At 56.1% G+C, this 55809-nt stretch carries 64 protein-coding genes and 4 tRNA genes (1 of these 68 only partly in view); 12 read left to right on the top strand and 56 right to left on the bottom strand.

What is annotated here, in order from left to right:
• The 4 genes in view from ICA16_RS24010 to ICA16_RS23995 are tightly spaced (each overlapping or abutting the next) and all read left to right on the top strand, a layout consistent with a single transcriptional unit that may run on beyond the window.
• Positions 1-820, top strand: the 3' portion of a protein-coding gene (locus tag ICA16_RS24010; RefSeq protein ID WP_210701787.1) for a DUF72 domain-containing protein. It extends 107 nt beyond the left edge of the window; the window shows 820 of its 927 coding nt (coding positions 108-927); its start codon lies off the left edge, out of view; it ends in the stop codon at positions 818-820.
• The gene (locus tag ICA16_RS24005; protein ID WP_150595185.1) at positions 817-1614 is read left to right on the top strand and encodes an endonuclease/exonuclease/phosphatase family protein; all 798 of its coding nucleotides are present in this window, start codon (positions 817-819) and stop codon (positions 1612-1614) included. Before ICA16_RS24010 ends, ICA16_RS24005 begins: the two co-directional genes overlap by 4 nt.
• Positions 1611-2885, top strand: a complete 1275-nt coding sequence (gene clsB / locus ICA16_RS24000) for a cardiolipin synthase ClsB (RefSeq protein ID WP_150602068.1) — start codon at positions 1611-1613, stop codon at positions 2883-2885. The genes ICA16_RS24005 and clsB overlap by 4 nt, the downstream gene beginning before the upstream one ends.
• Complete coding sequence (locus ICA16_RS23995) at positions 2882-3871, top strand: lysylphosphatidylglycerol synthase domain-containing protein (protein ID WP_150602067.1); 990 nt, start codon at positions 2882-2884, stop codon at positions 3869-3871. Before clsB ends, ICA16_RS23995 begins: the two co-directional genes overlap by 4 nt.
• A 93-nt stretch (positions 3872-3964) precedes the next feature.
• On the opposite strand, the gene ICA16_RS23990 is transcribed toward ICA16_RS23995, so the two are convergent.
• The 3 genes from ICA16_RS23990 to ICA16_RS23980 all read right to left on the bottom strand — a co-directional run bounded on the left by ICA16_RS23990 (position 3965) and on the right by ICA16_RS23980 (position 7102).
• Positions 3965-4720 (bottom strand): alpha/beta hydrolase family protein, encoded by a 756-nt coding sequence (locus tag ICA16_RS23990; protein WP_150602066.1) that lies wholly within the window; start codon positions 4718-4720, stop codon positions 3965-3967.
• Positions 4710-5819: a DUF3182 family protein gene (locus tag ICA16_RS23985; RefSeq protein WP_210701786.1), complete on the bottom strand. Its 1110-nt coding sequence runs from the start codon at positions 5817-5819 to the stop codon at positions 4710-4712. Before ICA16_RS23985 ends, ICA16_RS23990 begins: the two co-directional genes overlap by 11 nt.
• Positions 5820-6100: 281 nt before the next feature.
• Positions 6101-7102 (bottom strand): GlxA family transcriptional regulator, encoded by a 1002-nt coding sequence (locus ICA16_RS23980; protein ID WP_210701785.1) that lies wholly within the window; start codon positions 7100-7102, stop codon positions 6101-6103.
• A gap of 101 nt (positions 7103-7203) precedes the next feature.
• On the opposite strand from ICA16_RS23980, the gene ICA16_RS23975 reads away from it, so the two are divergent.
• From ICA16_RS23975 to ICA16_RS23945, 7 genes are all read left to right on the top strand, one after another.
• Positions 7204-7758, top strand: coding sequence for a cysteine hydrolase family protein (locus tag ICA16_RS23975; protein ID WP_210701784.1), 555 nt, complete (start codon positions 7204-7206; stop codon positions 7756-7758).
• A gap of 242 nt (positions 7759-8000) precedes the next feature.
• Entirely contained in the window at positions 8001-8582 is a 582-nt protein-coding gene (locus ICA16_RS23970) for a YjfI family protein (RefSeq protein ID WP_224450914.1), read from the top strand.
• Between the two features lie 17 nt (positions 8583-8599).
• Entirely contained in the window at positions 8600-9298 is a 699-nt protein-coding gene (locus ICA16_RS23965; protein ID WP_042561322.1) for a PspA/IM30 family protein, read from the top strand.
• A 201-nt stretch (positions 9299-9499) separates the two neighbouring features.
• Positions 9500-10150, top strand: coding sequence for a DUF2491 family protein (locus ICA16_RS23960; protein ID WP_210701783.1), 651 nt, complete (start codon positions 9500-9502; stop codon positions 10148-10150).
• 15 nt (positions 10151-10165) lie between these two features.
• Positions 10166-10591: a DUF350 domain-containing protein gene (locus ICA16_RS23955; RefSeq protein WP_150595176.1), complete on the top strand. Its 426-nt coding sequence runs from the start codon at positions 10166-10168 to the stop codon at positions 10589-10591.
• A 17-nt stretch (positions 10592-10608) separates the two neighbouring features.
• The gene (locus ICA16_RS23950; RefSeq protein WP_150602060.1) at positions 10609-11304 is read left to right on the top strand and encodes a DUF1190 domain-containing protein; all 696 of its coding nucleotides are present in this window, start codon (positions 10609-10611) and stop codon (positions 11302-11304) included.
• Between the two features lie 2 nt (positions 11305-11306).
• The gene (locus tag ICA16_RS23945) at positions 11307-12464 is read left to right on the top strand and encodes a glutathionylspermidine synthase family protein (protein ID WP_150602059.1); all 1158 of its coding nucleotides are present in this window, start codon (positions 11307-11309) and stop codon (positions 12462-12464) included.
• 77 nt (positions 12465-12541) lie between these two features.
• On the opposite strand, the gene ICA16_RS23940 is transcribed toward ICA16_RS23945, so the two are convergent.
• The 3 genes from ICA16_RS23940 to ICA16_RS23930 form a co-directional block, all read right to left on the bottom strand.
• The gene (locus ICA16_RS23940; RefSeq protein ID WP_150617261.1) at positions 12542-13747 is read right to left on the bottom strand and encodes an acyltransferase family protein; all 1206 of its coding nucleotides are present in this window, start codon (positions 13745-13747) and stop codon (positions 12542-12544) included.
• A 262-nt stretch (positions 13748-14009) separates the two neighbouring features.
• Positions 14010-14534, bottom strand: coding sequence for a single-stranded DNA-binding protein (locus ICA16_RS23935; RefSeq protein WP_042561333.1), 525 nt, complete (start codon positions 14532-14534; stop codon positions 14010-14012).
• Between the two features lie 9 nt (positions 14535-14543).
• Entirely contained in the window at positions 14544-15941 is a 1398-nt protein-coding gene (locus ICA16_RS23930) for an MFS transporter (RefSeq protein WP_042561334.1), read from the bottom strand.
• Positions 15942-16132: 191 nt separating this feature from the next.
• Between ICA16_RS23930 and uvrA the strand changes: the two genes are divergently transcribed.
• On the top strand, positions 16133-18967 hold the full coding sequence (gene uvrA, locus ICA16_RS23925) for an excinuclease ABC subunit UvrA (protein WP_150598137.1): 2835 nt from the start codon (positions 16133-16135) through the stop codon (positions 18965-18967).
• A gap of 64 nt (positions 18968-19031) precedes the next feature.
• Here uvrA and bfr read toward each other — a convergent pair whose 3' ends face one another.
• The 50 genes from bfr to birA all read right to left on the bottom strand — a co-directional run bounded on the left by bfr (position 19032) and on the right by birA (position 55608).
• Positions 19032-19499, bottom strand: a complete 468-nt coding sequence (gene bfr / locus ICA16_RS23920; RefSeq protein WP_047303712.1) for a bacterioferritin — start codon at positions 19497-19499, stop codon at positions 19032-19034.
• A gap of 149 nt (positions 19500-19648) precedes the next feature.
• Entirely contained in the window at positions 19649-21103 is a 1455-nt protein-coding gene (locus tag ICA16_RS23915; protein ID WP_210701782.1) for a catalase, read from the bottom strand.
• Positions 21104-21343: 240 nt separating this feature from the next.
• Positions 21344-21730, bottom strand: a complete 387-nt coding sequence (gene rplQ / locus ICA16_RS23910) for a 50S ribosomal protein L17 (RefSeq protein WP_042561338.1) — start codon at positions 21728-21730, stop codon at positions 21344-21346.
• Between the two features lie 42 nt (positions 21731-21772).
• Complete coding sequence (locus ICA16_RS23905; protein ID WP_003186012.1) at positions 21773-22774, bottom strand: DNA-directed RNA polymerase subunit alpha; 1002 nt, start codon at positions 22772-22774, stop codon at positions 21773-21775.
• Positions 22775-22796: 22 nt separating this feature from the next.
• A complete protein-coding gene (gene rpsD, locus ICA16_RS23900) occupies positions 22797-23417 on the bottom strand; it encodes a 30S ribosomal protein S4 (protein ID WP_003176404.1) in 621 nt (206 codons plus the stop codon).
• A gap of 18 nt (positions 23418-23435) precedes the next feature.
• Entirely contained in the window at positions 23436-23825 is a 390-nt protein-coding gene (gene rpsK / locus ICA16_RS23895; RefSeq protein WP_002555466.1) for a 30S ribosomal protein S11, read from the bottom strand.
• Between the two features lie 30 nt (positions 23826-23855).
• A complete protein-coding gene (gene rpsM, locus ICA16_RS23890) occupies positions 23856-24212 on the bottom strand; it encodes a 30S ribosomal protein S13 (RefSeq protein ID WP_150595171.1) in 357 nt (118 codons plus the stop codon).
• A 129-nt stretch (positions 24213-24341) separates the two neighbouring features.
• Positions 24342-24458 carry a 50S ribosomal protein L36 gene (rpmJ, locus tag ICA16_RS23885; RefSeq protein WP_002555468.1) on the bottom strand — a complete coding sequence of 39 codons (117 nt, stop codon included), beginning with the start codon at positions 24456-24458 and terminating at the stop codon, positions 24342-24344.
• A gap of 27 nt (positions 24459-24485) precedes the next feature.
• The gene (gene secY, locus ICA16_RS23880; RefSeq protein ID WP_150595170.1) at positions 24486-25814 is read right to left on the bottom strand and encodes a preprotein translocase subunit SecY; all 1329 of its coding nucleotides are present in this window, start codon (positions 25812-25814) and stop codon (positions 24486-24488) included.
• Positions 25815-26252: a 50S ribosomal protein L15 gene (rplO, locus tag ICA16_RS23875; protein WP_042561340.1), complete on the bottom strand. Its 438-nt coding sequence runs from the start codon at positions 26250-26252 to the stop codon at positions 25815-25817. It abuts the gene before it with no gap.
• Positions 26253-26255: 3 nt separating this feature from the next.
• On the bottom strand, positions 26256-26432 hold the full coding sequence (gene rpmD, locus ICA16_RS23870) for a 50S ribosomal protein L30 (protein ID WP_003176408.1): 177 nt from the start codon (positions 26430-26432) through the stop codon (positions 26256-26258).
• 2 nt (positions 26433-26434) lie between these two features.
• The gene (gene rpsE / locus ICA16_RS23865) at positions 26435-26935 is read right to left on the bottom strand and encodes a 30S ribosomal protein S5 (protein WP_003176409.1); all 501 of its coding nucleotides are present in this window, start codon (positions 26933-26935) and stop codon (positions 26435-26437) included.
• Positions 26936-26938: 3 nt separating this feature from the next.
• The gene (gene rplR / locus ICA16_RS23860) at positions 26939-27289 is read right to left on the bottom strand and encodes a 50S ribosomal protein L18 (RefSeq protein ID WP_003186037.1); all 351 of its coding nucleotides are present in this window, start codon (positions 27287-27289) and stop codon (positions 26939-26941) included.
• 10 nt (positions 27290-27299) lie between these two features.
• Positions 27300-27833: a 50S ribosomal protein L6 gene (rplF, locus tag ICA16_RS23855; RefSeq protein WP_003176412.1), complete on the bottom strand. Its 534-nt coding sequence runs from the start codon at positions 27831-27833 to the stop codon at positions 27300-27302.
• A gap of 12 nt (positions 27834-27845) precedes the next feature.
• The gene (rpsH, locus tag ICA16_RS23850) at positions 27846-28238 is read right to left on the bottom strand and encodes a 30S ribosomal protein S8 (protein WP_007966178.1); all 393 of its coding nucleotides are present in this window, start codon (positions 28236-28238) and stop codon (positions 27846-27848) included.
• Between the two features lie 209 nt (positions 28239-28447).
• Positions 28448-28753: a 30S ribosomal protein S14 gene (gene rpsN / locus ICA16_RS23845; protein WP_003228726.1), complete on the bottom strand. Its 306-nt coding sequence runs from the start codon at positions 28751-28753 to the stop codon at positions 28448-28450.
• Positions 28754-28766: 13 nt separating this feature from the next.
• Positions 28767-29306, bottom strand: coding sequence for a 50S ribosomal protein L5 (gene rplE / locus ICA16_RS23840; RefSeq protein ID WP_003210069.1), 540 nt, complete (start codon positions 29304-29306; stop codon positions 28767-28769).
• Between the two features lie 20 nt (positions 29307-29326).
• Positions 29327-29641: a 50S ribosomal protein L24 gene (gene rplX / locus ICA16_RS23835; RefSeq protein WP_042561341.1), complete on the bottom strand. Its 315-nt coding sequence runs from the start codon at positions 29639-29641 to the stop codon at positions 29327-29329.
• Positions 29642-29652: 11 nt separating this feature from the next.
• Positions 29653-30021, bottom strand: coding sequence for a 50S ribosomal protein L14 (rplN, locus tag ICA16_RS23830; protein ID WP_002555479.1), 369 nt, complete (start codon positions 30019-30021; stop codon positions 29653-29655).
• 23 nt (positions 30022-30044) lie between these two features.
• On the bottom strand, positions 30045-30311 hold the full coding sequence (gene rpsQ, locus ICA16_RS23825; protein WP_003194644.1) for a 30S ribosomal protein S17: 267 nt from the start codon (positions 30309-30311) through the stop codon (positions 30045-30047).
• A gap of 2 nt (positions 30312-30313) precedes the next feature.
• On the bottom strand, positions 30314-30505 hold the full coding sequence (rpmC, locus tag ICA16_RS23820; RefSeq protein ID WP_002555481.1) for a 50S ribosomal protein L29: 192 nt from the start codon (positions 30503-30505) through the stop codon (positions 30314-30316).
• Positions 30505-30918, bottom strand: coding sequence for a 50S ribosomal protein L16 (gene rplP, locus ICA16_RS23815; protein WP_003232424.1), 414 nt, complete (start codon positions 30916-30918; stop codon positions 30505-30507). Before rplP ends, rpmC begins: the two co-directional genes overlap by 1 nt.
• Positions 30919-30930: 12 nt before the next feature.
• Entirely contained in the window at positions 30931-31617 is a 687-nt protein-coding gene (rpsC, locus tag ICA16_RS23810; protein WP_003176422.1) for a 30S ribosomal protein S3, read from the bottom strand.
• A 13-nt stretch (positions 31618-31630) separates the two neighbouring features.
• A complete protein-coding gene (gene rplV, locus ICA16_RS23805; protein ID WP_003103908.1) occupies positions 31631-31963 on the bottom strand; it encodes a 50S ribosomal protein L22 in 333 nt (110 codons plus the stop codon).
• 11 nt (positions 31964-31974) lie between these two features.
• On the bottom strand, positions 31975-32250 hold the full coding sequence (gene rpsS / locus ICA16_RS23800) for a 30S ribosomal protein S19 (protein ID WP_003228731.1): 276 nt from the start codon (positions 32248-32250) through the stop codon (positions 31975-31977).
• Positions 32251-32266: 16 nt separating this feature from the next.
• On the bottom strand, positions 32267-33091 hold the full coding sequence (gene rplB / locus ICA16_RS23795; protein ID WP_042561342.1) for a 50S ribosomal protein L2: 825 nt from the start codon (positions 33089-33091) through the stop codon (positions 32267-32269).
• Between the two features lie 14 nt (positions 33092-33105).
• Positions 33106-33405, bottom strand: a complete 300-nt coding sequence (rplW, locus tag ICA16_RS23790) for a 50S ribosomal protein L23 (RefSeq protein ID WP_002555488.1) — start codon at positions 33403-33405, stop codon at positions 33106-33108.
• Positions 33402-34004 (bottom strand): 50S ribosomal protein L4, encoded by a 603-nt coding sequence (gene rplD, locus ICA16_RS23785; protein WP_150602056.1) that lies wholly within the window; start codon positions 34002-34004, stop codon positions 33402-33404. Before rplD ends, rplW begins: the two co-directional genes overlap by 4 nt.
• Before the next feature lie 12 nt (positions 34005-34016).
• Positions 34017-34652 carry a 50S ribosomal protein L3 gene (gene rplC / locus ICA16_RS23780; protein WP_007253310.1) on the bottom strand — a complete coding sequence of 212 codons (636 nt, stop codon included), beginning with the start codon at positions 34650-34652 and terminating at the stop codon, positions 34017-34019.
• Positions 34653-34732: 80 nt separating this feature from the next.
• On the bottom strand, positions 34733-35044 hold the full coding sequence (rpsJ, locus tag ICA16_RS23775) for a 30S ribosomal protein S10 (RefSeq protein ID WP_003186070.1): 312 nt from the start codon (positions 35042-35044) through the stop codon (positions 34733-34735).
• 154 nt (positions 35045-35198) lie between these two features.
• Entirely contained in the window at positions 35199-36392 is a 1194-nt protein-coding gene (tuf, locus tag ICA16_RS23770) for an elongation factor Tu (RefSeq protein ID WP_042561343.1), read from the bottom strand.
• Between the two features lie 31 nt (positions 36393-36423).
• Positions 36424-38529 carry an elongation factor G gene (gene fusA / locus ICA16_RS23765; protein WP_150602055.1) on the bottom strand — a complete coding sequence of 702 codons (2106 nt, stop codon included), beginning with the start codon at positions 38527-38529 and terminating at the stop codon, positions 36424-36426.
• 30 nt (positions 38530-38559) lie between these two features.
• Complete coding sequence (gene rpsG, locus ICA16_RS23760; RefSeq protein ID WP_007916467.1) at positions 38560-39033, bottom strand: 30S ribosomal protein S7; 474 nt, start codon at positions 39031-39033, stop codon at positions 38560-38562.
• 107 nt (positions 39034-39140) lie between these two features.
• On the bottom strand, positions 39141-39512 hold the full coding sequence (gene rpsL, locus ICA16_RS23755) for a 30S ribosomal protein S12 (RefSeq protein WP_003186084.1): 372 nt from the start codon (positions 39510-39512) through the stop codon (positions 39141-39143).
• A 216-nt stretch (positions 39513-39728) separates the two neighbouring features.
• Positions 39729-43928, bottom strand: coding sequence for a DNA-directed RNA polymerase subunit beta' (gene rpoC, locus ICA16_RS23750; protein ID WP_150602054.1), 4200 nt, complete (start codon positions 43926-43928; stop codon positions 39729-39731).
• Positions 43929-43992: 64 nt separating this feature from the next.
• Entirely contained in the window at positions 43993-48066 is a 4074-nt protein-coding gene (gene rpoB, locus ICA16_RS23745; protein ID WP_042561346.1) for a DNA-directed RNA polymerase subunit beta, read from the bottom strand.
• A 220-nt stretch (positions 48067-48286) separates the two neighbouring features.
• On the bottom strand, positions 48287-48652 hold the full coding sequence (gene rplL, locus ICA16_RS23740) for a 50S ribosomal protein L7/L12 (protein ID WP_042561347.1): 366 nt from the start codon (positions 48650-48652) through the stop codon (positions 48287-48289).
• A 78-nt stretch (positions 48653-48730) separates the two neighbouring features.
• A complete protein-coding gene (rplJ, locus tag ICA16_RS23735) occupies positions 48731-49231 on the bottom strand; it encodes a 50S ribosomal protein L10 (RefSeq protein WP_007916479.1) in 501 nt (166 codons plus the stop codon).
• Between the two features lie 198 nt (positions 49232-49429).
• Entirely contained in the window at positions 49430-50125 is a 696-nt protein-coding gene (rplA, locus tag ICA16_RS23730) for a 50S ribosomal protein L1 (protein ID WP_042561348.1), read from the bottom strand.
• A complete protein-coding gene (rplK, locus tag ICA16_RS23725; RefSeq protein ID WP_042561349.1) occupies positions 50125-50556 on the bottom strand; it encodes a 50S ribosomal protein L11 in 432 nt (143 codons plus the stop codon). Before rplK ends, rplA begins: the two co-directional genes overlap by 1 nt.
• A gap of 117 nt (positions 50557-50673) precedes the next feature.
• Positions 50674-51207: a transcription termination/antitermination protein NusG gene (gene nusG / locus ICA16_RS23720; RefSeq protein WP_007916492.1), complete on the bottom strand. Its 534-nt coding sequence runs from the start codon at positions 51205-51207 to the stop codon at positions 50674-50676.
• Between the two features lie 9 nt (positions 51208-51216).
• Complete coding sequence (gene secE, locus ICA16_RS23715) at positions 51217-51585, bottom strand: preprotein translocase subunit SecE (protein WP_064589465.1); 369 nt, start codon at positions 51583-51585, stop codon at positions 51217-51219.
• Positions 51586-51630: 45 nt separating this feature from the next.
• Positions 51631-51706, bottom strand: a tRNA-Trp gene (locus ICA16_RS23710).
• A gap of 53 nt (positions 51707-51759) precedes the next feature.
• Positions 51760-52953, bottom strand: a complete 1194-nt coding sequence (gene tuf, locus ICA16_RS23705) for an elongation factor Tu (RefSeq protein WP_150602052.1) — start codon at positions 52951-52953, stop codon at positions 51760-51762.
• Between the two features lie 84 nt (positions 52954-53037).
• Positions 53038-53113 (bottom strand) — tRNA-Thr (locus tag ICA16_RS23700).
• A 26-nt stretch (positions 53114-53139) separates the two neighbouring features.
• Positions 53140-53213: transfer RNA gene (locus ICA16_RS23695), tRNA-Gly, on the bottom strand.
• Positions 53214-53238: 25 nt separating this feature from the next.
• Positions 53239-53323: transfer RNA gene (locus ICA16_RS23690), tRNA-Tyr, on the bottom strand.
• A gap of 144 nt (positions 53324-53467) precedes the next feature.
• Positions 53468-53905 carry a hypothetical protein gene (locus ICA16_RS23685; protein ID WP_210555703.1) on the bottom strand — a complete coding sequence of 146 codons (438 nt, stop codon included), beginning with the start codon at positions 53903-53905 and terminating at the stop codon, positions 53468-53470.
• Positions 53906-53912: 7 nt separating this feature from the next.
• Positions 53913-54665 carry a pantothenate kinase gene (locus ICA16_RS23680; protein WP_210555704.1) on the bottom strand — a complete coding sequence of 251 codons (753 nt, stop codon included), beginning with the start codon at positions 54663-54665 and terminating at the stop codon, positions 53913-53915.
• Positions 54655-55608 (bottom strand): bifunctional biotin--[acetyl-CoA-carboxylase] ligase/biotin operon repressor BirA, encoded by a 954-nt coding sequence (gene birA, locus ICA16_RS23675; RefSeq protein WP_210555705.1) that lies wholly within the window; start codon positions 55606-55608, stop codon positions 54655-54657. The genes ICA16_RS23680 and birA overlap by 11 nt, the downstream gene beginning before the upstream one ends.
• Between the last annotated feature and the right edge of the window lie 201 nt (positions 55609-55809).

The following is a 55809-nucleotide window of genomic DNA, read 5'->3' as shown; positions in this document are numbered from 1 at the left end:
AGCGGTCAACAGCATCGAGATCAATGGATCGTTCTACGCCCTGCAACGGCCCGAACGCTATGCCCAGTGGTACGCCGAAACGCCCGACGACTTCGTCTTCAGTGTCAAGGCGCCGCGGTTCATCACCCACATCCGTCGCTTGCGCGAAATAGAAAAGCCTTTGGCGAATTTCTTCGCGTCAGGTGTGCTGGAGCTCAAGGAAAAACTGGGGCCGATTCTTTGGCAGTTCCCACCGAACTTCAAATTCGACGCCGAACGTTTCGAGCATTTTCTCGCACTATTACCCCGCGACACCGAAGCCGCTGCCGCCCTCGCCCGTCAGCACGACTCGCACCTGCATGGCCACGCCAGCATGAAAGCCTGGCGCAAAAAGCCGTTGCGCCATGCCGTGGAAATTCGTCATGAAAGCTTCGTCGATGTCGACTTCGTGCGCCTGTTGAAGCGCCACAACATCGCACTGGTAATTGCCGACACCGGCGGTAAATGGCCATATCGCGAAGACGTGACCAGTGACTTCGTCTACCTGCGTCTGCACGGTGCCGAAGAACTCTACGCCAGCGGTTACACCGCGCCGGCACGCAAGCGTTGGGCGGATCGGATCGACGCCTGGCATCACGGAAAACAACCGGCAGACGCCCATCTGATCGCCCCGCGCCTGAAACCCCGAGTACGCAAATCACGCGAAGTGTTCTGCTATTTCGACAACGACATCAAAGTCCGCGCGCCCTACGATGCGCGCGACTTGCTGCAGCGTTTCGACCTCGACCACGATTTGGCCACCACGCCCGGCGAACCGGCTGGCGAAGGAGTGCTGGCATGAGCATTTCAGAACCGGTCGGGTTCACCGACGAAGGTGCCGAGGTCGAGTCATCCGTGCGCAGCTTCACCGTGCTGACGGTCAACACCCACAAGGGCTTCACCGCACTCAACCGGCGTTTCATCCTGCCGGAGTTGCGTGAAGCAGTGCGCAGCGTCGCTGCCGACGTGGTGTTCCTGCAAGAAGTGCACGGCACTCACGAGCACCACCCCAAACGCTATTCCAATTGGCCGACGATGCCGCAATACGAATTCCTCGCCGACAGCCTCTGGCCGCAGTTCGCCTACGGACGCAACGCGGTGTACCCGGATGGCGATCACGGTAATGCCGTGCTGTCGAAATTCCAGATCATCCGCCACGACAATCTCGACGTTTCAATAAGCGGTCACGAAAATCGTGGCTTGCTGCATTGCGTGCTGCGCATGCCCGGCGACGGCAAAGAGGTGCATGCAATCTGCGTGCATCTGGGCCTGCGCGAGAGCCATCGCAATGAGCAACTGGGTTTGCTGATGCAACGCCTCGCCGAACTGCCGGACGACGCTCCGGTGATCGTTGCCGGCGACTTCAATGACTGGCGCCAGCGCGCTGATGCATTGCTCAAACCCTGCGGCCTGCGTGAAGTGTTCGCCGAGCATCACGGCAAACCGGCGCGCAGTTTTCCGGCGCGTTTGCCGACACTGCGTCTAGACCGCATCTATGTGCGCAACCTCAAGGCCAGCCAGCCAAAAGTGCTGGCGAACCGGCCTTGGTCACACCTTTCCGACCACGCACCGTTATCGGTGGAGATCGAACTATGAGCAGCGCACCGATGGAGAAATCCGCTGTGGAACCGATAAGCATCAACCCGCCTGTGCGCCAACCGGGGCAAGTCGATGTCGAGTACCACTGGCAGGGCGGCAACCGCGTGGAACTGCTGGAAAACGGCGAGGAATATTTCCCCCGGGTGTTTGCCGCGATGCGGGCGGCGAAGAGTGAAATCCTGCTGGAGACCTTCATCGTCTTTGAAGACAAGGTCGGCGCCGAACTCCAGGAGATCCTGATCGATGCCGCCCGCCGTGGCGTACGCACCACGGTCAGTCTCGACGGCTTCGGTTGCGGCGAATTAACCACCGCCTATCTCACGGCGCTCAGCGATGCCGGCGTGCATTTGCAGATCTTCGACCCGGCCCCCAAACACTTGGGCGTTCGCACCAATTGGTTCCGCCGTATGCACCGCAAGATCGTGGTGGTCGACGGCTTGGTCGCGTTCATCGGCGGGATCAATTTTTCCGGCGATCACCTGGCCGATTTCGGCCCTGAAGCCAAGCAGGATTACTCGGTGGAAGTTCAGGGCCCGGCGGTGGCCGACATCCATCATTTCGCCCTGCTGCAAAGCGGTCGCCCCGGCCGGGCGAGGTTCTGGTGGCAACGCCGCCGCCAGCGCCGTGCTGAAATGGCCTTCACCGAACACGACGGCCAGGTGCGCCTGGTGTTTCGCGATAACGACCAGCACAGCACCGATATCGAAGATGTGTATATGCAGGTGCTGCGCCGCGCCAAACATCGCGTGGTCATCGCCAATGCTTACTTTTTCCCCGGCTATCGCTTGCTGCGCGAGATGCGTAATGCGGCGCGGCGCGGGGTTGATGTCAGGCTGATTCTTCAGGGCCAGCCAGACATGCTGGTGGCCAAACTCGCGGCGCGAATGACCTATGACTATCTGCTCAAGGCCGGCGTGCAAATTCACGAATATTGCGAGCGCCCGCTGCACGGTAAAGTCGCGCTGGTAGACGAAGAATGGAGCACCGTCGGTTCGAGCAATCTCGACCCGCTGAGCCTGTCGCTGAACCTGGAAGCCAACGTGTTGATCCGCGACCGCGCGTTCAATCAAATGCTGTTTGAACGCCTCGAAGACCTCAGCCAAAACCACTGCAAAGCCATGGATGCTGCAAAGTCGCCGCGCGGACGCATCTGGCACATGACCGTGGGCTTTCTGGTATTCCACTTCCTGCGGCACTTTCCGGCCATGGCCGGCTGGTTGCCCGCGCACAAACCCCGGCTCAAGCCATTTCGAGGTGATCGCTCATGAGCCATTCCGACGCGCCATCCGCCAGCCATTCGGCCCCGGCAACCCACTCTCGCTGGAGCAAGTGGAAACGTCCGCTGACTATATTGTTCTTTCTCGCGCTGATCGTGCTTTTGACGATGTTCGCCACACGCATCGAATGGGCCGAGGTGCTGCAAACCCTCGCCGACTTCAAGGTGCGCACGCTGATCATCGCCGCCAGCATCACGCTGGTGAGCTTCCTTACGTACGCCAGTTTCGATTTGATCGGCCGCACTTACATACGCCAGGATCTGACCTGGAAACAGATTCTGCCGGTGGGCATCATCAGCTACGCGTTCAACCTCAACCTGAGCGCCTGGGTTGGCGGGATCGCCATGCGTTATCGCCTGTATTCACGGCTCGGCGTGAGCAAAAGCAACATCGCCAAGATTCTCGGCCTGAGCCTGGCGACCAATTGGTTCGGCTACATGACCATCGCCGGCGTGGTGTTCAGCAGCGGGTTGGTGAGCATGCCGCCGGGCTGGAAAATCAGCAGCACGGCGTTGCAGGGCATAGGAGTGCTGTTGCTGTTGATCAGCGCCGGATACCTCGCGGCGTGCCAGTTTTCCAAACGCCGCGAGTGGTCGATTCGCGGGGTGGAAATCAACTTGCCATCGCTGCGCATGGCCGTGCTGCAACTGCTGCTCGGCGCGTTGAACTGGTCACTGATGGCCGCCGTGATCTTCACGCTGCTGCCGAGCAAACTGGATTATCCGCTAGTGCTTGGCGTGCTGTTGATCAGTGCGATTGCCGGGGTCATCACGCACATTCCGGCGGGACTTGGGGTGCTGGAAGCCGTGTTCGTGGCGCTGCTGCAACACGAGGCCTCGCGAGGCAGTCTGGTGGCGGGGTTGCTGGCGTATCGAGCGATTTACTTCCTGTTGCCGCTGCTGATTACCCTGGTGATGTACCTGGTTGTGGAGGCGAAGGCCAAGTCATTGCGGATCGAGAAAGCACCCAGGCATTGAAAGCCAAATCAAAAGATCGCAGCCTTCGGCAGCTCCTACATCAGGAATACGTTTCCACTGTAGGAGCTGCCGGAGGCTGCGATCTTTTGATCTTCAAGACTGGATAATGCTCAACCGCTCGCCCACAACCATCTCGGTAATCCAGTCCACCAGAATCGACGTGTACGCCTGCTGGGACACCGGCTCACTCAGTGCATGATCCGCCCCGTCAATGATGCGGTGCGTCAGCGAATGCGTCTGCTGACAAGCGGCGCGATAACTCATGATCGTTGCGTGCGGCACGAAATCGTCGGTTTCCGATTCAACCAGCAACACATCACCGGTGAATTGCGAACACGCATGCAGCGCACGGTTGTTGTCAGCGCGTACCAGTGCGCCGCGATAATCGCGCAGGTCAGCCTTGTCCAGATCACGTTTTGGCGTGTGCCACTGCTCATCGCGGTACAGCGCCGGCACCCGTAGCGCCAACCAGCGCACCGGGCGCAATGAGGTAAGGATCGACGCAAGGTAGCCGCCGTAACTGGTGCCAACCACGGCGATGGCCGATGTGTCGAGCGCCGGGTGGGAGAGCAAGCGGTCGTAGGCCGCCAGCAGATCGCGCAGATTGTCTTCGCGGGTAACCCGACTCAGCGAAATTCCGCTGCCGCCAGTGTGGCCGCGCAAGTCGAAGGTCAGACAGACGCAGCCGAGGCCGGCGATCCCTTTCGCCCTTTCAAGATCACGCTCCTGGCTGCCGCCCCAACCATGGACAAACAACACCCCCGGCACCTTCGATTTGGGACTGAGAAACGTCCCGCTCATCTGTTCATCATCAATGTCGATTTGAATGCTTTCGCTTCTAGCCGTCATAAGATTTGACCGTTACGTATTTGAGGAGAAATTCGCTGTTCTCAGCCGGGCCGCGATACACCTCGATGGCGTCCGCCGGCAGCGGCTGATCGATATAGGTTTCCACTGAAGATACGCGGATTGCGCGCATTGCGGGGTCGTTGACGAAACTTTGCAGTGCCGCCACTTCAGCGCTGCTGGCGCCGCCCATGCGCCAGGACTGTTCGAGTACGCCGCTGCGGGTTTTGCCGTTGCTGTCCAGCCCTTGGGCGATGTCGTAGTTGCGGCGCGAGGCGTAAAAGCGCGGATAGGCCTCATCGGCGGCGCTGTCGAATACTTGCGCCTGCTCGATGGCCAAACGCACGTTATCGGGCAACTCCAGCGCCAGCAAATCCTCATAACCGCCCTGCACCACCAGTAGATTCGAGCCGCCGTAGACGTCTTCGCCATGAGCATCTTTGGTCAAGTATTGATCACCGCAGTAACTCAGCACTCTGTCACCGATGAAAGACTGGCCGACGCTGTGGGTGATGACCTCGCTCAGGTCCTGCTCCAGCACTACGCCTTCGCTGAACAGCTCGTGCGCTTCAGGTCGGGCGAGAATTTCGTCGAAGGCGTCGAGGCTTTTGATGACTTCCTGGCCGCGACCGGCGCAAGCGTGAATCGGCTTCAGACGGATCGGCCCGCTGTACAACAGATGCTCGGCAGCAGGCCGCGCATCTTCGAAGGCGAACACGCTGAGACCGTCGAGCACCACGCTGCGCACGCGTTCAGAAAACAGTGGCGACCAGCCTTGCGGCGCGTGGGCCAGATGACTGCGCAGGCCATGGCTGATGGCTTTGGTGCAGATGAAGTCGTATTCGACGTAGCCGCCCCACAAATCATCGGGGCCTTTTACCCCAACTGCCTGAGCGTTGGCGGCGCCGACAAGGGTTTGCGTCGGCAACAGATACAGATCACCGCCGCGATGTTTCGCGGGGTCATAAGTGCCGCCGAATTTGAACCCGAGAATCTGCGCCAGCCAGCGCGCCAGGGCCTTGTTGGTTTCCACCTCGTGCTGCGGCGCATCGGCGCGGACTGAGTGGGCAACCACGGTTTTTTTGCGGGGTTTCGGTGTCATGCATCCCCCTTCAGGCGGTCCGATGAATGTAGACAGGACAGGTGCAGAGATCAGGCCAACGGTAAACCTGTGAAAAGCGCTGGTGAATCAACTACTTGGCGAAACCGTAATGGCACCGCGCCTGTTTCAATCTGCACGACACCGCGCAAATCTCCTTCAATTTGCACGATCTCGAAAATTACACGGTCCCCTGTAGGAGTGAGCCTGCTCGCGATAGCTATCTTTCATTCAAAAATGCATCCGGCTGACCCACCGCTATCGCGAGCAGGCTCACTCCTACATTAGAGCGGTGTTGTTTTCACCTGTGGGCTTACACCAAACCGCCCCCGATACTCACTCGGCGCCAGCCCGGTGATCTTCTTGAAAATCGCGCGGAATGCCCCCGGGTCCTGATATCCCACCGTCCACGCAATATGATCGATCGTGCCATTGGTGAACTCGAGCATCTCCCGCGCCTTGCCCACCCGCAGGTGCTGGCAATACTCGGTCGGCTTCAACCCGGTCGCCGCTCGAAACCGACGCAGAAACGTGCGTTCCTCCAGCCCTGCCCGCTCGGCCATCGTGGTCAGCGAAACATCTGTCGCGCCGGTGCCTTGCAACCAGTGCTGTACCTTGAGAATCGCTGCATCGCCATGACTGAGAATCGACGCGAAATTACTCCCGCACTCGCTGGCGCTGTCGCTGTGCTCCATCACCAGAAACCGCGCCGTGGCGGTGGCGATACTCGGCCCGAGCAGACGATCGACTAGACGCAACCCCAGCTCCGACCACGCCATCAAACCGGCCGTGGTGATCAAGTCGCCGTCATCGACAATCGGTGTGTCAGCCTTGAGCTTGATCTTCGGATAACGCTCGGCGAATGCCTTGGCCGAGGTCCAGTGGGTCGTGGCGCTGCGGCCGTCGAGCAGACCGCTTTCGGCGAGCATCAACGAGCCCACACAAACCCCGCCAAGCGTTGCGCCACGGGCGTGTTGCTCACGCAGCCATGGTGCCAGACCAGCCGGCATGTGCGCCGCAGAGAATCCACCGATCGAGGGCGGTATCAACACCGCCAGCAAATGGCTTTCTGTGCCGGGAAGACTGTCGTAAACCCGTGCCGGTGGCCGATCGCTTTCGGCCTGCCAATGACTGACGCGCAACAGCGGCAATTGCGCAGCCTGATGCTCGCCAGCGATCCGGTTGGCCACCGCGAACAGATCAGTCAAACCATGCACCGCCGCCATCTGCGCGCCGGGATAAATCAGCACGCCCAATTCAGCCACGGCGGCCCTTTCTGCGCCCATTGTCAGTTTTCCCCTGTCTATTGTCGGTGCGGCCAATCCTCGAATCATCGGCCAGCGCCAATACTGCAGCCACTTCCAACCAATACCTCAAGGACACATCCATGGCCAAGCAAGCGCTCATCGTAGTCGATATCCAGAACGACAACTTCCCACAAGGCAAGTGGCCGCTGGTCGGTGCCGACGCCGCTGCCGACAACGCCGCCCAACTGATCGCAGCGTTCCGCGATGCGGGGGATTCGGTGATCCATATCCGCCACGAATTCACCTCACCCGAGGCACCGTTTTTCACGCCAGGTTCCGACGGCGCGAAGCTGCATCCAAAAGTACTCAACCGCGCCGACGAACCCGTTGTGCTCAAGCATTTCGTCAACTCGTTCCGCGAAACCGAACTGCAATCGATTCTGGATGAACAAGGCATCAAGGAGTTGGTGGTGGTCGGTAGCATGAGCCACATGTGCGTCGACGGCATCACCCGTGCGGCGGCGGATATGGGTTACAGCGTCACGGTGATCCACGACGCCTGCGCCAGCCGTGATCTGGAGTTCAACGGTCTCACCGTCCCGGCAGCGCACGTCCACGCCGCGTTTATGTCGGCGCTGGGTTTTGCGTACGCCAACGTGGTGTCCACTGACGAATTCCTCAACGCCAACCGCTAAAACCCTGCAGCGCGACATTTTGTAAACACAAGGGCCCGCCTCGCAGCGGGCCTTTTTTCGTCTGTCATGAAAATCTCACGCGTGAGTCATTGATGGCACTTTGAATTGGTTGTAGTGTGGCTCACGCGTGAGACATTCATAACCGAGTCAATGCCATGAAAAGCCGCTCCCCCGCCGTTGCATCAGAAAGCCCCAAGGGAGAGCGCTCGAAACCGTCCGCGAAAAAACCGTCGAGTTTCTATATGAAACAGATGCGCGCGGGCCTGGCTGCCGCCGGTTATGTGAAACACGAAACTTGGGTGCTTCCCGAAAACCGAAGCTTGCTCAAGCAGATGGAGCAACAGCTACGCCAACCGATTCTGGCTGGCTCAATCATGTCGGAGAATTACATGAGCGCAGGCAACAACTGGAACATCGATAGCCTCTTCAACGCCCTCAAGGCACTGGACGAGGTGGCTTCGCAAGAGATCACGCTGTCTCTGATCCAGAGCTCCGAACCCAGCATCAAGCTGGAAATGAACGATTTCGGCGGCCTGCCGATTCACATCGCCCTGGCCGGTCAGCAGATCATCGTCGACACCGTGCTGGTGGACATCGATTCGATCACTGACGTCCAAGCCTTCAACGACGCCGTGCTGCGCAGCCGGGAAATGTTCCCGCTGTCGTCGATCGGTATCGAGTCGATGCCTAACGGCCAGACCGTTTACAACATGTTTGGCGCCCTGAGCGCCGACTCGAGCCTGACCAACGTCGTTACCGAGGTGAAAACCCTGGTCGACAACGTGCAGCGCGCGAGCGAAGCCTTCGAACACTTCTTCAAGTAATCAACAGGGAATATCCAATGACTCAGTCCATCTGGAGCAAGTTGTTCACCGCACTGCGCGGCGGCGCCAGTGAAGTCGGCGAAAGCATCGTCGACCAACAGGCCCTGCGTATCCTCGACCAGGAAATCCGCGACGCCGATACCGCGCTGTCGAACGCCCGTCGTGAACTGGTCACCATCATGGCCAAGCACAAACTGGCCGCCGACCGCGTGAGCGAGTACGACGCCAAGATCAAGGATCTGGAAGCCAAAGCTGTTTCGGCCCTGAACGCCGGCCGTGAAGACCTGGCACTGGAAGTGGCCGAAGCGATTTCGACCCTGACCAACGACCTGGATGTCGAGAAGAAACAAAGCGACGAGTTCGGCACCTACGCCGCCAACATGCGCAAAGACATCAACAAGGCCGAATCGCGGATCAAGAGCCTGCGCCAGCAAGTGGACATGGCCAAGGCCCGTGACAGCGTGCAGAAAGCCCAGGTCAGCGCGTCCATCGCCAGTGGCGGCGCCAACGGCAAACTGGAAACCGCAGTCGGCACCTTGAACCGCCTGCAAGCCAAACAGCAGCAACGTGCTGCCGAACTGAGCGCTGCGGACGAACTGGCTGATGCCGCGACCGGCAACGATCTGGATCGCAAACTGCGCGACGCCGGCATCACGCCGAACGAAGGCAGCGCCAATGCGATCCTCGAACGCCTGAAGCAAAAATCCGCTCAGTAACACGCACCGTGTAGGAGCTGCCGAAGGCTGCGATCTTTTGATCTGTTGTCAAAATCAAAAGATCGCAGCCTGCGGCAGCTCCTACACGTTTTTATGCATCCGCAACATTTGCATTTTGCCTGCTCGTTCACCACGCAGCCCGGTACACTAGCGACGTTTTTTTGCCAACGAACACCTCCACCCGCTTCAAGGAACGTACCCATGGGATGGTTTAAAGATTTGCTGGGCACCAGCAACTGGCAGACCGCTGTGCCAACGCCAACCGTTGCCAGTGGCCCACTCGGCATGGCGCAAGGCAAGGGTGTCAGGTTCGATTCGACCCTGTCGTTGTTGCTCGACGGTTCGACCTCGGTGCGCGTGCCCTTCGATCAGGCAGTCTGGAGCGCAGGCTGGGTCGATCTCGGCCAGTCCAACAAACTGCACCGCTATTACATGAATGACGAGGATTTCTGGGTGCAGATCCACGTCACTGGCGATGACCAGATCGAATCGGTCACGCTGTTCAACTATCTCAGTTACGTGACCGTCAACAGCGATGCCGAACTGCAGCGCCTGGCCGGCCCCAACAGCCTGATCGGCCTGCCGGCCTACACCCACGACGGTGTCGAATACACCCGCGAGTGGGGCACCGAACAAGGCCAGACCGAACTGGTGCCGATGACCGAACATGTGGTTAATGCGGACGAAAGCTACACCATCAACCACCACTCGATGCTCTACGCACGCGAGACCGGCCTGACCGATCGCCGCGAACTGCTGCTGTTCTCCGTCGAACAGGATGAAGAAGGCACCGTCAGCCTGAGCACCTCGCTGGGCATCTCGTTGTACACGACTGACCTGAGCACCATTTAAATAAGGAAGTTTTCCATGCTGGAAGTGCTGGCCGTTTCGCTTAACAAGACCGCGTTGACCGGTTTCATCGTCTACCTGATTGGCGCCGTGCTGCTGTTCATGCTGTTTCAGTTCGTCTACACCCGCGTCACCCCGCACAAAGAGTTCGAGCTGATTCGTTCCGGCAACACGGCCGCTGCCGTCGCGCTGGCCGGTGCAATCATCGGTTTCGCCATTCCTGCCAGTAACGTGATTGCCTTTTCGGTCAACGTTGTCGACTTCGTGGTTTGGGCGGTGATCGCCGCAGTGGTGCAACTGCTGGCGTTCCTTGGCACGACCCTGGTGCTCAAAGGTACTTCCCAGCGCATCGCCAACGGTGAAGTGGCCGCTGGCATCTATGTCGCCGCCGTCGCGATCAGCGTCGGCATGCTCAACGCTGCGTGCATGACACCGTCCAACTGATCGGCAGGAAGCCCTAGATGAAACGAAGTAAATACGTTCAGCTGTCCCTCGCGGCGTCGGTGGCCATCGCCATCTCCGGCGAAGCGGCGGCAGTCGATCAGCCACGCAACTTCCAGAGCGTGGAACAGTGCGTCGATGCCGAAGTCGCTGCTGATGTTTGCTCCAATGCCTACGTTGCGGCCCTCACCGAGCACCGACGCATCGCTCCGGCGTACGACGACAAAGCCAAATGCGATGCGGATTTTGCCGCCGACTGGTGTCAGAAAAATTCCGATGGCCGCTTCGTGCCGAAACTCGGTGGCTTCAAAGTGCCGCAGCCCGGTGAAGCCGCGCAAAATCTCGATGCCATCGCCGACGCGCAGATGCCGGCGGGTGACACGACATCCAGCAACGCGACACAGAGCACTTCGCACTACTCCGGTGGTGGGGGCGGCGGCAATGGCATGTTGACCGGGTGGCTGATCGGCAATGCGATGAGCAACAACTCCAACCGCACGGTTTACCGCGACCGCGATACACGCCAGACCTACAACACTTCGACGCAGTACCGCAAAATCGAATCGGCACCGCGCAGCCAACCGGACTACGAGAGCACCAGAAGCAAACCGGTGAACGTCGCCTCCTCGACTTCCCGTGGCGGCTTCGGCAGCCAGTCCAGCGCGCGCAGCGGTTGGGGTGGCTGGGGTAGCAGCTCCGGTCGTTCGAGCAGCTGACCATGAAAAAGATCCACTGCGCCGAGCGCCCCGACTGGAAACAGACAGCCGAGAGCCTCGGCTTCATGTTCCACACCATCGACGACGAACCCTACTGGGACGAAAGCGCGTACTACCAGTTCACGCTCGCGCAGATCGAAAATGATCTGGAAGACCCGACCACCGAACTGCACGAGATGTGCATGGATCTGGTCGACCGCGTGGTGCGCAGCGAAGCGTTGCTTGATCGGTTGAGCATCCCGCCTGCGTACTACGACATGATCCGCACGTCCTGGCTGGAAGGTCATCCGCATCTGTACGGACGCATGGACTTTTCCTACAGCGGCAACGGCCCGGCAAAACTGCTGGAGCTCAACTACGACACGCCGACCAGCCTCTACGAAGCGGCGGCGTTCCAGTGGGGCTGGCTGGAGCAATGCATCGAGCGCGGCACGCTGCCGAGCCATGCCGACCAGTTCAACAGCATCGACACCAAACTGCATCAAGCCTTCGCCGAGTTGCAGCTCAAGCGGCCGTTCTACTTCGCCTCGATGAAAGACTCGGTTGAAGACAAGGGCACCACGGACTACCTGCGCCTGATCGCGGAAAAAGTCGGCATCGAATCACGGCACATCGACATCGAGGACATTGGCCTCAGTGCCGACGGCCGATTCGTCGACCTGCAGGATCGCTGGATCCCGCACCTGTTCAAGTTGCACGCCTGGGAGTTCATCTTCCACGAGCCGTTCGGCGCGGCGATTGCCGCGTGCGATACGCAGTTTTTCGAGCCGGCGTGGAAAGCGATCCTGTCAAACAAAGGCGCGTTGCCGTTGCTGTGGGAGTTGCACAAGGGCCATCCGAATCTGCTTGCGGCACATCTCGATCCGAATCCGGCCAGCGCCGTGCCCAAGGGCTGGGTGCGCAAACCATATTTTTCCCGGGAAGGCGCCAACATCGAGCTGCAAACCGCGGACGGTCTGATCGTCAAAGAAGACGGGCCTTACACCGATGCGCCGTTCATCCTGCAGGAATTTGCGCCATTGCCGAAGTTCGACGACAGCTACACGCTGATCGGTTCCTGGGTAATTGGTGATCAAGCGGCCGGGATTGGTGTGCGTGAGGACAACAGTCTGATTACCAAGGATTCGAGCCGGTTCTTGCCGCACCTGATTCTGGACTGAGCCGTTAAAACGCAAATTGTCAGCAACAAAAAACCCGTAGCGTGGAAGCGCTACGGGTTTTTCGTTTCTGGCCTGGCTTATGAAAATTCGGTCGAGCGTACCGGATTCGGTACTGCAGGCGTTTCCCTGGTCACTTCGGGGGTGCTGGCGCGGGCCATTCTGCGCTGGGCAATTTCCGCACCGCGGCGGCGTAGGGGTGTTTCGACAAAGCGGTAGTTCAGCTCGCTGCAGACCACCATGATCGCAAACGAGGTGAGCAACATTTCTACGGTGAACTCAGGCCCCAGTTCAACGCCCCTTTCGCTGGCCACTCGACTCCAGATTTCGGTGCTCAAGTGATAGGCAAACATATGCACGACATACAAGGCGTACGAGCGCGACCCCAGCCATTGTCCTAGCCCGCTCAAGAACGCCGGGCAATAGATATAGCCCTTCTGGTAACTGGAGAGCCAGACCAGAATCAACGCATTTAATGCGATCAGGCCGACCGCAATTGGCATGGCGATCAGTTGACCGGCAATGGCACCGAGCATGTAAAGCAGGAACAGCGTCAGCGCCAGCCGTTTGGCCAGGCTGCCGCCCAGCGCCACAGGCTCGATGTCCTTGTATAGCGAGGTGCGCGTAAACAGGCACAACAGAATGCCCCACATCATCGCGTCCACGCGGAACGAGAAAAGCATGCCGGCCAGCGGCCCGCCAAACGCATAGCGATTGAACGGGAACTGCACGGCAATCAGCGCGAGCAGTGCGATCACCCGCCAACGGGTTGAGGTGATAAGCAGCAGGAACAGCGGGAAGATGAAATAAAACTGCTCCTCCAGCGCCAAGCTCCAGTACACCGAGTTCGGCCCCAGTAGCACGCCGTACTGATTCGCCAGATTCCCCGTGAACGTGGCGATTGCAGTGAAGCTGCGCAGATTTTCGAACCACGACTGAAACGCATTGGACTGGTTGAAGAAGATCGAGAACGCCAACGGAATCAGCACCCACAGCCACGCGGTGGGCAGCAGACGATAAGCGCGACGGATCCAGAACGACGTGGCGGCAACGCCGAACCGGTTCTGCTCACGGTTTTTATCGAAATAGTCCAGGTACGCCTTGCTGACCACGTAACCGGAAATACAGAAAAACAAATCCACCCCCGACCAAGGGGAATAAATGTTGAACAGTTTCTGCATGAACTCAGCATGAAACGGCAGCAACATGGAGCTATGGGCAAACACCGTCATCAGGATCGCCACGCCGCGCAGGTACTCGATTTCCTTGTTCTTGCTACTGCTCATGGGTTTCTCTTGTTGTTATGGAACAGCCCCTACACCGGGGGACCTGTTCTTGCAGAAAATCGACTGGATCGCCAGTCGCCGGGACGGATCATGGATCGGCTTGGCCCTGCCTTCAAGACTCAGTACAAAACTTTACCGCCGCGATCGCCGGGACCGCTCGGTCACCTCATGGAGCGTCCGCCACTTTCAGCCCTGCCAAAACGACAAAACCCCCGCAATGCGGGGGTTCTGATACTAAATCCGGAGCGATTCAGGAGACGAATCAGAACGGAATATCGTCATCAAAGCTGTCGAAATCCGGAGCCGGTTGCGGCGCGGCTTGCTGTGGAGCCGGGGCCGAACGCTGTTGCGGAGCCGACTGCTGCGGGCGCGGAGCCTGCTGACGTGGCGCTGGAGCGGACTGCTGATAGTTGTTGCCGCCGCCTTGTTGCTCGCCCTGTTGTGGACGGCCGCCAAGCAGTTGCATGGTGCCTTGCATGTCGACCACGATTTCGGTGGTGTAACGCTTGATACCGTCTTTTTCCCACTCACGGGTCTGCAGCTTGCCTTCGATGTAAACCTGCGAGCCTTTACGCAGGTATTCGCCAGCGATTTCTGCAACCTTGCCGAACATCGAAACACGGTGCCATTCGGTCTTCTCGACCTTCTGACCGGTTTGCTTGTCGGTCCACTGTTCGCTGGTTGCCAGACTCAGGTTGGTCACGGCGTTACCGTTAGGCAGGTAGCGAACTTCGGGATCCTGGCCGCAAGTGCCGACCAATATGACTTTGTTAACCCCACGGGCCATAACGTTCTCCTAGGCTTCGCAAGCAGCCCCGGCCGGGTTGTTCACCAGGCGTTCGAGGGTGTCGCGATCCACTAATTCTTTGTCCAGTTTGATGTAAACAGCCGCTTCATCAGCAACTATCACTGCATCGGTTACCCCTACGAGGGCCTTGAGGCGCTCGACCAGACCCGCTTCGCGGATCGCCTCGGGCGACAACGGCAAGCGCAGGCTCGTCACGTAGGGAGGTTCGCGCATGGTAACAGCAAAGGCCAGCCATATGGCAGCCAGCCCGGCACATCCAAGGAACACAACCGACAGACCGCCATGCTGAAACAACCAGCCGCCGAGTATCCCGCCGAGTGCCGAACCGAGGAACTGGCTGGTGGAATACACGCCCATGGCCGTGCCCTTCCCGCCCGCCGGTGAAACCTTGCTGATCAGCGACGGCAATGAAGCCTCCAGCAGATTGAACGCGGTGAAAAACACCACCGTGCCGATCACCAGAGCCCGCAAGCTGTCACCGAACTGCCAGAAGAATAGCTCAGTCAGCATCAGCGTCATGACGGCACCGAGCAAAACTCGTTTCATTTTGCGTTTCTTCTCGCCATAGATGATGAACGGGATCATGGCGAAGAACGAAATCAGCAGTGCCGTCAGGTAGACCCACCAGTGCTGCTCCTTGGGCAAACCGGCTTTTTCCACCAGTGCCAGGGGCAGCGCGACGAAGCTCGACATCAACATGGCATGTAACACAAAGATGCCCAGATCCAGGCGCAACAGATCCGGATGCTTGAGCGTCGGCAGCAACGCCTGCCGCGCCACACCCGATTCACGGTGCTGCAACGGCCCGGTGGATTTCGGCACCATGAACATGACGATCACGATTCCGACCAGCGCCATCGCGCCAGTGGCGAGAAACAATCCGGACAAGCCGAAAGCACTGGTCAGCAGCGGCCCGACCACCATGGCCACGGCGAACGACAGGCCGATGGTCATGCCGATCATCGCCATCGCTTTGGTGCGGTGTTGTTCACGGGTCAGGTCAGACAGTAACGCCATGACCGCAGCGGAAATCGCCCCGGCGCCTTGCAGGATCCGCCCGGCGATCACGCCCCAGATCGAGTCAGCCTGAGAGGCCAGCACACTGCCGAGGGCGAAGACGATCAGCCCCAGGTAAATCACTGGCCGACGGCCGATGCGGTCGGAAATGAATCCGAACGGAATCTGGAAAATCGCCTGTGTCAGGCCGTAAGCGCCGATAGCCAACCCAATCAGGGCCGGGGTCGCTCCTGCCAGATCCATGCCGTAGGTCGCCAGTACCGGCAACACCATGAACATGCCAAGCATACGGAAGGCGAACACCAGGGCCAGACCGCTCGCTGCGCGGGTCTCGCTGCCACTCATGCGTTCGCTGTGGGGATCGTGCATGGAAAAACCTCGTGTGAACCGGCGGCGATTCTACCAGTCCCATCGAAAGACGGGGTATATCGCGACGCTTTGCCACGCATAGATGAAACTCTCTTCATGCACGGCAAAAAACGCTTGGCTTGATAGTGTGCATCCATCCAGTATTTGCCCGTATACTCCTACGTTTTCGACGCCCGCCGAGCGAGGCCACTTTGGACAAGATCCTGATACGTGGGGCCCGTACCCACAACCTGAAGAACATCGACCTGACCCTGCCACGGGACAAACTGATCGTCATCACCGGCCTGTCCGGATCCGGCAAGTCGTCCCTGGCCTTCGACACCCTGTACGCCGAAGGTCAGCGCCGCTATGTCGAATCCCTGTCGGCCTACGCCCGGCAGTTCCTGTCGATGATGGAAAAACCTGACGTCGACACCATTGAAGGCCTGTCGCCGGCAATCTCCATCGAACAAAAGTCGACCTCGCACAACCCGCGCTCCACGGTCGGCACCATCACCGAAATCTACGACTACCTGCGCCTGCTCTATGCGCGCGTCGGTACGCCGCGTTGCCCGGATCACGATATCCCGCTTGAAGCGCAGACCGTCAGCCAGATGGTCGATCTGGTGCTGGCGCAGCCGGAGGGCAGCAAACTGATGCTGCTGGCACCGGTGATTCGCGAGCGTAAAGGCGAGCATCTGTCGGTTTTTGAAGAACTGCGTGCGCAAGGTTTCGTCCGCGCCCGGGTCAATGGCCGAATCTGCGAACTCGACGAACTGCCGAAACTGGATAAACAGAAGAAGCACTCGATCGATGTGATCGTCGACCGCTTCAAGGTTCGCGCCGATCTGCAGCAGCGTCTGGCCGAGTCTTTCGAGACTGCACTGAAACTCGCGGACGGTATCGCCCTCGTGGCGCCGATGGACGACGAGCCAGGCGAAGAGATGATCTTCTCCGCACGCTTTGCCTGCCCGATCTGCGGCCATGCAATCAGCGAACTCGAACCCAAGCTGTTTTCCTTCAACAACCCGGCCGGCGCCTGCCCGACCTGCGACGGCCTGGGTGTTAAGCAATTCTTTGACATCAAGCGACTGGTCAACGGCGAACTGACGCTGGCCGAAGGCGCGATCCGCGGCTGGGACAGGCGTAACGTCTATTACTTCCAGATGCTCGGCTCGCTGGCCTCGCACTATGGTTTCAGTCTGGAGAAGCCATTCAACGAACTGCCGGCCGATCAGCAGAAGTTCATTCTGCACGGCAGCGGCTCGCAGAACGTCGACTTCAAATACCTCAATGACCGTGGCGATATCGTCAAACGTTCGCACCCGTTCGAAGGCATCGTGCCGAACCTGGAGCGACGTTACCGCGAGACCGAATCGGCGAGCGTGCGTGAAGAGCTGGCCAAGTTCCTCAGTACCCAGTCCTGCCCGGATTGCCGAGGCACCCGTCTGCGTCGCGAGGCCCGGCACGTCTGGGTTGGCGAGAAGACTCTGCCGGCGGTGACCAACTTGCCAATCGGCGATGCCTGCGAGTATTTCGGCACGCTGAAGCTGACCGGTCGTCGTGGCGAAATTGCCGACAAGATCCTCAAGGAAATCCGCGAGCGTCTGCAGTTTCTGGTTAACGTCGGGCTGGACTACCTGTCGCTGGACCGCAGCGCGGACACCCTTTCCGGCGGTGAAGCCCAGCGAATTCGTCTGGCCAGCCAGATCGGTGCCGGGCTGGTCGGCGTGCTATACATCCTCGACGAACCGTCGATCGGCCTGCACCAGCGGGATAACGACCGACTGCTCGGCACACTCAAACATCTGCGCGATATCGGCAACACGGTAATCGTGGTCGAGCACGACGAGGACGCCATCCGTTTGGCCGACTACGTTGTGGATATCGGCCCGGGCGCCGGTGTGCATGGCGGCCATATCGTCGCCGAAGGCACACCCGCCGAAGTCATGGCGCACCCGGACTCGCTGACTGGCAAATACTTGTCTGGCAGGGTGAAGATCGCAGTGCCAGCCAAGCGCACGCCACGCAACAAGAAGCTGACCCTGTCACTCAAGGGCGCGCGCGGTAACAACTTGCGCAATGTCGATCTGGAAATCCCGATCGGTCTGCTGACCTGCGTGACCGGCGTATCCGGTTCGGGCAAATCGACGCTGATCAACAACACGCTGTTCCCACTGAGCGCTACGGCACTCAACGGCGCGACCACGCTGGAAGCCGCAGCACACGACAGCATCAAAGGCCTGGAACATCTCGACAAAGTCGTCGATATCGACCAGAGCCCGATCGGTCGTACGCCGCGCTCCAACCCGGCGACCTACACCGGGCTGTTCACGCCAATCCGCGAACTGTTCGCCGGCGTGCCGGAATCACGTTCGCGTGGTTACGGGCCTGGGCGCTTCTCGTTCAACGTCAAGGGCGGTCGCTGCGAAGCGTGCCAAGGCGATGGTCTGATCAAGGTGGAAATGCACTTCCTGCCGGACATCTATGTGCCGTGCGACGTGTGCAAGAGCAAGCGCTACAACCGCGAAACCCTTGAGATCAAGTACAAGGGCAAGAACATCCACGAAACCCTCGAGATGACGATCGAGGAAGCCCGGGTGTTCTTCGATGCGGTGCCGGCGCTGGCGCGCAAGCTGCAAACGCTGATGGATGTGGGGCTGTCGTACATCAAGCTGGGGCAGTCGGCGACTACGCTGTCCGGCGGTGAAGCGCAGCGGGTCAAGCTCTCTCGCGAGCTATCCAAACGCGACACCGGCAAGACCCTGTACATCCTCGATGAGCCGACCACGGGCCTGCACTTCGCGGATATCCAGCAATTGCTAGACGTGCTGCATCGCCTGCGCGATCACGGCAACACCGTGGTGGTGATCGAACACAACCTGGACGTGATCAAGACGGCTGACTGGCTGGTTGATCTCGGGCCTGAAGGCGGTTCCAAGGGTGGACAGATCATCGCCACCGGCACGCCAGAGGAAGTGGCCGAGATGAAGCAATCTCACACCGGTTACTACCTCAAGCCGTTGCTGATCCGAGATCGTGCCTAAACACCGGGCATGAAAAAGCCCCTGTCACTTCATCAGTGACAGGGGCTTTTTTGTATCTTTGCAATCAGGAAGTATGAGACTGCAGATAGTTCTCGAGACCGATCAGCTTGATCAGGCCCAACTGCTTTTCCAGCCAGTAGGTGTGATCTTCTTCGGTGTCGTTCAGCTGGATCCGCAGGATCTCACGACTGACGTAGTCCTTGTGTTGCTCGCAGAGCTCAATGCCTTTGCACAGCGCAGCACGGACTTTGTACTCAAGACGCAGATCCGCTTCGAGCATCTCCGGTACCGTGGTGCCGACATCCAGATCATCCGGACGCATACGCGGTGTGCCTTCAAGCATCAGAATCCGGCGCATCAACGCATCGGCGTGACCTGCCTCTTCTTCCATCTCGTGGTTGATTCGCTCGTAGAGCTTGGTGAACCCCCAGTCCTCATACATCCGCGAATGCACAAAATATTGGTCACGCGCGGCCAGTTCGCCGGTCAGCAACGTGTTGAGGTAATCGATAACATCTGGGTGGCCTTGCATCGCCCTACATCTCCCTGCTTGAAAGGCTGTAGTTTGAACCAACCTGACTGGAAGGTCACCCTTTCTACGCAATAAAAGCGAAGATATTCTGAGAAAAGCGGCCTAAATAACGCAAAAACCGCCCAAATGAGGGCGGTTTTGCTTCTCGTTTAGACTTCGTTAAGCTGTACGTTGAGCAGCTTTGCGATTGCGTCTCCATACGCCGGATCGGCTTTATAGAAGTGCTGCAACTGACGGTCGACGACGTCAGGCGAAACCCCGCTCATTGCCCCGGCGATGTTGCTGACTAACAACGCTTTTTGCTCGTCACCCATCAAGCGGAACAGTGCACCGGCGTGGCTGTAGTAGTCAGTGTCTTCGCGGTGATCGTAACGATCAGCCGCACCGCTCAAGGCCAGCGCAGGCTCAGCATAATGCGGCGCTTGCTTTGGCGACTCGATGTAGCTGTTCGGCTCGTAATTAGGTGCCGCACCACCGTTGCTGCCAAAAGCCATCGAGCCATCGCGCTGATAAGTATTCACCGGACTGCGCGGAGCATTCACCGGCAATTGCTGGTGGTTGGTGCCGACACGGTAGCGATGGGCATCAGCGTAAGCGAACACACGACCTTGCAGCATACGGTCAGGCGAGAGACCGACGCCTGGAACCATGTTGCTGGGGCCGAATGCGGCTTGCTCGACTTCAGCAAAGTAATTCAGTGGGTTGCGGTTCAATTCCAGCTCACCCACTTCGATCAGCGGGAATTCTTTCTGCGACCAGGTTTTGGTGACATCGAACGGGTTCTCGAAATGCGCCGCAGCCTGAGCTTCGGTCATGATCTGGATGCACACGCGCCATTTCGGGAAGTCACCACGCTCGATCGCTTCGAACAGGTCACGCTGGGCGTAATCCGGATCGGTGCCCGCCAGACGTGCAGCGTCTGCCGGCGCCAGGTTCTTGATCCCTTGCTTGGTCTTGTAGTGCCACTTCACCCAGTGACGCTCGCCCTGCGCGCTGATCAGGCTATAAGTGTGGCTGCCGAAACCATGCATGTGACGGTAGCCGTCAGGAATGCCGCGATCAGAGAACAGGATCGTGACCTGGTGCAGGGCTTCGGGTGAGTGCGACCAGAAGTCCCACATCATTTGCGCACTTTTCAGGTTGCTTTGTGGCAGACGCTTTTGAGTGTGGATGAAGTCTGGAAACTTCAGGGGATCGCGAATGAAGAACACTGGCGTGTTGTTGCCAACGATGTCCCAGTTGCCTTCTTCGGTGTAAAACTTCAAAGCGAAACCACGAGGATCGCGCTCGGTATCAGCCGATCCACGCTCGCCACCGACGGTGGAGAATCGCAGAAAAGTCGGGGTTTGCTTGCCCACAGACTCGAACAGCTTGGCGCTGGTGTACTGGGTGATATCGCGGGTAACAGTGAACGTACCGTAAGCACCCGAGCCCTTGGCATGTACGCGGCGCTCAGGAATGTTTTCACGGTTGAAATGGGCGAGCTTCTCGAGCAAGTGAAAATCGTCGAGCAGCAGCGGGCCGCGAGGGCCGGCAGAGCGAGAATTCTGGTTATCAGCGACAGGAGCGCCACTGGCAGTCGTAAGCGTTTTAATCTGGCTCATACGGTCTTCTTCCTCTTTCAGTCTTCAAACTGCCGGCTAATCGGCTTGGTGGGAAGTATTGATCATCAACGTGACACCTACAAATTCATTACCTTGCGGGCATCGATAGAAAATTACTAATGATCATTTCCCGCACATGATGACAAGAGAACAGTGTCGGAAGCTTGTACGAATCACTCATTTTCTTTCAGGCACAAAAAACCGGGCACTAGGCCCGGTTCTTCGTTTCAGACTGACGTCTTACTCAGCGGATACAGCTTCACCGCCGGTAGCACGATCAACCAACTCGACGTACGCCATAGGCGCGTTGTCGCCAGTGCGGAAGCCGCACTTGAGGATGCGCAGGTAGCCACCCTCACGGGTAGCGTAACGCTTGCCCAGGTCGTTGAAGAGCTTACCAACGATAGCTTTCGAACGAGTACGGTCGAAAACCAAACGGCGGTTAGCCAGGCTGTCTGTCTTGGCCAAAGTGATCAGCGGCTCAGCAACGCGACGCAGTTCTTTAGCTTTCGGCAGTGTAGTTTTGATCAGCTCGTGCTCGAACAGCGACACCGCCATGTTTTGGAACATGGCCTTGCGGTGCGAGCTGGTGCGGCTCAGGTGACGACCACTTTTACGATGACGCATGGTTCATTCCTTACCAAACACTACGTTCGGTGATTACGACGATCAGGCAGTCGCCTTGTCGTCCTTCTTAAGACTTGCAGGCGGCCAGTTGTCGAGGCGCATGCCGAGGGACAGACCGCGGGAGGCCAGAACGTCCTTGATTTCAGTCAAGGATTTCTTGCCCAGGTTCGGAGTCTTCAACAGCTCTACTTCGGTACGCTGAATCAGGTCACCGATGTAGTAGATGTTTTCCGCCTTAAGGCAGTTAGCCGAACGTACAGTCAGTTCCAGATCGTCAACCGGGCGAAGCAGGATCGGATCGATCTCGTCTTCCTGCTCGACAACCACTGGCTCACTGTCACCTTTGAGGTCGACGAACGCAGCCAACTGCTGTTGCAGAATGGTTGCAGCGCGGCGAATAGCCTCTTCAGGATCCAGAGTACCGTTGGTTTCCAGATCAATAACCAGCTTGTCCAGGTTAGTACGCTGCTCGACACGGGCGTTTTCCACCACGTATGCGATACGGCGAACTGGGCTGAACGAAGAGTCAAGCTGCAAGCGACCGATGCTGCGGCTTTCGTCTTCATCGCTCTGACGCGAGTCGGCTGGTTCATAACCACGACCACGAGCTACAGTGAGCTTCATGTTCAGGGCGCCGTTAGACGCCAGGTTAGCGATTACGTGATCGGGATTAACGATCTCGACATCATGATCCAGCTGAATATCGGCAGCGGTAACCACCCCCGAACCCTTCTTCGACAAGGTCAGCGTAACTTCGTCACGACCGTGCAGCTTGATGGCCAGACCTTTAAGGTTCAACAGGATTTCAATTACGTCTTCCTGTACACCTTCGATGGCGCTGTACTCGTGGAGCACACCGTCAATCTCGGCCTCGACTACTGCGCAGCCGGGCATTGAGGACAACAGGATGCGTCGCAGCGCGTTGCCCAGGGTGTGGCCAAAACCACGCTCGAGAGGCTCGAGAGTGATCTTGGCGCGGGTTGGACTGACAACCTGCACATCAATATGGCGGGGTGTCAGGAACTCATTTACCGAAATCTGCATGGATGCACCTATTTTCTAGCCCTTACTTGGAGTAGAGCTCGACAATCAGGCTTTCGTTGATGTCGGCGGACAGATCACTGCGAGCAGGAACGTTCTTGAAAACGCCCGACTTCTTCTCAGTGTCTACTTCTACCCATTCTACGCGGCCACGTTGGGCACACAGATCGAGAGCTTGGACAATGCGAAGCTGGTTTTTTGCTTTCTCGCGAACTGCAACCACGTCACCAGCACGAACCTGATACGACGGAACGTTTACGGTCTGACCGTTAACGCTGATCGACTTGTGCGATACCAGCTGGCGGGATTCGGCACGAGTCGAACCAAAGCCCATACGGTATACAACGTTGTCCAGACGGCATTCGAGCAGTTGCAGCAGGTTTTCACCGGTTGCACCTTTCTTGCCAGCAGCTTCTTTGTAGTAGCCGCTGAACTGACGCTCGAGAACGCCGTAGATACGACGGACCTTCTGCTTTTCACGCAGTTGGGTGCCGTAGTCGGACTGGCGACCGCGGCGTTGGCCGTGGATACCAGGTGCTGCTTCAATGTTGCACTTCGATTCGATCGCGCGCACGCCGCTCTTCAGGAAGAGATCGGTGCCTTCGCGACGAGCGAGTTTGCATTTTGGACCAATGTAACGAGCCATTCTTTACAATCTCCTGGATTACACGCGGCGCTTCTTCGGCGGACGGCACCCGTTGTGCGGGATTGGCGTCACGTCGGTGATGCTGGCGATCTTATAGCCACAGCCGTTCAATGCACGGACAGCAGACTCACGACCTGGACCTGGACCTTTGACGTTAACGTCGAGGTTTTTCAGGCCATATTCCAGCGCAGCTTGACCAGCACGTTCAGCAGCTACTTGAGCAGCAAACGGGGTGGACTTGCGGGAACCGCGGAAACCCGAACCACCGGAGGTAGCCCAAGAAAGCGCGTTACCTTGACGGTCGGTGATGGTCACGATTGTGTTGTTAAAAGAAGCATGGATGTGGGCGATGCCATCAACCACTGTCTTTTTAACTTTTTTACGAGGACGAGCAGCAGGTTTTGCCATGATTAATTTCCTGTCGATTCGCGTGGGCGATTACTTGCGGATCGGCTTACGCGGACCTTTACGGGTACGCGCGTTAGTCTTGGTACGCTGACCGCGCACTGGAAGACCACGACGATGACGCAGACCGCGGTAGCAACCGAGATCCATCAAACGCTTGATTTTCATGTTGACTTCGCGACGCAGGTCACCTTCAGTGGTGAACTTCGCCACTTCGCCACGCAACTGTTCAATCTGCTCGTCGCTCAGATCTTTGATCTTTGCGGCTGGGTTTACCCCAGTCTCTGCGCAAATTTTCTGCGCAGTAGTGCGACCAACACCATAGATGTAGGTCAGCGAGATAACAGTGTGCTTGTTATCTGGAATGTTAACGCCTGCAATACGGGCCATTCAGTGGGACTCCAATTGACAGCTACCTACGCCCCGGAAGCCAAGAAATAGGGCGCGAGATAATATCGCTGTAATAACAAATAATCAACCCGGCAGCGCACTAGCTGCCGGGCTTCAAGCGGATCACACTCAGCCTTGGCGCTGTTTGTGACGCGGTTCCGCGCTGCAAATTACTCGAACAACACCTTCGCGGCGAATAATTTTGCAGTTACGGCACAGCTTTTTCACCGATGCACGAACTTTCATCACCAACTCCTCGAACCTTATGGGTACTCAGCGCAACATGCCGCTGCCGTAACCCTTCAGGTTGGCTTTCTTCATCAGGGATTCGTACTGGTGCGAAACGAGGTGCGATTGTACTTGGGACATGAAGTCCATCACAACCACGACCACGATCAGCAACGAGGTCCCGCCAAGGTAGAACGGAACGTTTGCCGCAACCACCAGGAACTGGGGCAACAGACATACGGCCGTCATATATAGAGCACCGAACAGGGTCAAACGGGTCAGAACGCCATCAATGTAGCGCGCCGACTGCTCGCCCGGACGGATACCCGGAATAAAGGCACCGGACTTCTTCAGGTTTTCCGCTACGTCTTTCGGATTGAACATCAACGCCGTATAGAAGAAGCAGAAGAAAATAATCCCTGCACTAAACAGCAGAATATTCAACGGCTGACCAGGAGCGATCGACTGCGAGATGTCCTGCAACCAGCCCATACCTTCAGACTGACCGAACCAGGTACCCAACGAAGCCGGGAACAGCAAAATGCTGCTCGCGAAAATAGCCGGAATAACACCGGCCATGTTCACCTTCAGCGGCAAGTGGCTAGTCTGCGCAGCGAAGACCTTACGGCCCTGCTGACGCTTGGCGTAGTGAACAGCAATACGACGCTGACCACGCTCAATGAACACCACAAAACCGATAATCGCTACTGCCAGCAAACCGATCGCAACCAGGGCAAAAATGTTGATATCACCCTGACGCGCAGACTCGAAAGACTGCCCGATCGCTCTCGGAAGACCGGCGACGATACCTGCGAAAATCAACATCGAGATACCGTTGCCAACACCACGCTCAGTAATCTGCTCACCCAGCCACATCATGAACATCGCACCAGCCACAAAAGTGGATACCGCGACGAAATGGAAGCCAAAGTCACCAGTGAACGATACGCCCTGCCCTGCCAGACCAATGGACATGCCAATAGCCTGAACGAGAGCGAGAACGACAGTGCCGTAGCGGGTGTACTGAGCAATCTTGCGACGCCCAGCTTCACCTTCCTTCTTCAACTGTTCCAGCTGCGGGCTGACGGCTGTCATCAGCTGCATGATGATCGATGCCGAAATGTACGGCATGATCCCCAGTGCAAAGATGCTCATCCTTTCCAGCGCGCCGCCGGAGAACATGTTGAACAAGCTAAGAATGGTCCCCTCATTCTGTCGAAACAGTTCTGCGAGTCGGTCCGGGTTAATACCTGGAACCGGGATGTGTGCGCCTATTCGGTAGACGATAATCGCCAGGAACAGAAAACGCAGACGAGCCCAGAGTTCAGACATACCGCCTTTGCCGAGCGCAGAGAGAGCACCTTGCTTAGCCATTTATTCCTCGAACTTGCCGCCAGCTGCTTCGATAGCCGAACGCGCACCTTTGGTGGCGCCGATTCCCTTGCCGATAGTGACAGCGCGAGTCACTTCACCGGACAGCATGATTTTCACACGCTGTACGTTGACGTTAATCACGTTGGCATCTTTCAGGGACTGCACGGTGACGATGTCGCCTTCCACTTTAGCCAGCTCGGACAGACGCACTTCTGCGCGATCCATAGCCTTGAGGGAAACGAAACCGAACTTCGGCAGGCGACGATGCAGCGGCTGTTGACCGCCTTCAAAGCCTGGAGCAATGGTGCCACCGGAGCGGGAGGTCTGACCTTTGTGGCCGCGGCCACCAGTCTTACCCAAACCGCTACCGATACCACGGCCCGGACGATGCTTTTCACGACGGGAACCCGGCGCTGGACTCAGATCATTGAGTTTCATCGATTAACCCTCGACACGCAGCATGTAGTAAGCCTTGTTGATCATCCCGCGATTCTCGGGAGTATCCTGGACTTCTACAGTGTGACCGATGCGACGCAGACCCAAACCCTTAACGCACAATTTGTGGTTAGGGATGCGGCCGGTCATGCTTTTGATCAGCGTTACTTTAACGGTAGCCATGATCAGAAGATCTCCTTGACGGTCAAGCCACGCTTGGCAGCAATAGACTCAGGAGATTGCATGGCTTTCAGACCCTTGAAAGTGGCGTGAACCACGTTTACCGGGTTAGTCGAGCCGTAGCACTTGGCCAGAACGTTCTGAACGCCAGCAACTTCGAGGACAGCACGCATAGCGCCGCCAGCGATGATACCGGTACCTTCAGAAGCAGGCTGCATGTACACCTTCGAAGCGCCGTGAGCGGACTTCATTGCGTACTGCAGAGTGGTGCCGTTCAGGTCAACTTGGATCATGTTGCGGCGAGCAGCTTCCATTGCCTTCTGGATCGCAGCAGGCACTTCACGTGACTTGCCACGGCCGAAGCCAACACGCCCTTTACCATCACCCACCACGGTCAACGCGGTGAAAGTGAAGATACGGCCGCCTTTAACGGTTTTGGCTACGCGGTTAACTTGAACCAGCTTCTCAATGTAGCCTTCGTCGCGCTTTTGGTCGTTATTTGACATAACTTAGAACTCCAGCCCAGCTTCACGAGCAGCATCAGCCAGCGCTTTAACGCGGCCGTGGTACTTGAAGCCAGAGCGGTCGAAAGCCACTTGCGAGACGCCAGCGGCCTTAGCACGCGTAGCGACCAGCTGGCCAACCTTTGTGGCCGCGTCGATGTTGCCAGTGGCACCATCACGCAGTTCTTTATCCAAAGTCGAGGCGCTTGCCAAGACTTTGTTGCCGTCGGCCGAGATGACCTGGGCGTAGATGTGCTGCGACGAGCGGAACACGCAGAGACGCACGACTTCGAGTTCGTGCATTTTCAGGCGTGCTTTGCGAGCGCGACGCAGTCGAGTAACTTTTTTGTCGGTCATTTGCTATGCCCTACTTCTTCTTGGCTTCTTTACGACGGACGACTTCGTCCGCGTAGCGCACACCTTTGCCTTTGTACGGCTCTGGTGGACGGAAGTCGCGGATCTCAGCGGCCACTTGACCTACCAGCTGCTTATCGATGCCCTTGATCAGGATATCGGTCTGGCTAGGAGTCTCAGCGGTGATGCCTTCCGGCAGTTCGTAATCCACTGGGTGCGAGAAGCCAAGGGCAAGGTTCAAAACCGTGCCTTTTGCTTGCGCTTTGTAACCAACACCGACCAGCTGGAGCTTACGCTCGAAGCCTTGGCTTACGCCTTGGACCATGTTGTTTACCAACGCACGCGTGGTACCGGCCATTGCGCGAGTTTGTTGATCGCCATTGCGAGCAGCGAAACGCAGCTCACCAGCTTCTTCAACAATCTCAACGGACGAATGGATGTTCAGTTCAAGAGTGCCCTTGGCACCCTTCACCGAAAGCTGTTGGCCTGCGAATTTTACTTCGACACCGGCTGGCAGCTTAACGGGGTTCTTAGCGACGCGAGACATGCTTATCCCCCCTTAGAACACAGTGCAAAGAACTTCGCCGCCGACACCGGCAGCGCGCGCAGCACGATCCGTCATCACACCTTTGTTGGTGGAGACGATAGACACGCCAAGACCGCCACGAACTTTCGGCAGATCTTCAACGGACTTGTACTGACGCAGGCCTGGACGACTAACGCGCTTCACTTCTTCGATAACCGGACGGCCTTCGAAGTACTTCAGCGAGATGGACAACGACGGCTTAGCGTCGGTGGTGATCTGAAAATCCGCGATGTAACCTTCGTCCTTCAGGACTTTTGCTACAGCCACCTTCAGCGTGGAAGACGGCATGCTTACGACAGACTTTTCAGCCATCTGGGCATTACGGATTCGAGTTAGCATGTCCGCTAACGGGTCCTGCATACTCATGGGCTAGACGCTCCTAATACAGAAAAATTAGCCTTGCGGCTACTACTTGTCGCCGAGAACTTCCGGGCATGAAAAACACGGGCTCAGGCGAGCCGGTCATTCTAGACACACCCCAGAAATGAATCAAGCCCCAAAAGGGGCTTGATTCAAATTCAAGGCCACCGATGGTCAGGTTCTTACAAACCCGACCATCAAGGCTTTGACAGCGATTACCAGCTGGCTTTAACCAGACCTGGAACGTCACCACGCATTGCAGCTTCACGCAACTTGTTACGGCCAAGGCCGAACTTGCGGTAAACGCCGTGCGGACGACCAGTCAGGCGGCAACGGTTACGCATGCGCGAAGCGCTTGCGTCACGTGGTTGCTTCTGCAGAGCTACGGTAGCTTCCCAACGCGCTTCTGGACTTGCGTTCAGATCAACGATGATAGCTTTCAGCGCTGCACGCTTGGTGGCGTACTTGGCAACAGTGAGCTGACGCTTCAGCTCACGGTTTTTCATGCTCTTCTTGGCCATTTTCCTACTCCAATCAGTTGCGGAACGGGAATTTGAAAGCGCGCAGCAGAGCGCGGCCTTCATCATCGTTCTTGGCAGTGGTGGTCAGGGTAATGTCCAGACCGCGGAGAGCATCGATCTTGTCGTAGTCGATTTCCGGGAAAATGATCTGCTCTTTTACGCCCATGCTGTAGTTACCACGACCATCGAAGGACTTGGCATTCAGGCCGCGGAAGTCGCGAACCCGAGGCAGGGAGATCGACAGCAGACGATCCAGGAACTCATACATACGCTCACGGCGCAGAGTCACCTTGACACCGATCGGCCATCCTTCGCGGACTTTAAAGCCAGCGATGGATTTACGAGCGTAGGTCACAACGACTTTTTGGCCGGTGATCTTTTCCAGGTCAGCAACAGCGTGCTCGATGACTTTTTTGTCGCCGATCGCTTCGCCCAGACCCATGTTCAGGGTGATTTTGGTAACGCGCGGAACTTCCATCACGTTCGAAAGCTTAAGTTCTTCCTTAAGTTTCGGAGCGATTTCCTTCCGGTAAATCTCTTTTAGTCGTGCCATGGTCTTCTACCTAGCAGTGTTCAAGCATCAACCGCTTTTTGGGTCGACTTGAAGACACGAATTTTCTTACCTTCTTCTACTTTGAAACCAACGCGGTCAGCCTTGTTGGTTTCGCCATTGAAGATGGCTACGTTAGAAGCGTGCAGTGGCGCTTCTTTCTCGACGATACCGCCTTGTACGCCCGACATCGGGTTAGGCTTGGTATGACGCTTGACCAGGTTCAGACCACCAACAACCAGACGGTTGTCAGCAAGAACCTTCAGCACCTTACCGCGCTTACCTTTGTCTTTGCCGGCGATCACGATGATCTCGTCGTCACGACGAATCTTTTGCATGTCGGATCTCCTTACAGCACTTCTGGGGCGAGCGAGACGATCTTCATGAACTTCTCAGTACGAAGTTCACGGGTCACTGGCCCAAAGATACGGGTGCCGATCGGCTCTTGCTTGTTGTTCAGAAGAACAGCAGCGTTGCCATCAAAGCGGATAATGGAGCCATCAGCACGACGTACGCCGTGACGAGTGCGGACTACAACAGCAGTCATCACTTGGCCTTTTTTCACTTTACCGCGAGGAATTGCTTCCTTCACGGTAACTTTGATGATGTCACCGATACCAGCGTAACGACGATGGGAGCCACCCAGCACCTTGATGCACATAACACGGCGAGCGCCGCTGTTATCGGCCACATCGAGCATGGATTGAGTCTGAATCATATAATTTCTCCGACCCCTAGTCCTTAGACTTCCACAGCGCGTTCGAGAACATCAACCAGTGCCCAAGACTTGGTCTTGGCCATCGGACGAGTTTCACGAATAGTGACTTTGTCGCCGATGTGGCACTGATTGGTTTCGTCGTGCGCGTGCAGCTTAGTCGAACGCTTAACATATTTACCGTAGATCGGGTGCTTTACGCGACGCTCGATCAGAACGGTGATGGTTTTGTCCATCTTGTCGCTGACAACACGGCCAGTCAGCGTACGGACAGTTTTTTCGGCTTCAGCCATGATCACTTACCTGCCTGCTGGTTAAGCACAGTCTTCACGCGAGCGATGTCACGCTTAACTTGCGAGAGCAGATGAGACTGCCCCAACTGGCCAGTTGCTTTCTGCATACGCAGATTGAACTGGTCGCGCAGCAAGCCGAGCAGTTGCTCGTTCAGCTGCTGTGCGGATTTTTCACGAAGTTCATTCGCTTTCATCACATCACCGTCCGTTTAACAAAGGCGGTGGCGAGCGGCAGCTTTGCAGCAGCCAGGGCAAAAGCCTCACGCGCCAGCTCTTCAGTTACACCCTCGATTTCATACAGGACTTTGCCTGGCTGAATCTGGGCAACCCAGTATTCCACGTTACCCTTACCTTTACCCATACGAACCTCGAGAGGCTTTTTGGAGATCGGCTTGTCCGGGAATACACGGATCCAGATCTTGCCGCCACGTTTAACGTGACGGGTCAGAGCACGACGCGCTGACTCGATCTGACGAGCGGTGAGACGACCACGAGCTACAGACTTCAGCGCGAACTCGCCGAAGCTGACTTTGCTACCGCGCTGAGCCAGGCCACGGTTGTGACCTGTCATCTGCTTGCGGAACTTCGTACGCTTAGGTTGCAACATTTGGCGTACCCCTTACTTAGCAGCTTTTTTACGAGGCGCTGGTGCTTGTGGTTTCAGTTCTTCTTGGCGACCACCAATTACTTCGCCTTTGAAGATCCAAACCTTTACACCGATCACACCATAAGTGGTGTGAGCTTCGTAGTTGGCATAGTCGATGTCGGCACGCAGGGTGTGCAGTGGCACACGACCTTCGCGATACCATTCAGTACGTGCGATTTCAGCACCGCCGAGACGACCGCTCACTTGGATTTTGATGCCTTTGGCACCAATGCGCATGGCGTTTTGTACAGCGCGCTTCATAGCGCGACGGAACATAACGCGACGCTCCAGCTGCTGAGCTACGCTCTGCGCAACCAGCATACCGTCGAGCTCCGGCTTACGGATCTCTTCGATATTGATGTGCACAGGCACACCCATTTGCTTGGTCAGGTCCTGACGCAGTTTCTCAACATCTTCACCTTTCTTCCCGATAACGATACCTGGACGAGCGGTGTGGATGGTGATACGTGCAGTTTGCGCCGGACGATGGATATCGATACGGCTTACGGACGCGCTTTTTAGTTTGTCTTGGAGATACTCACGCACCTTCAGATCAGCGAACAAATAGTCCGCATAAGTCCGACCGTCTGCGTACCAGACGGAGGTGTGCTCCTTGACGATTCCCAGGCGAATGCCAATGGGATGTACTTTCTGACCCATCTCTTCGACTCCGTTACTTGTCAGCAACCTTGACAGTGATATGGCAAGACCGCTTGACGATGCGATCAGCACGGCCTTTGGCACGTGGCATGATGCGCTTCAGCGAACGCCCTTCGTTGACGAAAACGGTGCTGACCTTCAGGTCATCAACGTCTGCGCCTTCGTTATGCTCGGCGTTGGCTACGGCCGACTCCAGCACTTTCTTCATGATCTCGGCGGCTTTCTTACTGCTGAAAGCCAACAAGTTGAGCGCTTCGCCCACCTTCTTCCCGCGAATCTGGTCGGCGACCAAGCGGGCTTTCTGGGCGGAGATTCGAGCGCCCGACAACTTAGCGGCTACTTCCATTTCCTAACCCCTTAACGCTTGGCTTTCTTGTCTGCCACGTGCCCACGATAAGTGCGGGTACCGGCAAACTCGCCCAGTTTGTGGCCGACCATGTCTTCGTTAACGAGAACTGGGACGTGTTGACGACCGTTGTGTACTGCGATGGTCAGACCGACCATTTGTGGCAGGATCATAGAACGACGCGACCAAGTCTTAATTGGTTTGCGATCGTTCTTTTCCGCCGCCACTTCGATCTTCTTCAGTAGGTGAAGATCAATAAAAGGACCTTTTTTCAGAGAACGTGGCACTGTCGTATCCCTCTATTTACTTGCGACGACGGACGATCATTTTGTCGGTACGCTTATTACCACGAGTCTTCGCGCCCTTAGTCGGGAAGCCCCATGGCGATACCGGATGACGACCACCAGAGGTACGACCTTCACCACCACCATGTGGGTGGTCAACCGGGTTCATGGCAACACCACGAACGGTTGGGCGAACGCCACGCCAGCGTTTGGCACCAGCTTTACCCAGCGAACGCAGGCTGTGCTCGGAGTTCGAGACTTCGCCCAGGGTCGCACGGCATTCAGCCAGGACTTTACGCATCTCACCGGAGCGAAGACGCAGGGTAACGTACACGCCTTCACGAGCGATCAGCTGTGCCGAAGCACCAGCGGAACGAGCGATCTGCGCGCCTTTACCTGGCTTCAATTCGATGCCGTGTACGGTGCTACCAACTGGAATGCTGCGCAGTTGCAACTGGTTGCCCGGCTTGATCGGAGCCAAAGCACCCGAAATCAGCTGGTCGCCAGCGCTCACGCCTTTAGGGGCGATGATGTAACGGCGTTCGCCGTCTGCGTACAACATAAGAGCAATGTGAGCAGTACGGTTTGGATCGTATTCGATACGCTCAACAGTGGCTGGAATGCCATCTTTGTCGTTGCGACGGAAGTCGACCATACGGTAATGCTGCTTATGACCACCACCGATATGACGGGTAGTAATACGGCCATTGTTGTTACGACCACCAGTCTTCGATTTTTTCTCGAGCAGCGGTGCGTGAGGAGCGCCTTTATGCAGCTCCTGGTTGACCACCTTGACCACAAAACGGCGGCCAGGGGAAGTCGGTTTGCATTTAACGATTGCCATGATGCACCCCTTCCTTACTCAGCACTGCTGCTGAAATCGAGATCTTGGCCTGGCTGAAGGGAGATAACTGCCTTCTTCCAGTCATTGCGCTTGCCCAGACCGCGAGCCGTGCGCTTGCTCTTACCCAGAACGTTCAGGGTAGTAACACGCTCAACTTTCACGCTGAACAGGCTTTCGACGGCCTTCTTGATTTCCAGCTTGGTTGCGTCAGTTGCAACCTTGAAAACGAACTGGCCTTTCTTGTCAGCCAGAACCGTAGCCTTTTCGGAAACGTGCGGGCCAAGCAGAACTTTAAATACGCGTTCCTGGTTCATCCCAGCAGCTCCTCGAATTTCTTCACGGCCGACACGGTGATCAACACCTTGTCGTATGCGATCAGACTAACTGGATCGGAACCTTGAACGTCACGTACATCTACGTGCGGCAGGTTACGAGCAGCCAGGTACAGGTTCTGATCAACAGCGTCCGACACGATGAGAACATCGGTCAGGCTCATGTTGTTCAGCTTGCCCAGCAGATCTTTGGTTTTTGGAGTTTCAACAGCGAAATCCTGAACCACGATCAGACGATCAGTACGCACCAGCTCAGCAAGGATGGAACGCATTGCTGCGCGATACATCTTCTTGTTCAGCTTCTGGGAGTGATCCTGTGGACGAGCTGCGAAAGTGGTACCGCCGCCACGCCAGATTGGGCTACGGATAGTACCGGCACGAGCACGGCCAGTACCTTTCTGACGCCATGGGCGCTTACCGCCACCACGAACGTCGGAACGGGTCTTTTGCTGCTTGCTACCTTGACGGCCGCCGGCCATGTAGGCCACGACTGCTTGGTGAACCAGCGTCTCGTTGAATTCGCCGCCAAATGTCAGTTCGGAAACTTCGATCGCTTGAGCGTCATTTACATTTAATTGCATGTCAGCTTCCCCTTAACCGCGAGCCTTGGCTGCTGGACGTACAACCAGATTGCCGCCAGTAGCGCCAGGAACAGCGCCCTTGACCAACAACAGATTGCGTTCAGCGTCCACGCGCACTACTTCCAGGGACTGCACGGTCACGCGCTCAGCGCCCATATGACCGGACATTTTTTTGCCCTTGAATACACGACCAGGAGTCTGGCACTGGCCGATAGAGCCTGGGACGCGGTGGGATACGGAGTTACCGTGGGTGTTATCTTGCCCGCGGAAATTCCAACGCTTGATCGTACCCTGGAAGCCTTTACCCTTGGACTGACCGGTTACATCAACCAGTTGACCAGCGGCGAAGATTTCAGCGTTGATCAGATCGCCAGCCTGGTAGTCGCCTTCTTCAAGACGGAACTCCATGACAGTGCGACCAGCGGCAACGTTCGCCTTAGCGAAGTGGCCAGCCTGAGCTGCTGTAACACGCGAAGCACGACGCTCGCCTACAGTGACTTGCACTGCACGATAGCCATCGGTCTCTTCAGTTTTGAACTGGGTGACGCGATTCGGTTCGATCTCAATGACCGTGACCGGAATGGAGACACCTTCTTCGGTGAAAATACGGGTCATACCGCATTTACGACCGACTACACCAATAGTCATGTTGTAAACCTCATGAGTGTACGGGGCTTTCACCCGCTATGGCCGCCCATTTCAGAGCGTTACACGACTAAGACCGAGTCTTAGCCGAGGCTGATCTGTACTTCCACACCGGCCGCAAGATCAAGCTTCATAAGCGCATCAACGGTTTTATCCGTTGGCTGGACGATGTCCAGAACGCGCTTATGAGTACGGATCTCGTACTGGTCACGCGCGTCTTTGTTGACGTGCGGAGAGACCAGAACGGTGAACCGCTCTTTACGGGTAGGCAGTGGAATTGGACCACGCACTTGAGCACCAGTACGTTTCGCGGTTTCCACGATTTCCTGGGTGGATTGGTCGATCAGGCGATGGTCAAAAGCCTTCAACCTGATACGGATTTGCTGATTTTGCATTGGATTTCAGACTCCGGCTGCTATTCCCACCGAGCGCAATACGCCCGTTAAAAGGAGGCGCAATTCTATAGACGCCCCAGATAGGTGTCAACCCAATAAAAAAAGCCCCCGCTAAGCGGAGGCTTTTTTCAATTCATCATTTAACTCAAAAGAGTTAGGCGATGATTTTGGCTACGACGCCAGCGCCGACGGTACGACCGCCTTCACGGATAGCGAAACGCAGACCATCTTCCATTGCGATGGTTTTGATCAGGGTGACAACCATTTTGATGTTGTCGCCTGGCATTACCATTTCAACGCCTTCCGGCAGTTCGCAGTTACCGGTCACGTCAGTGGTCCGGAAGTAGAACTGTGGACGGTAGCCTTTGAAGAACGGAGTGTGACGACCGCCTTCTTCTTTGCTCAACACGTACACTTCAGCTTCGAAGGTAGTGTGCGGCTTAACCGAACCCGGCTTAACCAGAACCTGGCCACGCTCTACGTCGTCACGCTTGGTGCCGCGCAGCAGCACGCCGCAGTTCTCGCCAGCACGACCTTCGTCGAGCAGCTTACGGAACATTTCAACACCGGTGCAGGTGGTGACGGTAGTGTCACGCAGACCAACGATTTCCAGTGGATCCTGAACGCGAACGATACCGCGCTCGATACGACCAGTCACAACAGTACCGCGACCCGAGATCGAGAATACGTCTTCGATTGGCATCAGGAACGGCTTGTCGATTACGCGAACTGGATCCGGAATGTAGGTATCCAGAGTCTCAACCAGCTTACGAACGGCAGTGGTGCCCATTTCGTTGTCGTCTTTGCCTTCCAGAGCCATACGAGCCGAACCGATGATGATCGGAGTGTCGTCGCCTGGGAAGTCATAGGTGGACAGCAGGTCGCGAACTTCCATCTCAACCAGTTCCAGCAGCTCAGCGTCGTCTACCAGGTCAGCCTTGTTCAGGAAAACCACGATGTACGGAACGCCAACCTGACGGGACAGCAGGATGTGCTCACGGGTTTGCGGCATCGGACCATCAGCGGCCGAGCAAACCAGGATTGCGCCGTCCATCTGAGCAGCACCGGTGATCATGTTCTTCACATAGTCAGCGTGACCTGGGCAGTCAACGTGAGCGTAGTGACGGATCAGCGAGTTGTATTCAACGTGCGCGGTGTTGATGGTGATACCACGAGCTTTTTCTTCTGGTGCGCTGTCGATCTTGTCGAAATCAACGATTGCGGAACCGAAAACTTCGGAGCAAACGCGAGTCAGAGCAGCAGTCAGAGTGGTTTTACCGTGGTCAACGTGACCGATGGTGCCAACGTTGACGTGCGGTAGGGAACGATCAAATTTTTCTTTAGCCACGACAATTAACTCCTAGCCTAAAGGGGCTGAATCAGCCTTGTTTTTTGGTAACAGACTCGACGATGTGCGACGGGGCTGTATCGTATTTTTTGAATTCCATAGAGTAGCTTGCGCGACCCTGGGACATGGAACGAACGTCGGTCGCATAACCGAACATTTCACCCAGCGGAACTTCAGCACGAATTACTTTGCCGGAGACCGTGTCTTCCATACCCTGAATCATGCCGCGACGACGGTTAAGGTCGCCCATGACATCACCCATATAGTCTTCAGGCGTAACAACCTCTACAGCCATGATCGGCTCGAGCAACTCACCACCACCCTTCTGGGCCAGTTGCTTGGTCGCCATGGAAGCAGCCACTTTAAACGCCATCTCGTTGGAGTCGACGTCGTGGTAAGAACCATCGAACACGGTAGCCTTCAGGCCGATCAGCGGATAGCCGGCAACAACGCCGTTCTTCATCTGCTCTTCGATACCCTTCTGGATAGCCGGGATGTATTCCTTAGGAACCACACCACCTACTACTTCGTTCACGAATTGCAGACCTTCCTGACCTTCGTCAGCAGGAGCAAAACGAATCCAGCAGTGACCGAACTGGCCACGACCGCCGGACTGGCGAACGAACTTGCCTTCGATTTCGCAGTTCTTCGTGATGCGCTCACGATAGGAAACCTGAGGCTTGCCGATGTTGGCTTCGACGTTGAACTCACGGCGCATCCGGTCAACCAGGATGTCCAGGTGCAGCTCGCCCATGCCGGAGATGATCGTTTGACCAGTCTCTTCATCAGTCTTAACGCGGAAAGATGGATCTTCCTGAGCAAGCTTGCCCAGAGCGATACCCATTTTTTCCTGGTCATCCTTGGTCTTAGGCTCTACGGCAACCGAAATAACCGGCTCCGGGAAGTCCATACGAACCAGAATGATTGGCTTGTCAGCGTTGCAGAGGGTTTCACCAGTGGTGACGTCCTTCATGCCGATCAGGGCCGCGATGTCACCAGCGCGTACTTCCTTGATCTCTTCACGGGCGTTTGCGTGCATTTGCACCATACGACCCACGCGCTCTTTCTTGCCTTTAACCGAGTTGATCACGCCGTCGCCGGAGTTCAACACGCCCGAGTAAACACGGACGAAGGTCAAAGTACCCACGAATGGGTCAGTAGCGATCTTGAACGCCAGAGCCGAGAACGGCTCCGAATCGTCTGCGTGACGCTCCAGCTCGATTTCCTCGTTATCAGGGTCAGTGCCCTTGATAGCAGGAATATCGGTTGGCGCAGGCAGGAAGTCGATAACGGCGTCGAGAACCAGGGGAACACCCTTGTTCTTGAAGGAAGAACCGCAAACAGCCAGAACGATTTCGCCGGCGATAGTACGCTGACGCAAAGCAGCTTTGATCTCTTCGATCGTCAGCTCTTCGCCTTCCAGGTACTTGTTCATCAGCTCTTCGTTGGCTTCGGCAGCAGCCTGAACCATGTTGTCGCGCCATTCGGCAGCCAATTCCTGCATATCTTCAGGAATAGGCTTACGAACAGGAACCATACCTTTATCAGCATCATTCCAGTACACAGCTTCCATGTTGATCAGGTCGATCTGACCCTGGAAGTTGTCTTCTGAACCGATAGCCAACTGGATTGGCACCGGAGTGTGGCCCAGACGCTTTTTGATCTGTTCGATCACGCGCAGGAAGTTCGCACCAGCACGGTCCATCTTGTTTACGTAAACAAGACGTGGAACACCGTATTTGTTGGCTTGACGCCATACGGTTTCCGACTGAGGCTCAACACCCGAAGTACCGCAGAACACAACGACAGCGCCGTCGAGTACGCGCAGGGAACGTTCAACTTCAATAGTGAAGTCTACGTGGCCCGGGGTATCGATTACGTTGAAGCGGTGCTCGTCTTTGTACTGCTTAGCAGAACCTTTCCAGAAGGCGGTAATGGCAGCAGAAGTAATGGTAATACCACGCTCCTGCTCCTGAACCATCCAGTCTGTGGTCGCGGCGCCGTCATGCACCTCGCCCATTTTGTGACTTTTGCCAGTGTAAAAAAGGACGCGCTCGGTGGTGGTGGTTTTACCAGCATCCACGTGAGCGACGATACCGATGTTACGGTAGCGACTAATCGGAGTAGTACGAGCCATAAAGCCCTCGCAAAATTAGTGAAGCTAAAATTAGAAGCGGTAGTGCGAGAAAGCTTTGTTGGCTTCTGCCATACGGTGCACGTCTTCACGCTTCTTAACAGCAGCACCTTTACCTTCAGCAGCATCCAGCAGCTCGCCAGCCAAACGCAGAGCCATAGACTTCTCGCCACGCTTACGTGCGAAGTCTACCAACCAGCGCATTGCCAGAGCGTTACGACGGGAAGGACGAACCTCGACCGGAACCTGGTAAGTAGCACCACCAACGCGGCGCGACTTCACTTCGACCAGCGGAGCGATGGCGTCGAGTGCTTTTTCGAAGAGTTCCAGGGGATCGGTGCCAGCCTTACGGGTCGCAACGGTTTCCAGGGCACCATAAACGATACGCTCGGCAACGGCTTTCTTGCCGCTTTCCATAACGTGGTTCATGAATTTGGCGAGGATCTGGCTTCCGTATTTCGGATCGTCCAGAATCTCACGCTTTGCTGCTACGCGACGTCTTGGCATGATAAGCCCTCAAGCGGTCTTCAGGTTAGCTCGGGACAGATCCAAAGGATGCGTGCCCGACCTTACTCTTATCGACTCAATAAAATAAAAATCTGCAAAACGGCCGATTACTTCGGACGCTTGGTACCGTACTTCGAACGACCCTGGTTACGACCTTTAACGCCGGAAGTATCCAAAGAACCGCGAACGGTGTGGTAACGAACACCTGGCAAGTCTTTTACACGACCGCCACGGATCAGTACGACGCTGTGCTCTTGCAGGTTGTGGCCTTCACCGCCGATGTACGAGGAAACCTCGAAACCGTTGGTCAGACGCACACGGCATACTTTACGCAGTGCCGAGTTAGGTTTTTTCGGCGTGGTGGTATACACACGGGTGCATACGCCACGACGTTGCGGGCAGTTCTGCAGCGCAGGCACGTCGGATTTCTCGACGATACGCTTACGCGGCTGACGTACCAGCTGGTTGATAGTTGCCATCTACTAGCTCCACTGTTGTCTTGCGACGCTATTGTCTTGCAAGAAAAGCAAAATGGCAGGAACGAATTCCCGCCAAATTTAGGGGTACAAGAGTCTAAAGAGGATCTTGTCCCCAGTCAAGGCAAGGCCCCGACCTCCCCACTCATCGAACCTCGACAATTTGTCTCGATTCGATGAACGGCGCGATCAGGGCCTTACGCTCATATATCGCAGAACTCAGTTACCGCTCGAGTTCAGCGCTTCGGTCAGTGCAGCTTCCACTTCACTGGCGCTTACGCGCAACGGCTTGTCTGCTTCACGACGACGCTTGCGCTCGCTGTGATATGCCAGACCGGTACCGGCCGGGATCAGACGACCCACGACTACGTTTTCTTTCAGGCCGCGCAGGTAATCGCGCTTGCCGGTGACGGCTGCTTCGGTCAGTACGCGGGTGGTTTCCTGGAAGGAAGCCGCCGAGATGAACGATTCGGTCGACAACGACGCCTTGGTGATACCCAGCAGAACGCGAGTGAACTTGGAGACAAATTTGTCATCCGCGCCCAGACGCTCGTTCTCTACCAGTACGTGAGTCAATTCCATCTGGTCGCCCTTGATGAAAGTGGAATCGCCGGATTCAGCGATTTCAACCTTACGCAGCATCTGACGCAGAATGGTCTCGATGTGCTTGTCGTTGATCTTCACGCCTTGCAGACGGTAAACGTCCTGGATCTCGTTAACAATATACTTGGCCAGCGCGCTCACACCCAGCAGACGCAAGATGTCGTGCGGATCGCTTGGACCGTCGGAGATAACTTCGCCGCGGTTTACCTGTTCGCCTTCAAACACGTTCAGGTGACGCCACTTCGGAATCAGCTCTTCGTACGGATCAGTACCATCGTTCGGGGTAATAACCAGACGGCGCTTGCCCTTGGTCTCTTTACCGAACGCGATGGTGCCGCTGACTTCAGCCAGAATCGACGCTTCTTTCGGACGACGGGCTTCGAACAAGTCGGCAACACGCGGCAGACCACCGGTGATGTCGCGGGTTTTCGAAGTTTCTTGCGGGATACGAGCGATAACATCACCGATCGCAATCTTCGCACCATCCGCAACACCGACCAAGGCGTTGGCTGGCAGGAAGTACTGAGCGATAACGTCAGTGCCTGGCAGCAACAGATCCTTGCCGTTGTCATCGACCATCTTCACAGCCGGGCGAATTTCTTTGCCGGCAGCTGGACGATCTTTCGCGTCGAGTACTTCAATGTTGGTCATACCGGTCAATTCGTCAGTCTGACGCTTGATCGTGATGCCTTCTTCCATGCCCACGTAGGTCACGGTACCTTTCATTTCGGTAACGATTGGGTGAGTGTGCGGATCCCACTTGGCCACGATTGCGCCAGCGTCGACCTTGTCACCCTCTTTAACCGAAATCACAGCGCCGTATGGCAGCTTGTAACGCTCGCGCTCACGACCGAAGTCATCAGCGATTGCCAGCTCACCGGAACGGGACACAGCAACCAGGTGACCATCCACTCGCTCAACGTGCTTCAGGTTGTGCAGACGGACGGTACCGCCATTCTTCACCTGAACGCTGTCAGCTGCGGAAGTACGGCTTGCCGCACCACCGATGTGGAACGTACGCATTGTCAGCTGGGTACCCGGCTCACCGATGGACTGGGCAGCGATTACGCCGACCGCTTCACCGATGTTCACCTGGTGACCACGAGCCAGATCACGGCCGTAGCACTTGGCGCAAATGCCATAGCGGGTTTCGCAGCTGATCGGCGAACGCACGATCACTTCATCGATGCTGTTCAGCTCGATGAACTCGACCCACTTCTCGTCTACCAGAGTGCCGGCAGGAACGATAACGTCCTCGGTACCTGGCTTGAATACGTCACGGGCAATAACACGACCCAATACGCGCTCACCCAACGGCTCTACAACGTCACCGCCTTCAATGTGCGGAGTCATCAACAGACCGTGTTCGGTGCCGCAATCGATCTCGGTTACAACCAGATCCTGCGCCACGTCTACCAGACGACGAGTCAGGTAACCGGAGTTCGCAGTTTTCAACGCGGTATCCGCCAGACCTTTACGAGCACCGTGAGTGGAGATGAAGTACTGAAGTACGCTCAAACCTTCACGGAAGTTCGCAGTAATCGGCGTTTCAATGATGGAACCGTCCGGCTTGGCCATCAGACCACGCATACCGGCCAGCTGACGAATCTGTGCTGCGGAACCCCGCGCACCCGAGTCAGCCATCATGTACATCGAGTTGAAAGATTCCTGGTCGACTTCGACGCCATGACGGTCGATGACTTTCTCTTTCGAGAGGTTGGCCATCATCGCCTTGGAGACTTCGTCGTTCGCTTTCGACCAAAGGTCGATCACTTTGTTGTACTTCTCGCCCTGGGTTACCAGGCCGGAGGCGTACTGGCTCTCGATCTCTTTCACTTCGTCGGTGGCAGCACCGATGATGCGGGCTTTTTCATCCGGGATAACGAAGTCGTTAACACCGATGGAAACGCCGGAGATGGTCGAGTAAGCGAAACCGGTGTACATCAACTGGTCAGCGAAGATCACGGTCTCTTTCAAACCAACCACGCGGTAGCACTGGTTGATCAGCTTGGAGATCGCCTTTTTCTTCATCGGCAAGTTGACGACGTCGTAAGACAGACCTTTTGGCACAACCTGGAACAGCAGCGCACGGCCGACGGTAGTGTCGACGATACGAGTACCGCTCACGCTGTTGCCGTCACGGTCGTTGACGGTTTCGTTGATACGTACTTTGACCTTGGCGTGCAGTGCGGCTTCGCCGGCACGGAACACACGGTCAACTTCCTGCAGATCCGCAAATACACGACCTTCGCCCTTGGCGTTGATCGCTTCACGAGTCATGTAGTACAGACCCAATACAACGTCCTGCGAAGGAACGATGATTGGCTCACCGTTGGCTGGCGACAGAATGTTGTTGGTCGACATCATCAACGCACGCGCTTCCAACTGAGCTTCCAGTGTCAGCGGTACGTGCACGGCCATTTGGTCGCCGTCGAAGTCGGCGTTGTACGCGGCGCAGACCAGAGGGTGCAGCTGAATAGCCTTACCTTCGATCAGTACCGGTTCAAACGCCTGGATACCCAGACGGTGAAGGGTCGGTGCACGGTTGAGGAGAACTGGGTGTTCACGGATCACTTCAGCGAGAACGTCCCAAACCTCTGGCAGTTCGCGCTCGACCATTTTCTTGGCCGCTTTGATGGTGGTCGCGAGACCGCGCATTTCAAGCTTGCCAAAAATGAACGGCTTGAACAGCTCGAGAGCCATCTTCTTCGGCAGACCGCACTGGTGCAGACGCAGGGTCGGGCCAACGGTAATTACCGAACGCCCAGAGTAGTCAACACGCTTACCGAGCAAGTTCTGACGGAAACGACCTTGCTTACCCTTGATCATGTCAGCCAGGGATTTCAGAGGACGCTTGTTCGAACCGGTGATAGCGCGGCCACGACGACCGTTGTCGAGCAGTGCATCGACAGCTTCCTGCAACATACGCTTTTCGTTGCGCACGATGATGTCCGGAGCGGACAGATCGAGCAGACGCTTCAAGCGGTTGTTACGGTTGATCACTCGACGATACAGATCGTTGAGGTCGGAAGTCGCGAAACGACCGCCATCCAGCGGGACCAGTGGACGCAGATCTGGCGGCAGAACCGGCAGAACGGTCAGCACCATCCACTCTGGAAGGTTGCCGGAACCCTGGAAGGCTTCCATCAACTTCAGACGCTTGGACAGCTTCTTGATCTTGGTTTCGGAGTTGGTTTGCGGAATTTCTTCACGCAGACGGCCAATCTCGTGTTCCAGGTCGATAGCGTGCAGCAGTTCGCGGACAGCCTCGGCACCCATGCGGGCGTCGAAATCATCACCGAACTCTTCTAGCGCTTCGAAGTACTGCTCGTCGTTCAGCAACTGACCTTTTTCAAGGGTAGTCATGCCCGGGTCGATAACGACATAGCTCTCGAAGTAGAGAACGCGTTCGATATCACGCAGGGTCATGTCCATCAGCAAACCGATACGCGACGGCAGCGATTTCAGGAACCAGATGTGGGCAACCGGCGAAGCCAGTTCGATGTGCGCCATGCGCTCACGACGAACCTTGGCCAGCGCAACTTCAACGCCGCACTTCTCGCAGATCACACCACGGTGCTTCAAGCGCTTGTACTTACCGCACAGGCACTCGTAATCCTTTACCGGGCCAAAGATCTTGGCGCAGAACAGACCGTCACGCTCAGGTTTGAACGTACGGTAGTTGATGGTTTCCGGCTTTTTAACTTCACCGAACGACCATGAGCGGATCATCTCAGGCGAGGCCAATCCAATACGGATGGCGTCGAACTCTTCGACTTGACCCTGGTTTTTCAGCAAATTCAGTAGGTCTTTCAAGGCCTTTCCTCCTGGCGGAGCAGAGAGCGGGCAATCCTGCCCCGCTCTCGATTCGCGTCACGTGTTATTCGGTTTCCAGATCGATATCGATGCCGAGGGAACGAATTTCCTTGATCAACACGTTGAAGGACTCGGGCATGCCCGGCTCCATACGGTGATCGCCATCCACGATGTTTTTGTACATCTTGGTACGGCCGTTCACATCGTCCGACTTCACTGTGAGCATTTCTTGCAGAGTGTAAGCAGCACCGTAAGCTTCCAGTGCCCAGACCTCCATCTCCCCGAAACGCTGACCACCGAACTGTGCCTTACCACCCAGCGGCTGCTGGGTAACCAGGCTGTACGAACCGGTAGAACGAGCATGCATCTTGTCGTCTACCAAGTGGTTCAGCTTCAGCATGTACATGTAGCCAACGGTAACTGGACGCTCGAACTTGTTGCCGGTACGGCCGTCAGTCAGCTGCATCTGGCCGCTTTCCGGCAGGTCTGCCAGTTTCAGCATGGCCTTGATTTCGCTTTCTTTGGCGCCGTCGAACACTGGGGTGGCCATTGGAACACCGCCACGCAGGTTCTTCGCCAGATCCAGGATTTCCTGATCGGAGAAGCTATCCAGATCTTCGTTACGACCGCCGATCTGGTTGTAGATCTCGTCCAGGAAAGTACGCAGTTCTGCGACTTTACGCTGCTCTTCGATCATACGGTTGATCTTCTCGCCCAGACCTTTGGCCGCGAGGCCCAGGTGGGTTTCGAGGATCTGACCAACGTTCATACGCGAAGGTACGCCCAGTGGGTTGAGGACGACGTCGACCGGGGTGCCATTGGCATCGTGCGGCATGTCTTCAACCGGCATGATCACGGAGACCACACCTTTGTTACCGTGACGACCGGCCATCTTGTCGCCCGGCTGGATGCGGCGACGGATTGCCAGGTAAACCTTGACGATTTTCAGCACGCCTGGAGCCAGGTCATCGCCCTGCTGCAGTTTGCGCTTCTTGTCTTCGAACTTGTCGTCCAGCAGACGGCGACGATCAACGATGTAGGCCTGAGCCTTCTCGAGCTGCTCGTTCAGAGCATCTTCAGCCATGCGCAGTTTGAACCACTGACCATGCTCAAGACCGTCGAGAACTTCGTCGGTGATGTCCTGACCTTTCTTCAGACCTGCGCCGCCTTCAGCCTTGTGGCCTACCAGAGCGGAACGCAGACGTTCGAAAGTCGCGCCTTCAACGATACGGAACTCTTCGTTCAGATCCTTGCGGATCTCGTCCAGCTGAGTCTTCTCGATCGACAGGGCACGAGCATCACGCTCAACGCCGTCACGAGTGAAGACCTGTACGTCGATGACAGTACCTTTGGTACCGGTAGGTACACGCAGGGAGGTGTCTTTAACGTCGCTGGCTTTTTCACCGAAGATTGCACGCAGCAGTTTTTCTTCCGGAGTCAGTTGGGTCTCGCCTTTCGGAGTGACCTTACCTACCAGGATGTCGCCTGCGCCAACTTCAGCACCTACGTAAACGATGCCTGCTTCGTCCAGCTTGTTCAGTGCAGCTTCACCCACGTTAGGGATGTCCGCAGTGATTTCCTCTGGCCCAAGCTTGGTGTCACGCGCCACACAGGTCAGTTCCTGAATGTGGATCGTGGTGAAGCGATCTTCTTGAACAACTCGTTCCGACAAGCAGATGGAGTCTTCGAAGTTGTAACCGTTCCAGGCCATGAACGCGATGCGCATGTTCTGACCCAGTGCCAGCTCACCCATATCGGTGGACGGACCATCAGCCATGATGTCGCTACGCTGAACCCGATCACCTTTACGCACCAGCGGACGCTGGTTGATGCAGGTGTTCTGGTTGGAGCGGGTGTACTTGGTCAGGTTGTAGATGTCGACACCAGCTTCGCCGGTTTCAACTTCGTCATCAGCAACACGAACCACAATACGGCTGGCATCAACGGAGTCGATCACGCCGCCACGACGAGCCACGACGCAAACGCCGGAGTCACGAGCTACGTTACGCTCCATGCCGGTACCTACCAGCGGCTTGTCAGCGCGCAGAGTTGGTACAGCTTGACGCTGCATGTTCGAACCCATCAACGCACGGTTGGCGTCATCGTGCTCGAGGAACGGGATCAGCGACGCTGCAACCGAAACTACCTGCTTCGGCGAAACGTCCATCAAGGTGACTTCTTCAGGCGCCTTGACGGTGAATTCGTTCAAGTGACGAACAGCTACCAGCTCGTCGATCAGCATTTTCTTGTCGTTCATCGCGGCCGAAGCCTGAGCGATCACGTGATCAGCTTCTTCGATGGCGGACAGGAACACGATCTCGTCGGTAACCAATGCGTCTTTCACCACGCGGTACGGGCTTTCCAGGAAGCCGTACTGGTTGGTGCGCGCATAGGCGGCCAAGGAGTTGATCAGACCAATGTTCGGACCTTCCGGCGTTTCGATCGGGCAAACACGACCGTAGTGCGTCGGGTGTACGTCACGAACCTCAAAGCCGGCGCGCTCACGAGTCAGACCGCCAGGGCCGAGTGCAGACACACGACGCTTGTGGGTGATCTCGGACAGCGGGTTGTTCTGGTCCATGAACTGAGACAGCTGGCTGGAACCGAAGAACTCTTTCACCGCCGCAGCCACTGGCTTGGCGTTGATCAGGTCTTGCGGCATCAGGCCTTCGCTTTCAGCCATCGACAGACGCTCTTTGACCGCACGCTCAACACGCACCAGGCCAACGCGGAACTGGTTCTCGGCCATTTCGCCGACGCAGCGAACACGACGGTTACCCAGGTGGTCGATGTCATCGACGATGCCTTTACCGTTACGGATGTCGACCAGAGTCTTCAGTACCGCGACGATGTCTTCCTTGCACAGCACGCCCGAACCTTCGATTTCGGTACGACCGATACGACGGTTGAACTTCATCCGGCCGACCGCAGACAGGTCATAACGCTCAGGGCTGAAGAACAGGTTGTTGAACAGGGTTTCGGCAGCGTCTTTGGTTGGCGGCTCGCCTGGACGCATCATGCGATAGATCTCGACCAGCGCTTCCAATTGGTTGCTGGTGGAGTCGATCTTCAGCGTGTCAGAAACGAACGGACCGCAGTCGATGTCGTTGGTGTACAGGGTCTCGATGCGAACAACCTGAGCCTTGGCGATTTTGCCGAGGATCTCAACGTTCAGCTCGGTATTGCACTCAGCCAGGATTTCGCCGGTGGCTGGATGCACGATGACCTTGGCGGTGGTGCGACCGAGGACGTAGTCCAGAGGCACTTCCAGCGTCTTGATGCCGGCTTTTTCGATCTGGTTGATGTGGCGCGCAGTAATACGACGACCCGCTTCAACGATGACCTTGCCTTTTTCATCCTGGATATCCAGAACGGCAATTTCACCACGCAGACGCGATGCAATCAGTTCCAGGCTGAGGGTTTCGCCGCTCAGGTGGAATACGTTGGTGGTGTAGAACGCGTCCAGTACTTCTTCGGTGGTATAACCGAGCGCGCGCAGCAGTACCGATGCCGGCAGCTTGCGACGACGGTCGATACGCACGAATACGCAGTCTTTCGGGTCGAACTCGAAGTCCAGCCACGAACCGCGGTAAGGAATGATACGCGCGGAGTACAACAGTTTGCCGGAGCTATGCGTCTTGCCGCGGTCGTGGTCGAAGAACACGCCCGGGGAACGGTGCAGCTGGGAAACGATTACACGCTCGGTACCGTTGATTACGAAGGTACCGTTCTCAGTCATCAATGGGATTTCACCCATGTAGACTTCTTGCTCTTTGATGTCCTTGATCGCTTTGTTCGACGATTCTTTGTCGAAAATGATCAGGCGCACTTTTACCCGCAAAGGTACGGCGAAAGTTACACCGCGCAATACGCATTCTTTGACATCAAATGCCGGTTCGCCCAGGCGATAACCGACGTACTCCAGCGCAGCATTGCCGGAGTAGCTGATGATCGGGAAAACGGATTTGAAGGCCGCATGCAGGCCCACGTCGCGGAACTGATCTTTAGTCGCTCCCGCTTGCAAGAATTCACGATACGAATCCAGCTGGATGGCCAGGAGGTAAGGCACATCCATGACGTCCGGCAACTTGCTAAAGTCCTTGCGGATACGTTTTTTCTCAGTATATGAGTAAGCCATCAGCGTTCCCCAGCTTGGTCACCTGCTTGTTTGGCCCCTCCCGACGGGAGCAGCCAGAAAATCGTGCAAACCCCATGGTTTGCTCCACCGCATCGGGTGGTTACAGCTCGTTACCAGCACCGACCCAGTCGGCTGCCAATAACGGAAAAAGGCCGGTGGCAAGAGCCACCAGCCATCAGCCTGTCGCTTGACGCTCGGGCTGGAGGAGCAAAGTCGATGCTTACTTCAGCTCGACTTTAGCGCCTGCTTCTTCCAGCTTCTTCTTGGCGTCTTCAGCAGCTTCTTTCGAAACGCCTTCCAGAACAACCTGAGGAGCGCCGTCTACTTTCTCTTTGGCTTCTTTCAGGCCCAGACCGGTCAGTTCGCGAACTGCTTTAATGGCGTTTACTTTCTTCTCGCCAGCTTCCAGCAGAACAACGTTGAACTCGGTTTGCTCTTCAACAACAGCGGCAGCAGCAGCTGGACCAGCAGAAGCAGCGGCAGCGGATACGCCGAACTTCTCTTCCATTGCCTTGATCAGCTCAACGATTTCCAGAACCGATTTTTCGCCGATTGCGTCGATGATTTGTTCGTTAGTCAGAGACATGACTTATTTCCTGAATTGGGGGACAGCCTGTAGGCCATCGAAATAAACAAAAATACGCGAGAGTTGAAACGCTGAGCCTTAAGCTGCAGCTGCTTCTTTCTGGTCGCGAAGTGCCGCCAGAGTACGAGCCAATTTGCTGGTAGCGCCTTGAATCACGCTCATCAGCTGAGAAATTGCTTCGTCACGGGTCGGCAGGCTTGCCAGCACGTCGATCTGATTAGCTGCGAGGAACTTGCCCTCGAACGCAGCTGCCTTGATCTCGAACTTATCCTGACCTTTGGCAAATTCCTTGAACAAACGGGCAGCAGCGCCAGGATGTTCGTTGGAGAATGCAATCAAGGTCGGGCCGGTGAACACGTCGTTGAGAACACTGTATTCAGTGTCAGCAACAGCGCGCTTGAGCAGGGTGTTACGTACAACACGTACGTAAACGCCAGCTTCACGAGCCTCTTTACGGAGTCCGGTCATTGCGCCTACTGTTACGCCACGTGCATCAACCACGACAGCGGACAGAGCGACTTTGGCAGCCTCGTTGACTTCAGCGACGATGGCCTTCTTGTCTTCGAGATTAATTGCCACGGGTTTAACTCCTGCTTGTTACCGTTTCATTCGATCGAAACCGAATGTCGTTTTGGTGTCTGATTCGGTAAGGAACCGGGAGCACCATCTGCGTAGGCTTATGGTTTAAGACTTGCGTCGCCTACGGTCTTGGATAGCCCCCGCCAGGCAGGGACCCCAATCTTTCAACTGGCGCGAATAAGCGCGCCAATTTTTTTCTTACGCGTCCAGCGAGCTCTGATCAATGATCAGACCTGGGCCCATAGTGGTGCTCAGGGTAACGCGCTTGACGTAGATACCTTTCGAAGAAGCTGGCTTGATACGCTTCAGATCAGCGATCAGGGCTTCAACGTTTTCCTTCAGCTTGACGGCATCGAAGCCCATCTTGCCAACGGAAGTGTGAATGATGCCGTTTTTGTCAGTGCGATAACGAACCTGACCAGCTTTTGCGTTCTTAACCGCAGTAGCTACGTCTGGAGTTACAGTACCAACCTTAGGGTTAGGCATCAGACCACGTGGACCAAGGATCTGACCCAACTGACCTACAACGCGCATGGCATCCGGGGATGCGATCACTACGTCATAGTTCAGGTCGCCGCCTTTCATTTCGGCAGCCAGGTCGTCCATACCTACACGGTCAGCGCCGGCAGCCAGAGCGGCCTCAGCAGCAGGACCTTGGGTGAACACAGCAACGCGAACGGTCTTGCCAGTGCCGTGTGGCAGCACAGTAGCGCTACGAACAACCTGGTCAGATTTACGCGGGTCTACACCCAGGTTTACAGCAACGTCGAACGACTCGCTGAACTTGACAGTCGACAGCTCAGCCAGCAGAGCAGCGGCGTCTACAATGTTGTAGGCCTTGCCTGCTTCGATTTTGCCGGCGATAGCCTTTTGACGCTTGGTCAGCTTAGCCATTACACACCCTCCACGTTAAGGCCCATGCTACGAGCAGAACCGGCGATAGTACGCACGGCTGCATCCATATCAGCTGCAGTCAGATCCGCGTTTTTGGTTTTCGCGATTTCTTCCAGCTGAGCACGGGTAACAGTGCCAACCTTAACGGTGTTCGGACGAGCGGAACCGCTGGTCAGACCGGCCGCCTTCTTCAGCAAAACCGAAGCAGGGGTGGATTTTGTTTCGAAAGTGAAGCTACGGTCGCTGTAGACAGTGATGATCACTGGAGTCGGCAGACCTGCTTCAATACCCTGAGTACGGGCGTTGAAAGCCTTGCAGAATTCCATGATGTTCACGCCGTGCTGACCCAGAGCAGGACCAACAGGTGGGCTTGGGTTAGCCTGAGCGGCCTTCACTTGCAGCTTGATGTAAGCGGTAATTTTCTTGGCCATGAGGCACTCCAATTACGGGTTCAAACGCCTCGAAAGGCTCCCCGGTTACTTGCGCGTATATCCCAGTGACGACAAAACCCCACAGCCTAAGGCTGCGGGGTTGGGATGCTTGCTCAGTTAGACCTTTTCGACCTGACTGAACTCCAACTCTACCGGAGTAGAGCGACCGAAAATGAGCACCGCCACTTGGATCCGGCTCTTTTCGTAGTTAACTTCTTCAACGACACCATTGAAATCAGCAAATGGACCATCATTGACTCGTACGGTTTCACCTGGCTCGAAGAGAGTCTTCGGCTTAGGCTTGTCGCTACCATCAGCAACACGACGCAGAATCGCTTCTGCCTCTTTATCAGTAATCGGTGCAGGCTTATCAGCAGTACCGCCGATAAAGCCCATCACCCGAGGAGTATCCTTGACCAAGTGCCAAGTACCCTCGTTCATGTCCATCTGTACCAGCACATAGCCTGGAAAGAACTTACGCTCGCTTTTGCGCTTCTGGCCATTACGCATTTCAACCACTTCTTCAGTGGGAACCAGAATTTCGCCGAAGCCATCTTCCATGCCAGCCAGCTTTACTCGCTCAACGAGCGAGCGCATGACATGCTTCTCGTAACCCGAGTAAGCATGCACAACGTACCAACGCTTAGCCACGGGACACCCTTAGCCGACAATCAAGGAAACAAGCCAGCCGAGCAGGGAATCAAGCCCCCACAACAGCAACGCCATAACCAGAACAACAGCCACCACAATCAGGGTGGTCTGCGTGGTTTCTTGGCGAGTTGGCCACACGACTTTACGAATCTCGGTACGAGCTTCCTTAACCAGTACAAAGAAAGACTTGCCCTTCGCAGTCTGCAGGCCTACAAAGGCAGCTACAGCAGCAATGACAAGCAAAGCCAGTACACGGTACAGGATCGGCGAAGCAGCGTAATACTGATTGCCAACAACGCCTACAACCACCAAAGCGACTACTACAAGCCACTTGAGCAGATCGAAGCGAGAGCCTTGTGCTTCAGCCTTAGGAGTCATCTATGAAGATCCTGTGAAAAGAAAGCCAGATACACCGAGTGAATCTGGCAGGTCAGGAGGGAATCGAACCCCCAACCTACGGTTTTGGAGACCGTCGCTCTGCCAATTGAGCTACTGACCTAAAACAAAATCAGGCCGACCATTATGCCGGCCCGAAAAATACATTACAACCGCTTATTCGATGATTTTAGCTACGACACCAGCGCCGACGGTACGACCGCCTTCACGGATAGCGAAACGCAGACCGTCTTCCATAGCGATGGTTTTGATCAGGGTGACAACCATTTTGATGTTGTCGCCTGGCATTACCATTTCAACCCCTTCCGGCAGCTCGCAGTTACCGGTCACGTCAGTGGTCCGGAAGTAGAACTGTGGACGGTAGCCTTTAAAGAACGGAGTGTGACGACCGCCTTCTTCTTTGCTCAGAACATAAACTTCTGCTTCAAACTTGGTGTGCGGCTTAACCGAACCCGGCTTAACCAGAACCTGGCCACGCTCTACATCGTCACGCTTGGTGCCGCGCAGCAGCACGCCGCAGTTCTCGCCAGCACGACCTTCGTCGAGCAGTTTACGGAACATTTCAACACCGGTGCAGGTGGTGACGGTAGTGTCACGCAGACCAACGATTTCCAGTGGATCCTGAACACGAACGATACCGCGCTCGATACGACCAGTCACAACAGTACCGCGACCCGAGATCGAGAATACGTCTTCGATTGGCATCAGGAACGGCTTGTCGATTACGCGAACTGGATCCGGAATGTAGGTATCCAGAGTCTCAACCAGCTTACGAACGGCAGTGGTGCCCATTTCGTTGTCGTCTTTGCCTTCCAGAGCCATACGAGCCGAACCGATGATGATCGGAGTGTCGTCGCCTGGGAAGTCATAGGTGGACAGCAGGTCGCGAACTTCCATCTCAACCAGTTCCAGCAGCTCAGCGTCGTCTACGAGGTCAGCCTTGTTCAGGAAAACCACGATGTACGGAACGCCAACCTGACGGGACAGCAGGATGTGCTCACGGGTTTGTGGCATCGGACCATCAGCGGCCGAGCAAACCAGGATTGCGCCGTCCATCTGGGCAGCACCGGTGATCATGTTCTTCACATAGTCAGCGTGACCTGGGCAGTCAACGTGAGCGTAGTGACGGATCAGCGAGTTGTATTCAACGTGCGCGGTGTTAATGGTGATACCGCGAGCTTTTTCTTCTGGGGCGCTGTCGATCTTGTCGAAGTCAACGATTGCAGAACCGAAAACTTCGGAGCAAACGCGAGTCAGAGCAGCAGTCAGAGTGGTTTTACCGTGGTCAACGTGACCAATGGTCCCAACGTTGACGTGCGGTAGGGAACGATCAAACTTTTCCTTAGCCATCGATATCACCCCTATCAGAAGAATTAAGCAAACAACAAAAGCCATTAAAACAAAGGCAGATATTTTCATATCTGCCTTGTTATATGGAGCTCTTGAGCGGATTTGAACCGCTGACCTCACCCTTACCAAGGGTGTGCTCTACCAACTGAGCTACAAGAGCGAAACACTTTGCACAACCTGCAAACTTGGAGCGGGTAGCGGGAATCGAACCCGCATCATCAGCTTGGAAGGCTGAGGTTCTACCACTAAACTATACCCGCAGAGCTTGCAGCTCACGCTAAAATCTGGTGGAGGGAGAAGGATTCGAACCTTCGAAGTCGTAGACGTCAGATTTACAGTCTGATCCCTTTGGCCGCTCGGGAACCCCTCCTAATCAGGCCGGCATTCTATACTATGCCAAACCCTTGTCAAGCAATTTCTCATTTAAAAACCTGAGGTTAGCTGCTTTGACATCGCCCTACTTCGTCGACCTTTGAAAGGTCTTCACTGCGGAGCGGGCGCCATTCTATTCAAACTATTCAGCAGGCGCAACCCCCTCACAGCGCATTATCTTATGTTTTAACTCATTGAATTCGTTGGAAAGGTTTTGCAACTGCGCATCCCCCAGCAAACGCTGGCTTTCAGGTGCAATACGCATCCAGAAACCCGCTGCAGGAGAACCCTCAAGCGATGGCTGAGCCTTGATATCCATTTGAGCCAAACGCTCGCCCAGCACCACAACCATCTCCTGACGGGCAAAACCACCGAGATAAAGGCACTGACTTTCAATTCGTTGCGGACCAGACTTCTCCTTGGCGGCCCTTCCACCTTCACTCAGCAGACGAATATCCTGCTGTGAACCTTTGTACAAACTCAGCGGCGTTACGTCCTTTGCCCGCAATGGCGCTTCCTGTTGATGCCAGACGTAATAGAAAATATTGAGAACAAGAAGTAGCAGGAACATCCAACGCATACATACCTCAAGACAAAGGACACGCCACAGCTAAACCGACGAAGACCAGATCTGGAACAAACCTGGCCCCAGGCGCTACGCTTGCAACCAGATCCGCATCTCCACCTGTAATAAATACGGTGAAGCCCTCCCCCCAATAGGATCGCGCCATTTCCAACTGGGTAAGCACGAACCCCTTCAGCATCAACGAGCATCCACGCTCTACTGCCTCAACAGTACTTCGCCCCGGCGCCTGGCTTGTCAGTGCGCGCTCAGCGGCAAAATCGTCATAGCGAATTTTTCGCGTATGGGTGCGCAACTGGTTGCGCATCAACGGCATACCAGGACAAATGAAACCACCAAGATGATCCCCATCTATCGCGATAAAGTCCGCTGTCACTGCAGTACCAAAGTCCAGCACGAGGCATGGACCTTTGGCCAGATGGAAAGCACCCAGCATCGCCAACCAACGATCGAGACCTAGACGCTCGTAATCTTCGTAACCGTTTCTAACACCAGACATTTCACGAGCAGGTTTCGCGCAGATAACCGAAACACCGAAGTCTCGCTCAAGCATCTCAATTAAGGCACCAGTCTCCGCAGCAGTGCGAACACTAACCATGCGGCATCTTCTTAGCGACAGCCCACTCAGCGCGCGCAAGCCTTCGCAAAGCGCCAGGTCCGAATCAACCACTCCCTCCGCGACCAAAGCAACAGCCTCAGCACCATTCAGCACTCGCCATTTTATGAAGCTGTTTCCGCAGTCGAGCTCAAGAATCATCACGCAACCTCAGACTGAGCTCACCACCACTAAAGACTTTTTCCACGCCATTCACCTTTAACCGCAGCGCACCCTGGCTATCAATTCCGAGCACAACTCCGTCTATCTGACTGACACCAGCAATCAGGGATACCGAGCGCTCCTGCCACAAATGATTGCCTTCCCATTCCGCTTGGAGAACCGAGAAACCATCCACTTGTTGACGCTCGATGTATGCCTGCAACTGCTCGCTCAACTCGGCTACGAGAACATTGCGATCACAGCTTTTACCAGACTCAAGCCGCATGGACGTCCATTGCTGATCAACCTCTTCTGCGACCTGCATATTCACGTTAATGCCTATCCCCAGAACCACGTGGCAGACATCCGCCGGATCTCCAACCAGCTCTAGCAGGATGCCGGCGATTTTCTTATTACCAACCAGAACATCATTGGGCCACTTCAAACCAGCGCCAGTCACTCCCAGCTTTCGAAGGGTTTGCAAGACCGCCAGCCCAACCACAAGGCTCAGACCCTCAAGCTGGCGCATACCTCCATCGATCCGCAGAACAAGACTGAAATAGAGATTTTCGGCAAACGGGCTAACCCACTTGCGACCTCTGCGCCCACGCCCCGAAGTCTGTCGCTCGGCAAGCACCAAAAAGGGAGCCGCCCGCCCCAAGCCAATGGCGCGCAATGCTTCAGCGTTTGTCGAGTCGGTAGAGTCGAGAACCGTGGCTGGCCAGCGACCCTTTATTCCCGCAATTTTAAGAGGGTCGAGCAACACCAGTGGAGCAGCCAACTGATAGCCACGACCTCGGACTTTGTGAATGGACAGTCCAAGCTCAGCCTCAAGGTGCTGAAGCTGCTTCCATACCGCACTTCGACTAACTCCCAAGGCAGCGCCAAGGTCCTGACCAGAATGGAATCGCCCATCCTTCAGAAGATTCAACAACGTCAACATGCAGGTTTCGCCTCACAATGAGGCCCGAATGATAGCTATGCCCCGGGCTGTTGCATAGAAATCAAGCAAGTACATTTCCTGCGGGCAAAACAAAACCCCAACTGCTTTCGCAATTGGGGTTTCGGAATTTAATCTTGACGATGACCTACTCTCACATGGGGAAACCCCACACTACCATCGGCGATGCATCGTTTCACTGCT

Source organism: Pseudomonas anatoliensis (assembly GCF_017976235.1).
GTDB lineage: Bacteria > Pseudomonadota > Gammaproteobacteria > Pseudomonadales > Pseudomonadaceae > Aquipseudomonas > Aquipseudomonas anatoliensis.
Note: the sequence above shows the minus strand (reverse complement) of the source record. Positions and strands in the feature narration are given on the sequence as shown.

Excerpts from the sequence above, each read along its gene's own strand:
- ICA16_RS23955 (WP_150595176.1), top strand. The coding sequence starts at position 10,166 with ATGCTGGAAGTGCTGGCCGTTTCGCTTAACAAGACCGCGTTGACCGGT.
- ICA16_RS23995 (WP_150602067.1), top strand. The coding sequence starts at position 2,882 with ATGAGCCATTCCGACGCGCCATCCGCCAGCCATTCGGCCCCGGCAACC.
- ICA16_RS23680 (WP_210555704.1), bottom strand. The coding sequence starts at position 54,665 with ATGATTCTTGAGCTCGACTGCGGAAACAGCTTCATAAAATGGCGAGTG.
- rpsH (WP_007966178.1), bottom strand. The coding sequence starts at position 28,238 with ATGAGTATGCAGGACCCGTTAGCGGACATGCTAACTCGAATCCGTAAT.
- secE (WP_064589465.1), bottom strand. The coding sequence starts at position 51,585 with ATGACTCCTAAGGCTGAAGCACAAGGCTCTCGCTTCGATCTGCTCAAG.
- ICA16_RS23960 (WP_210701783.1), top strand. The coding sequence starts at position 9,500 with ATGGGATGGTTTAAAGATTTGCTGGGCACCAGCAACTGGCAGACCGCT.
- ICA16_RS24005 (WP_150595185.1), top strand. The coding sequence starts at position 817 with ATGAGCATTTCAGAACCGGTCGGGTTCACCGACGAAGGTGCCGAGGTC.
- rpsD (WP_003176404.1), bottom strand. The coding sequence starts at position 23,417 with ATGGCTCGTTACATTGGTCCAAAATGCAAACTCGCTCGTCGCGAAGGC.
- rplP (WP_003232424.1), bottom strand. The coding sequence starts at position 30,918 with ATGTTGCAACCTAAGCGTACGAAGTTCCGCAAGCAGATGACAGGTCAC.
- rpsC (WP_003176422.1), bottom strand. The coding sequence starts at position 31,617 with ATGGGTCAGAAAGTACATCCCATTGGCATTCGCCTGGGAATCGTCAAG.
- rplX (WP_042561341.1), bottom strand. The coding sequence starts at position 29,641 with ATGCAAAAGATTCGTCGTGACGACGAGATCATCGTGATCGCCGGCAAA.
- rplQ (WP_042561338.1), bottom strand. The coding sequence starts at position 21,730 with ATGCGTCATCGTAAAAGTGGTCGTCACCTGAGCCGCACCAGCTCGCAC.
- secY (WP_150595170.1), bottom strand. The coding sequence starts at position 25,814 with ATGGCTAAGCAAGGTGCTCTCTCTGCGCTCGGCAAAGGCGGTATGTCT.
- rplO (WP_042561340.1), bottom strand. The coding sequence starts at position 26,252 with ATGAAACTCAATGATCTGAGTCCAGCGCCGGGTTCCCGTCGTGAAAAG.
- ICA16_RS23975 (WP_210701784.1), top strand. The coding sequence starts at position 7,204 with ATGGCCAAGCAAGCGCTCATCGTAGTCGATATCCAGAACGACAACTTC.
- rplW (WP_002555488.1), bottom strand. The coding sequence starts at position 33,405 with ATGAACCAGGAACGCGTATTTAAAGTTCTGCTTGGCCCGCACGTTTCC.
- rpsN (WP_003228726.1), bottom strand. The coding sequence starts at position 28,753 with ATGGCCAAGAAGAGCATGAAAAACCGTGAGCTGAAGCGTCAGCTCACT.
- rplD (WP_150602056.1), bottom strand. The coding sequence starts at position 34,004 with ATGCAATTAAATGTAAATGACGCTCAAGCGATCGAAGTTTCCGAACTG.
- rpmC (WP_002555481.1), bottom strand. The coding sequence starts at position 30,505 with ATGAAAGCGAATGAACTTCGTGAAAAATCCGCACAGCAGCTGAACGAG.
- rplE (WP_003210069.1), bottom strand. The coding sequence starts at position 29,306 with ATGGCACGACTAAAAGAGATTTACCGGAAGGAAATCGCTCCGAAACTT.
- ICA16_RS23950 (WP_150602060.1), top strand. The coding sequence starts at position 10,609 with ATGAAACGAAGTAAATACGTTCAGCTGTCCCTCGCGGCGTCGGTGGCC.
- rplA (WP_042561348.1), bottom strand. The coding sequence starts at position 50,125 with ATGGCTAAGCTGACCAAGCGTCAAAAGGCTATCGCCGGCAAAATCGAA.
- ICA16_RS23915 (WP_210701782.1), bottom strand. The coding sequence starts at position 21,103 with ATGAGCCAGATTAAAACGCTTACGACTGCCAGTGGCGCTCCTGTCGCT.
- birA (WP_210555705.1), bottom strand. The coding sequence starts at position 55,608 with ATGTTGACGTTGTTGAATCTTCTGAAGGATGGGCGATTCCATTCTGGT.
- ICA16_RS23970 (WP_224450914.1), top strand. The coding sequence starts at position 8,001 with ATGAAACAGATGCGCGCGGGCCTGGCTGCCGCCGGTTATGTGAAACAC.
- bfr (WP_047303712.1), bottom strand. The coding sequence starts at position 19,499 with ATGCAAGGCCACCCAGATGTTATCGATTACCTCAACACGTTGCTGACC.
- ICA16_RS23980 (WP_210701785.1), bottom strand. The coding sequence starts at position 7,102 with ATGGGCGCAGAAAGGGCCGCCGTGGCTGAATTGGGCGTGCTGATTTAT.
- rpmJ (WP_002555468.1), bottom strand. The coding sequence starts at position 24,458 with ATGAAAGTTCGTGCATCGGTGAAAAAGCTGTGCCGTAACTGCAAAATT.
- ICA16_RS23905 (WP_003186012.1), bottom strand. The coding sequence starts at position 22,774 with ATGCAGATTTCGGTAAATGAGTTCCTGACACCCCGCCATATTGATGTG.
- ICA16_RS23940 (WP_150617261.1), bottom strand. The coding sequence starts at position 13,747 with ATGAGCAGTAGCAAGAACAAGGAAATCGAGTACCTGCGCGGCGTGGCG.
- ICA16_RS23685 (WP_210555703.1), bottom strand. The coding sequence starts at position 53,905 with ATGCGTTGGATGTTCCTGCTACTTCTTGTTCTCAATATTTTCTATTAC.
- rplR (WP_003186037.1), bottom strand. The coding sequence starts at position 27,289 with ATGACCGACAAAAAAGTTACTCGACTGCGTCGCGCTCGCAAAGCACGC.
- ICA16_RS23935 (WP_042561333.1), bottom strand. The coding sequence starts at position 14,534 with ATGGCCCGTGGGGTTAACAAAGTCATATTGGTCGGCACTTGCGGCCAG.
- ICA16_RS23930 (WP_042561334.1), bottom strand. The coding sequence starts at position 15,941 with ATGCACGATCCCCACAGCGAACGCATGAGTGGCAGCGAGACCCGCGCA.
- rpsM (WP_150595171.1), bottom strand. The coding sequence starts at position 24,212 with ATGGCCCGTATTGCAGGCGTTAACATTCCAGATAACAAGCACACTGTT.
- rpsQ (WP_003194644.1), bottom strand. The coding sequence starts at position 30,311 with ATGGCTGAAGCCGAAAAAACTGTCCGTACGCTGACTGGCCGTGTTGTC.
- rplL (WP_042561347.1), bottom strand. The coding sequence starts at position 48,652 with ATGTCTCTGACTAACGAACAAATCATCGACGCAATCGGCGAAAAATCG.
- tuf (WP_150602052.1), bottom strand. The coding sequence starts at position 52,953 with ATGGCTAAGGAAAAGTTTGATCGTTCCCTACCGCACGTCAACGTTGGG.
- rpsJ (WP_003186070.1), bottom strand. The coding sequence starts at position 35,044 with ATGCAAAATCAGCAAATCCGTATCAGGTTGAAGGCTTTTGACCATCGC.
- rplK (WP_042561349.1), bottom strand. The coding sequence starts at position 50,556 with ATGGCCAAGAAAATTACCGCTTACATCAAGCTGCAAGTGAAGGCCGCT.
- ICA16_RS23965 (WP_042561322.1), top strand. The coding sequence starts at position 8,600 with ATGACTCAGTCCATCTGGAGCAAGTTGTTCACCGCACTGCGCGGCGGC.
- rpsL (WP_003186084.1), bottom strand. The coding sequence starts at position 39,512 with ATGGCAACTATCAACCAGCTGGTACGTCAGCCGCGTAAGCGTATCGTC.
- fusA (WP_150602055.1), bottom strand. The coding sequence starts at position 38,529 with ATGGCTCGTACTACTCCGATTAGTCGCTACCGTAACATCGGTATCGTC.
- clsB (WP_150602068.1), top strand. The coding sequence starts at position 1,611 with ATGAGCAGCGCACCGATGGAGAAATCCGCTGTGGAACCGATAAGCATC.
- rplB (WP_042561342.1), bottom strand. The coding sequence starts at position 33,091 with ATGGCAATCGTTAAATGCAAACCGACTTCCCCTGGCCGCCGTTTTGTG.
- rplC (WP_007253310.1), bottom strand. The coding sequence starts at position 34,652 with ATGACTATTGGTGTAGTCGGTCGTAAATGCGGTATGACCCGTATTTTC.
- ICA16_RS23990 (WP_150602066.1), bottom strand. The coding sequence starts at position 4,720 with ATGACGGCTAGAAGCGAAAGCATTCAAATCGACATTGATGATGAACAG.
- rpsG (WP_007916467.1), bottom strand. The coding sequence starts at position 39,033 with ATGCCAAGACGTCGCGTAGCAGCAAAGCGTGAGATTCTGGACGATCCG.
- rpoB (WP_042561346.1), bottom strand. The coding sequence starts at position 48,066 with ATGGCTTACTCATATACTGAGAAAAAACGTATCCGCAAGGACTTTAGC.
- rplV (WP_003103908.1), bottom strand. The coding sequence starts at position 31,963 with ATGGAAGTAGCCGCTAAGTTGTCGGGCGCTCGAATCTCCGCCCAGAAA.
- rplN (WP_002555479.1), bottom strand. The coding sequence starts at position 30,021 with ATGATTCAGACTCAATCCATGCTCGATGTGGCCGATAACAGCGGCGCT.
- rpsE (WP_003176409.1), bottom strand. The coding sequence starts at position 26,935 with ATGTCAAATAACGACCAAAAGCGCGACGAAGGCTACATTGAGAAGCTG.
- rplF (WP_003176412.1), bottom strand. The coding sequence starts at position 27,833 with ATGTCTCGCGTCGCTAAGAACCCCGTTAAGCTGCCAGCCGGTGTCGAA.
- ICA16_RS23945 (WP_150602059.1), top strand. The coding sequence starts at position 11,307 with ATGAAAAAGATCCACTGCGCCGAGCGCCCCGACTGGAAACAGACAGCC.
- ICA16_RS23985 (WP_210701786.1), bottom strand. The coding sequence starts at position 5,819 with ATGACACCGAAACCCCGCAAAAAAACCGTGGTTGCCCACTCAGTCCGC.
- rpmD (WP_003176408.1), bottom strand. The coding sequence starts at position 26,432 with ATGGCTACCGTTAAAGTAACGCTGATCAAAAGCATGACCGGCCGCATC.
- rpsK (WP_002555466.1), bottom strand. The coding sequence starts at position 23,825 with ATGGCAAAACCTGCTGCTCGTCCTCGTAAAAAAGTTAAAAAGACAGTG.